This is a genomic window from Pedobacter sp. GR22-6 (assembly GCF_037402555.1).
Lineage (GTDB): Bacteria > Bacteroidota > Bacteroidia > Sphingobacteriales > Sphingobacteriaceae > Pedobacter.
The window spans coordinates 346028-403698 of sequence record NZ_JBBEUC010000003.1; the positions used below are offsets into that span (position 1 = coordinate 346028).

Genomic DNA, 57671 nt, shown 5'->3' on the forward strand with positions numbered 1-57671 from the left:
GAAACCCTTCAAACTAAAAAAATCGAATTTCTGTTAGGTTACTTATTTGAATATCCAGTATTAAGAGTAAATAACTAAATATTAATGCTATGAACAAATATTTAATCTATTGTGTATTCGCAATGGTGGCTTTCGGCTGCAACAGTGAAAAAAAATATGAATCTGCGGATCTTACTACGGAGAATCTGGAAAGTACAGATACTGTACTGACAGAGAAAATCATCAAGACTGCGGATATGCGCTTTAGGGTGAAGGATGTACAGCAAACCAAGGAAAAGCTGAGTTCATCGATTAAGGCAGACGGAGGGACCCTAGCGGAATTTTCCATTCAAAGCAACATTCAGCAAACAGAGAAAGTCAGGTACTCAGCAGATTCTTTACTTGAACTTACCTCCTATAGGACTGAAGGTTATATTACGGCGAAAGTGCCCTCAGACCGACTGGATGAATTTACGAATAAGGTAGCAAAGCTTGCTGTTTTTGTCGATCAACAATCTTTGAAACTAGATGATCAGGGGATCGCCTATCTGGCGAATCAGCTAAAGAATCGAAATAGGGTGGAAGCGGTGGAGCAATTGAACAAACATGCCAATAAGAAAAGTAATAACGTAGAGACGGCTTTGGTGCTGAAAGATGATTATGTCGATAAGAAAGTAGAGAACCTGCTGATCGACAGTAAAGTAAAATACAGCACGATCACCTTAAATTTTTACCAGGACAATACAGTGAAGCGTATGGTAGTAGAGAATGACCGGCTGTCGGACTTCCGGCCAGCATTTTTCACCCGGCTATGGCTGAGCATCCAAACGGGCTGGACTATTTTTGTGGAGCTGATCCTGATCCTCGTTAACCTCTGGGTACTTTTCGTACTTGCCGCCGCCGCTTACTTTATCTACAGACAATATAAGAACAAACCTAAAGCCCTGCCTTTAAAGAGTTAATGTGCGCGCTCATTTTTCCTCTGCCGCTTGTGAAAACATGCGGCAGTTTTTATTTCAGACGCTTTTTATTGTCTTTTGCAAAGGCTTCCCAACCTGAATATGCCTTGCCTTTCCCTGTGGTACTTACTCTCTGAAAAGAATGACATACTGCAACTGCCAAACCGTCCGTCGCATCCAGAAACTCAGGTGTTTCCTTGAAGTTCAGTAACCGCTGAAGCATGGCCGCGACCTGCTCTTTAGTCGTATTGCCATTACCAGTAATAGATTGTTTGATTTTTCTTGGTGCATATTCAGCAATTGGGATGTTTCGGGAAAGCGCTGCTGCCATAGCTGTGCCCTGCGCCCGGCCTAATTTTAGCATGACCTGAATATTTTTTCCATAAAATGGCGCCTCCAAGGCCATCGCATCCGGTTTGAATTCATCCAGTAGGTTAATGGTTTTTTCGAATATGCGCTGCAGTTTCAGGAAGTGGTCATCCAGGTGATCCATCCTGACAATGCCCATCGTGATCAATTCTATTTTACTTCCTTTTTCCAGGATGACACCATACCCCATTATTGAAGTTCCGGGATCTATACCGATGATGATCCGTTCCTTTTTTTCCACCAACATAGCACAATATTAAGCATATTTGCACACAGTAAATTAAAAAGATTGACATCAACTTATAAAAAGACGGTTTCCTATTTGTTGAAGACAACCATTGTCGTGGTTGCTTTTTGGTTTATCTACCATAAGCTGAGTGCTAATGAAAACCTACGGGATTTTACGGGGCTTTTGGAAGGTATTCCAGAAACAGAGATCCTGCTGGTGATCGGCTCAGTGTGTATGCTCATGTTGCTGAACTGGGGTCTGGAAGCTCTGAAGTGGAAGCGCTTGATTGCGCAGGTCGAGAAGATTACTGTTTGGAAGGCAATAGAATCCGTGTTTTGCGGGCTGACCTGGGCGGTATTTACACCGAACAGGATTGGGGAATATGGGGGACGGGTCTTTTTTCTATCACCAAAGCGACGGATTATCGGGGTAGTGGCCATGACAGTGGGCAACATCGGGCAAATGGTGCTGACAAATGTTTTTGGCGCAATAGCGATCTGTTTCTTTATCTACCGCTTTGTGGCTATAGATTATATGCTCTTCTATGTGCTGCTGTTTCTGTCATTCGTGTTTTGTGTATTCTTTCTGGTCTTCTATTTTAATATCAAGTGGCTAAATGGCATTTTGCTGTCGATACGCTTTACCCGTAAGTATAAGAAGTTCTATAGTATATTGGGTAGGTACAGGAAGCGAGAGCTAATGAAGATTTTGTTGTTCTGTCTCGCCAGATATCTGGTCTTCAGTTCGCAATATTTTATTCTGTTTTATTGGTTGATCCCTCAGTTGCATTACCTGGATATTTTAATGATGGTCAGTATTTTATTTTTTGTTCAGTCGACACTTCCTTCTTTGGATCTGTTTGATGTGGGAATCAGGAGTCTGACGGCATCTTATTTTTTTGGATTTATCACCAATCACAGTGTAGCTGTTATTGCTTGTACGGCCAGCATATGGCTCATCAATATCATAATTCCTGCTATATTGGGTTCTTATTTTGTTTTTAAACTTAATTTCTTTGGAAGCGTTCAGCGTAGTTAGTTATATCAGTTCTTTTTTGAGCATACTGTATCTGGTAGTAGTTATTGCATTTATCAGGGGATGGCACCGGCTCCGCAATTTCGAGCGGGATGGCCGACCAGGTGTAACCAAGGTTTCCGTGATCGTTGCAGCCCGAAATGAAGAAGCCATCATTGCCGATACCTTAAATGATCTCATTGCTCAAAACTACGATAGGACACTCACAGAGCTGATCTTTATCGACGATCATTCGACGGATGGTACGGCTGAGGTGGTGCGGCGTTATGCAGATCAAGGCGTGAAGCTAATTCAGTTGAACGAAGACCGTGCATTGAATTCCTACAAGAAAAAGGCCATTCAAACCGCAATTGGGCAATCGACCGGAACATTGATCATTACTACGGACGCAGATTGTCGAATGGGACCGGATTGGTTGTCTACTATAGTCAATTGTTACGAGAGGAATGGATACAAGATGATCTCTTCGCCTGTCGCTTATTTTAAGGAGCAAAGTTTTTTTGAGCGTGCACAGGCCCTCGAATTTTTGTACCTCATTGGCCTTGGTGCTTCGACCATAGGTAACAAAAGGCCCTCTACCTGTAATGGGGCTAATCTCGCTTACGAAAAGGCTGCTTTTTACGAAGTCGGGGGATTTAAAGGAATAGATGACCTGGCTTCTGGCGACGATGAGTTGCTACTGCACAAGATGGCTGCGAAGTATGACAATCACATTGGTTTTCTGAAAAATAGCGATGCGGTAGTTTATACTTATGCTAAGCCCAGTTTGACGGAATTCCTTCAGCAACGTAAGCGCTGGGCCTCAAAAAGTACACGCTACAAAAATAAATCCATCATTGTACTGGGGGTTTGCATCTGGTTGTTTAACCTGAGTATCCTGATGAATCTTGGTATTGGTCTTTTTATGGGTTTTTATCTGAAACTGGGACTTTTACAGTTGTTGATGAAAGTTGTAGTTGAATTCTTTTTCCTTTGGGATGTAACGGGATTTGCCAGGCGGAGATCTCTGTTGTTTTTATTGCCCGTGCTGAACCTGCTCCATATCCTGTATATTGTTTATATTGGCGTTGCAGGAAATTCAGGAAAATACAATTGGAAAGGAAGGATGGTCAGGTAGTGGAAAGCAGCAACAGCCCTTCAAAAAAGATATGGATGCGCTTCAAGAAAAACAGGCTTGCCTTTGCGGGTCTGGTATTCATTCTATTGCTGATGCTGATGGGAATTTTAGGATACCTGATCGTCCCTGATCAGACGCCTTATGCAAATACAATACATTTACAATTGACCAATAAAAAGCCTGCAAGATCTTTCAAGTTTTTGATCATCAGCCGAAATCCTGCAGTAGAGAAAGTTGGTGTTCTGGAGCTTATGTTGAAGGGACAGGAACCAGATTTTAAAAGTATCCCGATCAGCTCGTACCGGGAGGAAGGGGGCAAAGTATACGCACGCGAATATATTGGCGACGATGAGCAGGCCGAAGAGCAGGTTTATCCGTTATTGGCCGACAACCAGTATAGTCAGACTTTTTGGCTGGGAACAGATGTGCAGGGCAGAGACCTGTTCAGCCGCCTTGTACTCGGCATCCGGGTATCGTTGTCGGTGGGACTGATTGCTGTACTTATTTCCCTTTTTCTAGGGATTAGCCTGGGTGCCATTGCCGGGTATTTTGGAGGTCGGACAGATGCTGGTATCAGCTGGTTTATGAATGTGGTGTGGTCATTGCCCTCACTCTTATTGGTGATTGCAATTTCCTTCGCCTTGGGTAAAGGGTTTTGGCAGATTTTCATCGCGGTAGGCCTTTCTACCTGGGTAGATGTAGCACGACTGGTGCGTGGGCAGGTAATGTCATTAAAAGAAGTAGAATTTGTGGAGGCATCAAAGGCCCTGGGATTTCCAACCTCCAGGATCATTATAAAGCATATACTTCCCAATATAGCCGGCCCGGTACTGGTGGTGGCTTCGGCCAATTTCGCTTCTGCGATCCTATTGGAGACGGGGCTCAGCTTCCTGGGTTTTGGTGCGCAGCCGCCGATGCCAAGCTGGGGTGGAATGATCAAAGAACACTATGGCTATATCGTCATGGACGCAGCTTATCTTGCATTACTACCGGGATTGGCCATTATGTTTACAGTGTATGCATTCAATTTATTGGCCATTGGTCTCAGAGATGCTTTTGATGTCAAATCCCAAAATATTTCAGTTTAATCGGACGTTTGAATTTTATTAACTTTACGGAACTATGTTATTGAACTGTTATCAGAATGAATTTTTAGAAGCTGGATGTGATGAAGCCGGTAGGGGTTGCCTTGCGGGGCCGGTATTTGCCGCGGCAGTCATCCTGCCTCTGGATTTTGTAGCGGGCGAACTCAATGACTCCAAAAAACTGACGCATAAACAACGCTGCAGTCTGCGTGTGGTAATAGAACGCGAGGCTCTGGCCTGGGCAGTGGCTTCAGTTGATAACCACGAGATTGACCAGATCAATATTCTGAATGCTTCATTTCTGGCCATGCACCGGGCGGTAGAACAGTTGAAGATCCAGCCTGGATACCTCAGCATAGATGGTAACCGTTTCAAGGCTTATCCCAACATACCCCATGCCTGTGTGGTGAAGGGGGATGGAAAATACCTGAACATTGCTGCAGCCTCAATCCTGGCAAAAACGCATCGTGACGAGTATATGGAGCAGCTTGCCGGGGAATATCCGCACTACCAATGGCAACAAAACAAAGGTTATCCGACCATTGTACACCGTACGGCCGCACTCGAATATGGTTTATCGCCATTTCACCGTAAAACTTTCAGCATTACAGATCCTCAGTTGGTACTATTTTCCGAAAATCAGGTATAATTCGTATTTTCATAGGATTGAAAGCACTAATCCTTACCAACCGGGTTCCTTTTCCGCCGAACAGCGGATATCCTATAGTAGTTTATAATACTATTAAGGGATTGCTGCGTCTGGGGGTAGAAATTACACTTTTCAGTATCAATACGAATAAACACCGTGTAGATGTGGACGATATCTACGATCCGATATTTGAGCACATCAAATTTCACTCTTTTAGCCTGGATACGGAAGTCAATGTATGGGGAGCTTTCCTGAACATTTTTTCCAATCAATCGTATAACGTCTCAAGGTATTTTGATGAAGAAGCAGCCAGGTTGCTGGAAGAAGTCCTGAAGGAAAATGACTTTGACATCATTCAATTTGAAGGACTGTTTGTAGTCCCTTATCTGGATATCGTAAAGGCCAATAGTAAGGCCAAGCTGATTTACCGTGCGCATAATATCGAATGTGATGTTTGGGAACGGATTGCAATGACCGAAAGTTTCCGACCTAGACGCAGTTACCTCCAGTTCCTGGCGCGCAGGCTAAAAGTTTATGAGACAGAACAGATCAACAGGTTTCATCATGTTTTTGCGATCAGTGAGCAGGATAGACAGAGTATCCTTTGTTTTGGTTGCCAGGTGGGTATAGAGGTACTTCCGGTGGCGCTGGATTTTGAAAAATATATCACCCAGATTGCTGAGCATGGCTTCCCGACCCTGTTTCATTTGGGTGCAATGGATTGGCGGCCCAATAAAGAAGGATTGGAATGGTTTCTGGACGAGATTTGGCCCGATATTGAGAAACTGAACAGTGAACTACGTTTTTATATTGCCGGTAAAAATATGCCACGTGAGTTTTTCGAATACGATTCTGAAAACCTGGTTGTGGAAGGAGAGGTATTTGATGCCGTTGAGTTCATCAACTCGAAATCTATTATGATCGTGCCGTTGTTGTCGGGCAGTGGAATGCGGGTGAAAATTATTGAGGGAATGGCCATGAGTAAATGCATCATTGCGACCAGTATGGCGGCTGAGGGGATCAACTGTGCGCATGGAAAGGATATTCTTATTGCCAATACTGCGGATGAGTTTTACCGATCCATCCTTCAGTGCATTACCAACCCCAATAAATGGCGTGAAATTGGTGAAAATGCACGTAAAACTGTAGAACGTGATCACGACATCTCTGCTGTCTCCAAAAGAATGGTGAATATCTATCAAAAGCTGGTTAGTGCTTAAATTTTACGTACTTTTGGCCACGTTTTATAGATATATCAAATGAAAAATACCGCATTAACAGAAAAACACATCTCTTTAGGAGCCAAAATGGTTCCATTTGCAGGATATAACATGCCCGTTCAGTATGAAGGTATCAACGCCGAACATGCGGTGGTCAGGACCGGAGTCGGTGTTTTTGACGTTAGCCATATGGGCGAATTCATTCTAAAAGGCGAAAATGCATTGGATCTGATCCAGCGTGTGACCAGCAATGATGCCGCTAAACTTTACGATGGGAAAGTTCAATACTCTTGCCTGCCAAATGAAAATGGCGGTATCGTAGATGATTTATTGGTTTATCGCCTGGACGAAAAAAGTTACATGTTGGTAGTCAATGCCTCTAATATAGAAAAGGACTGGAACTGGATTCAGAAATTCAATGATAAAGATGTAGAAATGCACAACATTTCTGACCGTACCTCATTGCTGGCCATTCAGGGGCCAAAGGCAGCAGAAGCATTGCAGTCGTTGACTGAAGTAGACCTGGCTTCTATGGAGTACTATAGTTTTGTGAAAGGGGCTTTTGCAGGTATTGACAATGTGATCATTTCCGCTACCGGATATACCGGAGCTGGCGGTTTTGAGATTTATTTTGACAACGAGCATGCAGATGTGATCTGGAATGCCATTTTTGAAGCTGGAGCCCAGTTTGGAATTAAGCCAATCGGCCTAGGTGCACGTGACACGCTACGTCTGGAAATGGGTTTCTGCTTATACGGCAATGATATTGATGATACAACTTCTCCAATAGAGGCAGGTCTGGGCTGGATTACTAAGTTCACTAAGAAATTCACCAATTCAGAAGCTTTGCTGGCAGAGAAAGAAGCTGGTATGCAACGTAAGCTGGTGGGATTTGAAATGATTGACAGGGGTATTCCTCGTCATGATTACGAGATTGTGGATGCAGAAGGTACAGTAATTGGAAAGGTGACTTCGGGAACGCAGTCCCCCTCATTGCAAAAGGCGATAGGTATGGGGTATGTAAAAAAGGGACTGGACAAAGAAGGTACAGAGATCTTCATCCATATCCGCAATGCCAGGATCAAAGCAAAAATTGTAAAATTCCCATTCTATAAATAAGAGAATTTTGAGAAGTATAGACGTTTGCCTCACTCCGGCGCTGTTGAATCTTTATGAGATTACAAACAGCATTGTTGTCGTAATTGACATATTGAGAGCTACATCTTCTATTGTATACGGAATAGACAATGGTGCTGAAGCCATTATTCCGGTTGCTCATGTAGAAGACTGTCTGGCCTATGCTGATCAGGGTTATCTTTTGGCTGCTGAACGGAACGGAGAGGTAGTCGAAGGCTACGATTTTGGCAACTCTCCTTTCTCTTACACTAAAGAGAAAGTTGGGGGAAAGACTGTAGTCCTGACGACCACAAACGGAACTAAGGCTTTGCATATGGCAAGAGAAAACGCCCATCAGGTAGTGATGGGCGCTTTTCTTAACCTGCAGGCTTTATGTGACTGGCTCAGGGTACAGGACAAGAATGTGCTATTGCTCTGCGCAGGCTGGAAAGACAAATTCAATCTGGAAGACACCCTTTTTGCAGGTGCTGTTGTGGCCAATTTGCGCCAGGACTTTACGCATCTGGATGATTCCTCGGTAGCTGCTGAAGATTTGTACCTGTGTGCAAAATCGGACCTGAGAAAGTACCTGCATAAATCTTCCCATAGCCACAGGCTGGCCCAACTGAATATCGAAGAGGATGTACAATTTTGTTTGCAGCTGGATGTATGCCAGTCTATCCCCGTACTGGAGGGAAATGCCCTGGTTGCATTGCGTGCTTAATCCGTTTTCTTTTTGATACTGAGGATCAGCTCCTGGAGCAAGGGGTTATTTTTAATGGATTTGAGCGTCTCTTCATAAGCCAGCCAATATATGGTCTCGGCCTTTTTGGTATCGAAAGTATTGATCTCACCCATTCCTTTTGGCTCAATCATGACATTGCAAAAAGCAGCTTTCTGTTCCATATCCTTATTGATAGACATGACGCCGGCACGGGCCATTAAACCGGTAATGCCTGTGATTTTGTCGACCGCCCTCAGGTGATTGCAGGAGGAACCAATGATGAAATCGCAGTTGTTCAGCAGGGGCTCCACCGGGAAATTATTCAGCACACCGCCGTCCACATACATTTGTCCGTCGATCATGATTGGCTTAAAAATTCCCGGGATACAACTTGAGGCCTGTATAGTTCTGATGAGTGGACCTTTATCGAAATAGACCAATGTACCCTCACTGAAATTGGTGGTAGCGATTGTTAAGGGGATTTTGAGGCTTTCTATTTTATCCTCAGGGAAGTACTCCCTGAAGAGATTGACCGTGTTTTCCAGGTTCATGAGGCCTAAAGAACCTACGGCGGGCCTGATGAATTTGAGCAGGCGAATCTTCAGGAAAATATTCAAGGCTTCTTCCGGGTCTACACCAGCTGCAAAAAGAGCGCCGGCGATAGAGCCGGCACTGGTACCGGTGATGTGGCTGAATTTGATGCCGGCATTACTGAATGCTTTCAGCACCCCTAAATGGGCAATGCCCCTGATGCCGCCTCCTGACAATACAATTCCGATCCTGGTCATTCGCTTAATTTTTTGGTTTATATCTGGATGCAGTCAGGATTTTCTGGGCATCGTGTTCTTTCATCAGTTGCTGCAGACTAATCTCCTTGTTTTCCTTCATGTATTTACGGACGATCTGCCAGCCCACCCAAACCCCAAGTTTAGGAGCAGATTCATTGCGTTCCCCCAAGCCAGGTGTAAAAGGGCCCTCACTCAGAAACACCTGGATTTTTTGGTAATCGGTGTCATACAGCAGGTTGTTTTCCAGATAATAAGCCCAGATGTCTGACTCGAAGTTTTGGCACCATTCAATTTGTTTTTTGGTGTAGCCTATCTTTACAGAATCGGGGACGTCCTCTGACAATACCTGGTCCATGAAGTAGAGTATTTTCCCATTATGAACCATTTTGGAGAGGAAGCTACGGTCTTCATCACTTTCGGGAAAGAGTTCTTCCCTGGCATAGGTCTCTGCAAGACGGGGTACCATGTATTCCGGGGAAAACCGTCTGGACAAATAGCTGGGGACACTCTGTACAATCGCCTTGTAGAATTTACTGTCCTTTCCAAGGAACATGTCGAGGCCGATCCCCATGTAATCGTCGCCCACTGGTGTTTGGACGGCAAAACCTGAAATGAAGGATATGAACTGTGGGATTTTTGCATCTGGATAATAGTACCTGACGTATTTGAAAGCCTGGGTTAGCTCCTCCTCTTTGTCCGACAAATTCTTGAAAACGCCTTCTGTTTCGTCATTGAGATCTGTGTAAGCCTGGTCTTTATAGAGGGTCTGCAGTATTTCGCTGTTGGTATAGTCGTAATTGCCCACCATCCTGTGGATAAAGTCGTCGTAAAACTTTCCATATTTCCTATTTAAAAACGTGTCGGTCTGAAGCAAATTTTTAGATTTTCCGGCAAAAAGATCACGGTCAAAGCGGGTAATTTTTATAGTCAAATGTACATCACTAACGTCTGGCTTTGTATTTTGCCTGCAGGAGCCCAATGAAAAAAAAAGGGGCATAAAAAGAAAAAATAGATAGCTTTGACGAAGTTTTACGTTATGTCTCATTAGAAACAAATATATAACTAAGTTTATTCAAGCTTCAATCTCAGGTAAAGAAAATATACATATGAAACGAATCATCACCGCGCTGTTGCTGCTCTTTTTTACAGGAAATATTTACGCTCAGGAGAACGTCTTTTCCAAATATGGATTCAAACTGGGGCTTACGGCACACCCTACGGTGGGTTGGGTAAAACCACAGATCGGTAAGAGTAATGGTGTATCCCTTGGCTTTTCTTATGGCGTATTGGGCGATTTCAATTTCGCTGAAAACTATGCTTTTGCAACGGGACTGACCATCACGACGATCAATGGAAAGAGTACGGAAGTGCTGAGTACTCCGGGGCCGGGAGGTTCACAGCAAACGGCGGCGGGACTAAAATACAAACTCCAGTACATAGAGGTTCCCCTGACCCTGAAACTGAAGACCGATAAAATAGGTGACGTGCGCTGGTACGGTCAGTTCGGCCTCTCGAATGACTTCAAAATCGGTGCAAAACTCGGAGGGGATGGTGTGGGGATGGCCGATGGGCTGAATGAAGACATCTCAAACGCTACCAAATTCTATAGGGCAGGGCTAATTTTGGGCGTAGGCGGAGAATTTGAACTGAAGGGAAATACCAGCATCATGGGGGGACTGACCTTAAATAACGGCTTTACCAACATCAGAAAGAACGAAAGCAATACCTTGCGCAACCATTATATTGGCCTCAACTTTGGCGTATTCTTTTAGGTGGAGTTCAAACTTTAGTATCTTTAGCACATGAAAATAGCACTGGCGCAACTCAATTACCACATTGGGAATTTTGAATACAACACCCGGAAAATCATCGCGCAGATCCATGAGGCGAAAACACAAGGCGCAGATCTGGTTGTTTTTGCAGAACTTGCGGTATGTGGATATCCACCGCGTGATTTTTTGGAATTTGCAGAGTTTGTGGACTTGTGTGAGCAGGCTGCAGCCGAAATTGCAAACCATTGCCAGGATATTGCCTGCGTGATCGGCCTTCCCGTGAAAAATGAAGTTTTGGCGGGAAAAGACCTTTATAATGCTGCTTATTTTATAGAAGCTGGGAAAGTGAAAGCGGTAGTTAGAAAAGCTTTACTGCCCAACTATGATGTCTTTGATGAATACCGGTATTTTGAGCCTGGAAGCGAGTTTGAATGTATTGAATTTAAGGGCCTGAAAATTGCGCTGACCATCTGTGAAGACCTGTGGAACATCAATGATAATCCCCTTTACATCGCCAATCCAATGGATGTGCTGATCGCAGAAAAGCCAGACCTGATGATCAATATCGCTGCTTCGCCATTTTCCTATGCCCATGATGATGAGCGTATGGTGGTGCTGGGCGACAATGCAAAAAAATACCAGTTGCCGCTTCTGTATGTCAATCAGGTAGGGGCACAGACAGAATTGATCTTCGATGGAGGCTCCCTGGCTTTTGACAAACAGGGCAATCTATTGGACGAAATGCCTTATTTTGAAGAGGCTTTACGTATCTATGAATTTGAGGATTCAATCATCAAAGGGCACTCACCTAAAGTGCATCAGCCACTGTCTGACATTGAGCAGATCTATTCGGCTTTGATACTGGGTATTCAGGATTATTTTGAGAAATCTGGTTTCAAAAAAGCGGTGCTCGGACTTTCCGGGGGTATAGACTCAGCGGTGGTATGTGCGCTGGCCTGCAGGGCTCTGGGTGCTGAAAATGTGATGGCCGTTCTGATGCCCTCCAAATATTCTTCAGATCATTCGATTAAAGATGCGCTGGACCTGGTCGCTAATTTCGGTTGCCAGCATGAAATAATTGAAATCAAAGACGCGGCTGATGCTTTTGATCAGATGCTTTCGGGACCTTTTGAGGGTTTACCTTTTAATCTGGCTGAGGAAAATATACAGGCAAGGTGCAGGGGGATTGTCGTGATGGCGATGTCCAATAAGTTTGGTTACATTTTACTGAACACCTCTAATAAAAGTGAGTGTGCAGTAGGCTATGGTACGCTCTACGGAGACATGTGTGGTGCGATCGGTGTGATTGGTGATGTCTACAAAACGCAGGTTTATGAACTGGCAAATTACATCAATAAGGATGGAATTGTCATCCCCGAGAACTCGATTGTGAAACCGCCTTCTGCAGAGTTGCGTCCAGGTCAAAAGGATTCAGATTCATTGCCTGATTATGATATGCTGGATAAGATCCTCTATCAATACGTAGAATTGAAACAGAGCTCATCGGCCATCATCTCCCAGGGATATGAAGAAGCGACGGTGAGACGGATCATTAAAATGGTTAATAATGCGGAGTTCAAACGCTACCAGACACCACCAATCCTCAGGGTCTCTGCGAAAGCCTTTGGAATGGGTAGAAGGATGCCTATTGTCGGGAAGTATCTTTCCTAGCCTTTGCCCTGATTTTGGATAGCCGTATCATCACCAGGCAAAGAGAGGCAAAAAGAAGAGCCACGCCAACTGAATTGAGGAGCACCTGTTGGTAGCCCAGTTTTGCTACGTTAATGAAAGGGTAGGGGTAGTGACTGGAGAAATTTCCGGTAACCAGGATCACGCAGACATATAGAAATGGATAAATGAGCCATGACCAGATCAGCTTCCATTCCAGCTCGTCTTTTTTAACAAAAATGATCCAGTATGCCAGGCTGAGCAATGGCATCATGACATGCATCATTTCGTTCGTCAGTTTGCCGAGACCGGTTGGATGGGTAATGGGCCTAAGTAAAATGTTGTAAATTGCGGCTACTACTACCATGTAGACGGTGATTGCAGCGAACACACGGTTTTGGCCAAAAAATATTCCCCAGGTTGATTTCGCTGAGAAAAGCAAAAAGGAAAATGCCACCGTTGCCATGATATTTGTCAATATGGTAAAATAGCTAAAATAGATACCTAGTGTTTGCCATAATGGGAGCTGGCTTCCCTGGATGGTGATGCAGACTTGAAGGATCAAGGCCAGCCATCCAGTCAGTACACTGATACTGAGAAATAGGGATTTGGAAGTTATTTTCATGACGAAGCGGTTTTATCCGGGCGCAGCCACTTTTTGAAAAGTATAAACAGCGCCAAAGCAATTGCGAGGGCGGCACAGAATTTGGCGATCAGGTCTCCGGACCTGACATAAAAAGTAAGGCTGTCGTTTAGATTAATGTCTGCCTTGATCGCAGCCCTGGTCCACCATTTTGTTTGTTGCAGGATATCTCCTTTCTGATTGATGAAGGCCGAGATGCCCGTGTTTGCCGATCTTACTACATAGCGTCTCGTTTCTATAGCACGTAGCTTAGCGTAAAGCAGATGTTGGTCCTTACCACTGGTATTTCCCCACCAGGCATCATTGGTAATGATGGTGATGAACTGCGCACCATTTTTAACCGCCTCGCCAACCCATTCCCCCCAGAGCGATTCATAGCAGATCACCGGTGTAGTGCCAATGCCACTATAAGCATAAAAAACTTCAGGATGTTCCTGCCATCCCCAACCACCGATCGTTCCACCGAAACCCTCAAAAACCGGGGCCAGGATAGAAAGGAGCCCAGGAAAAGGCATTTTTTCTACGCCGGGAACGAGCTTTGATTTATGGTAAAACTGAACATTGGCCGAATTTTCTACCTGCATTGCAGCATTGTAGTGTTGTGTTTTCCCGGCCTCCAGTTTTGTACTTTCAATGCCGGTAATGAGTGTGCCGTTTTTGTATTTGTTGAGGAATTGCTGAGCGGCAAAATAATAACTATTGTCCCTTACCTGATCTTCGTCAGTTTCTGTTGGAATGGCGGTTTCCGGCCAAACAAAATATTCGGTGTTGGATTGAGCTATGGAGTCAGAAAGGCTGATCAGGGTGTTTAATTGTTGAAATCCGCTATAGCCATCAAATTTTGTATAGGGATTGATATTGGGCTGTACTGCAACAACATTGACTGGTACAGATTTTTCCTCATATTGTGCGTACTTGGTCAGCGATAAAGCAATTGGAATGACCAACATCAGTAACCATAATAAAGCAGGACGCCATCTGGCATATCCGGTGGCTGTGCTTTTTATTTTTTTATAGGCTTCAAAAGCTAAAATATTGCTCAGAAGAATCCATAGAGAACCTCCGTATACACCAGTATATTCATACCACTGTGCCAGTTGATGCATCCCGGCAAGTCCATTACCCAATGACATCCATGGAAAAGCCAGGTCCCAGGTTTGGTGCAGGTACTCCATGGCAATGTAGAAGGAGATCAGGCCGGCATAAGCAATCTTCGCATTCGCGACCAGGGCAAGCCTGCTGTAGAGCCAGAAAGCAAAGGTCATCAGCAATGCACCTAATCCAAAAGGGATTAAAGAAACAGGCAGTGCAATCAGTGGAGGGTTAACCGCACTTATGGCATTGTATACCCAATAAATACAGGCCGTATTCCAGATCAGGAAACAGAGACCGGCGGTGAGGAATACCTGTTTGCCATTCTTTTTATGTCCGTTTTTCCGGATTTGTTCAAGGGCCAGCAGCAAAGGTACCATACCTACAAGAAGCAGGGGAGCAGTGTATTCGATAGGCGGCCATGCCAGCCACATTAAAAAAGCACTTAAGACTGCAAGCGAAGCAGGGCGTTTCAGAAAATTCATATCAGGCTGCTATAAGCTGTCGAGTATATCCGCTTTTTTTGCTTCATACTCCTCCTGGGTGATCAGGTGTTTGTCGTAGAGGCTTTTCAGCTTCCTGAGTTTTAGTGTGGTTTCATCTTCCGGTTCTTCTACAGGGGCAGGAATGTTGACCGGGGCAGGGATGCTGACAGGAGCAGAGAAAGCAGGAACTTCTTCTTTCGGTTCAGGTGGATTTGCATTCACTGTAACCGGGGAAGGAGCAGTACGCTTGTCTTCAAGTTCAGCTTTTCTAAGCTGCTCTTTGAAGTTTTCCAGTTGCTCATAAGCAGCCTGGTAGAGTTTGCGGGCTTGTACTTTCGGGATGTACTCAGTTACGATGTTTTCGCCCTGCAGTGGTACGCAAATGAATTTGGAACCAAAGATCTCTTCCTTGAAAGATACCTCTTTAATGCTTTTCCAGGATATGTCCTTAAAGTTCATCGTAATGCCAAAATTACCAGGCTCACAATAGAAGATGCGCTTGTTGCTCACAGCGATGCAATCTGGCAGAAGGTTTACCGCAGGTTTTTTTTGCACCGCCAAATAAATCAATTCTTCGTTGGCCGTTAACATGTCATTGAGTTTCCCCAATACCTTTTCTACTGCCTTTGGATCCTGCTCGTCACTTAAAAATCTATCTATTAATATCATGTTTTCTTGTTAAACTGTTTTTCAAAAGTGCTATTCTTCTTCTGCCGGAGCGTATTTGTTCTTTTTTTTCAGGACTTCCTCTTTTCCGGCAATACAAATTACAAATTCTCCCTTTAATATATTGTTTTCAAAATGTGATTTAATTTCTGAAAGCGAGCCACGTACGGTCTCCTCATAAAGCTTGGTAAGTTCCCTGCTCACGGAAGCTTGCCGGGTGGTGCCCATGTACAGCATAAATTCCTCGAGGGTTTTGAGCAGGCGGTGTGGACTTTCATAGAGTATAATGGTCCGCTCTTCCTCCGCCAGTTTTTTCATACGTGTCTGCCGGCCCTTTTTTACCGGCAGGAAGCCTTCGAAGACAAAAGCGTCTGAAGGAAGACCCGAGTTGACCAACGCCGGTACAAAGGCCGTTGCTCCGGGAAGGCATTCCACCTCCAGCTCCTGCTTGATCGTTTCCCTGACCAGGAAAAATCCCGGATCAGATATGGCGGGTGTACCTGCATCAGAGATCAGGGCTACATTTTTTCCTTCTCTTAAAAACCGGATGATTTCAGCAGTAGCCTGATGTTCATTGTGCTGGTGGTGTGAGTATGCTTTTTTATCGATGCCGAAATGCTTCAACAGCGGAGCGCTGGTACGGGTATCCTCAGCAAGAATGATATCTGCCTCCTTTAGGATCCGGATGGCCCTGAAGGTCATATCTTCAAGATTGCCAATCGGGGTGGGTACAAGAAATAATTTGCCGGCAAAACTCATAACTCTTATTATCTTTGTTTAAAATATAAAATAATGCTGCAAGTTAACTATATCCGCGAAAATAGAGAGAAAGTTTTAGAACGACTGAGTGTCCGTAATTTTAAGCAACCTGAATTGGTTGATGAGATTATCCAGATTGATGAAGAGCGCAGGCAAGTTCAAACTTCGCTGGATAACCTTTCTGCAATTGCAAATGCTGCTGCCAAGCAAATTGGGGAGTTGATGCGCAATGGGAAGAAGGAAGAGGCCGAAGTCCTGAAAACGGAAACTACAGCCAATAAGGACCATCACAAAAAGTTATCAGAGCAGTTGGCAGATCTGGAGCTGCAATTACATAACCATATTGTTCAGTTACCTAACCTACCTCATCACCTGGTAAAAACAGGCAATACCCCGGAGGAGAATGAAACGGTATATGAGCATGGGACGATTGCTGAACTGCCTGAAAATGCTTTGCCACACTGGGAGCTTACCGCTAAATATGACATTATAGATTTTGAACTGGGAACCAAGATTACTGGTGCTGGTTTTCCGGTATATAAAGGAAAAGGAGCGCGTTTGCAAAGGGCCCTGATCAATTTCTTTTTGGATAATGCAACAGAACAAGGTTATAAAGAAATGCAGGTTCCTCATATGGTCAATGAAGCTTCTGCATTTGGAACAGGTCAGTTGCCGGATAAGGAAGGACAGATGTACCATTCTACTGTCGATAACCTTTTCCTGATCCCAACCGCAGAAGTGCCGGTTACCAATCTGTACCGTGACGTCATTTTGAAAGAAGAAGATTTTCCGATAAAAAACACAGCATACACGCCATGTTTCCGCAGAGAAGCGGGTTCATATGGCGCGCATGTACGCGGACTGAACCGTTTGCATCAATTTGATAAAGTAGAGATTGTACAGGTGGTACACCCGGATCAATCTTATGAAGCACTGGAGGGCATGAGTAATTACGTTCAGTCCCTGCTTCAAAAACTGGGTTTGCATTACCGCGTCCTGCGCCTTTGTGGCGGCGACATGGGTTTTGCTGCTGCCATGACCTACGATATGGAGGTCTGGAGCGCAGCCCAACAACGTTGGCTGGAAGTATCTTCAGTATCTAATTTTGAAACCTACCAGAGCAACAGGTTGAAATTGAGGTTTAAGGGGGCATCCGGTAAGACTCAATTGGCGCATACTTTGAACGGAAGTGCTTTGGCCTTGCCACGTATTGTAGCCGCGATCCTGGAAAATAACCAGACAGCGCAGGGAATTAAGGTTCCGGAGGCACTGGTTCCTTACACTGGCTTTGAATATATAGATTAGTCATCTGTCAATAAATAAAAAAAGCTTCCAACCGGAAGCTTTTTTTATTTAAGGGATTAATAAGTAATAGGGGCAATTTTATAAAATCAAGATCAATAGCAAAATGATGATGATGATAGCACCTACAGAAAGGTAAACACCTCCACCCATTGCATTTGCTTCGCGCTTCAGTTCTTTCAACTCTTTACGTAAAGCTTTCTTTTCATCTTTGGATAAATCAGACTTATCCATTGATTTGATTTCTTCTACACGGTCGGTAATCCTCTTCAGCTGAATTTTCTGCTCAGCAGTCATTTCAGTTTTAACTTTTTCTTTTCTGTCTGCGGCGTTAACTGTGTTTGCACTGATGGCTAATGTGAAAATTAGCACCAAAGAGTAAATTACTTTTTTCATATTCTTTTATCTTTAAGTTTAACATCCGATAAATAACAAAAAACCTACCAAAGATCATTTTGGTAGGTTTTCTATAGTTAAAAAGACTGTGTTTTTAAGAACTGTATAGAGTTCTGGTCATAATTTATGATCCCTTGATCTCAAATACTACATTCATAATGTAGTTCAGCTTTATCTTCTTGAAGTCGATCTCTGCTGCATTGCCTGCCATGTCCGCACTTTCCGCTTTCATCATCATCACATTTGCACGGTACATTGGTTGTGGATAAGATTCGTTGTTCACTTCCTGAATATCAATTGCACTACCCAATTTATCGCCTAAAGCCTGAACCAGGTAAGTCGCTTTTTCTCTTGCAGCAAGAAGTGCTTTAACCTTAAGTTCTTTCTTCAATCCCTCAATCTTGGAGTAGTCGTAACTTTCGATGTTGGTAGATGCAATTCCTTTCGCATCGATCTCAGCAAGGATTGCATTCCATTTATTCAGGTCAGCTACTTTCAAACGGTATTGTTTGCTGGCCAAAAAATCAGGGTTTTTCTTTTTTTCTGTAGCCCAGTTATAGCTTGAAAGATTATTGATCGTTAGATTTTCTTTATCCAGACCAGCTTTTTGAACTGCATTATACAACTGATTTTCAAGCGTAGTAATGTCTACTTTTTTCTTGCTGTTGTTGTCTTTAAAATATTCCTTTAAAGAGATACTGAGGTAGATGATATCAGGTGTAACTTCAGTTTCAGCAGAACCACTTACACTGATCTTTTTTCTCAGGTCCACTTGTTGAGCCATCGCACTAACACTCATTAGGGCTAGAAAGGCAAGAGTTAATAACTTTTTCATAATTCTATTTTTCATTGTGTATTTGATAGATAGATGTAATTATCGTACCAATTCCACAATGATAGTATAAATTAATCTTCAACGATCTCATTATTAGGGCCTATTTCTTCTTTGACTTCTTCTTTAAAGTAAGTTTTCTGGAAGAGTAAAATGATCACTACGCCAACAGAAATGGCTGCATCAGCAATATTGAATACCGGTCTGAAGAAAATAAAATCTTCTCCGCCCCATACAGGCAGCCATGCAGGGAAATTGCCCTGCAGGATAGGGAAATAAAACATGTCTACAACCCTGCCATGAAATAAGCCGGCATATCCGTAAATTACCCCATACAACACCGAGTCAATGATATTTCCCAGAGCCCCGGCGAAGATCAGCGCAACGTTCAGGATCAATCCACGGTGATATTTATGCTTGATCAGGTAATGCAGACCATAACCTATACCACCTACTGCAGCAATCCTGAATAATGAGAGTGCCAGTTTGCCGAATTCACCGCCAAATTCCAGTCCAAAGGCCATCCCATTATTTTCTGTAAAATGGATAATGAACCAATTGCCGATGATCTTGAACTCCTGTCCCAGGAACATATTTGTTTTGATCCAGGTCTTCAGTACCTGGTCAGCCAGCAATACCAGGAAGATGATCAATAAAGGTTTAGTATAGCCTTTCATTACGACTGCTTCAGTTTAGCCTCCATGCTCAATGTTGCATGCGGTACCGCACGTAAACGCTCTTTTTGAATCAGTTTGCCCGTTTCCCGGCAAATCCCATAAGTTTTGTTCTCAATCCTAACCAATGCTGCTTCCAGGTTATCTATAAATTTCTTTTGACGTGCAGCCAATTGGTTCAGTTGTTCTTTTTCCATTGTAGCTGAGCCGTCTTCCAAAGTTTTGTAGGCGCCGGAAGTATCTTCTGTGCCATTTGAATTTGGACTGCTTAACGAACTGGTCAAATCAAGAAACTCTTCTCTTGCCATTCTTAGTTTTTCCTGGATCAATTCTTTAAATTCCTGAAGCTCGCTGTCAGAGTACCTTGTTTTTTCTTTTTCCATAATAATTATTGTTGTGCAATCAAAATTTGTAGTTCAACATCATCGATTACTATTTTGTTTCCTGTGTCTAAAGTTTCGGTTAACTGAATATCATCTGCTAAAATTTCCGAGCAAATGTATGTTTTGTTTTGTGCCAGGGCACCGGCAATGAGGTTATGGTTTTGTAAAGTTACCGCAATCCTGTCTGTTACTTCGAAGTTCAGCTCTTTTCTTAAGTTCTGGATCCTGTTGATCAGCTCTCTGGATAAACCTTCCTGTTTGAGCTCATCGGTAATCGTTACATCGAGTGCTACGGTAAGGTTGCCCATATTGGTTACCTGCCAGCCTGGTATGTCTTCTGCCATGATCTCTACATCACTCAACTGGATTTCGTATTTCCCTTCCAATATTGCAATCTGTCCCTCGGCCTCGAGTTGAGCAATCTCATCCTGGCCGAATTCAGCAATTGCCTGTGCAACCGATTTCATATCTTTTCCTGCTTTTTGTCCCAGGGCTTTGAAATTCGGCTTTATTTTCTTGGTAATAAAACCTGCAGTATCGGTAATGTATTCGATGTCCTTAATGTTGGTTTCCGAAAGGATCAGTTCTTTTACCAATTCTACTTTTGCTGCAAATTTGCTGTCCAGTACGGGAATCAGGATTTTGGCCAGGGGCTGGCGCACATTGATGCTTGTTTTCTTACGCAGTGAAAGCACCATCGAAGAAATATCCTGTGCAAGTTTCATCCGCTCATTCAGCTCCGGATCCATCATGCTCTTATCTGCATCAGGAAGTATGGTAAGGTGTACCGATTGGTGTTCATTATTTGTATCGCCGGCAGTCAGGTTGCGGAACAACCAGTCTGCAAAGAAAGGTGCGATCGGCGACATCAATTGCGACAAGCTGGTCAGACAGGTATACAATGTCTCATAAGCTGCTTTTTTGTCAGCAGTCATTTCACCCTTCCAAAAGCGGCGGCGCGAAAGACGGATGTACCAATTGCTCAGGTGTTCATCTACAAAAGATTGGATAGACCTTGCAGCTTTCGTTGGTTCGTATGCCGCGTAGCTTTCGTCTACTTCAGCAATCAGGTTTTGTAAAAGTGAGAGGATCCACCTGTCCAGTTCACTGCGTTCAGAAAGCGGTGTCTGGTTATTGTGATCAATCTCAAATTTATCGATATTGGCATATAGGGCAAAGAAAGCATAGGTATTGTACAAAGTCCCAAAGAACTTGCGGCGCACTTCAGCGATTCCCTCAATGTCGAATTTCAGGTTGTCCCATGGATTGGCGTTGGAGATCATGTACCAGCGCGTAGCATCTGCTCCGTATTCCTCCAGCGTTTTGAAAGGATCAGTGGCATTGCCGAGGCGTTTAGACATTTTCTGTCCGTTTTTATCCAGTACCAGACCATTGGATACGACATTCTTGTAAGCGATCTTATCGAATACCAATGTGCCAATGGCGTGTAAGGTATAGAACCAGCCACGAGTCTGGTCTACGCCTTCTGCGATAAAGTCGGCCGGGAAATCCTGGTTCTCATCAATCTTATCCTTGTTTTCAAAAGGATAGTGCCATTGTGCATAGGGCATGGCACCGGAATCAAACCAAACGTCAATAAGGTCGCTTTCGCGTTTCATTGCTTTGCCTGTAGCTGAAACCAGTATGATCTCATCCACTACATTCTTATGAAGGTCAACGAGGTCATAATTCTCCTCACTCATGTTGCCTATTTCAAAACCTTTGAAAGGATTTTCGGTCATGAAACCTGCCGTGATGGCTTTTTCGATACCGTTATAAAGTTCTTCAACAGAGCCAATGATCAGTTCTTCTTTTTTATCTTCTGTCCTCCAGATTGGAAGGGGAATGCCCCAATAGCGTGAACGGGATAAATTCCAGTCGTTTGCATTTTTCAACCAGTTTCCGAAACGGCCTTCCCCTGTTGCCTTTGGCTTCCAGTTGATGGTTTCGTTCAACTCAAACATCCGGTCTTTTACGTCTGTAACTTTAATGAACCAGGAGTCCAGCGGATAGTACAATAGCGGCTCATCTGTTCTCCAGCTATGCGGGTAGCTGTGCACATATTTTTCCACTTTAAAGGCCTTATTTTCTTCTTTAAGGCGGATTGCAATTTCTACATCGACGGATTTCTCCGGTGCTTCAGTTGCTTCGTAATATTCATTTTTGACATACTTTCCTGCAAGATCACCCACATGGAAGGTAAATTTTCCTTGCATATCTACCAAAGGTACCGGCGTGCCGTTTTCATCCAGCACGAGCATAGGGGGAACTTCCGGCCTGGCTTCCCTGGCCACCCTGGCATCGTCTGCACCAAAAGTAGGGGCAGTATGTACGATACCTGTACCGTCCTCCGTAGTGACGAAATCTCCTGAGATCACCCTAAACGCATTTTCTGGGTTTTGATAGGGTAATACATAGTCCAGGAGCTGTTCGTACCTGATGCCAACCAGGTCTGCACCATTGCATTCCGTTAGGATCTGATAAGGAATTTTTTTATCACCTGCTTTGAAATTTTCAAAATCTTCAGCAGCTGTGCTTTCAAAGTAGATCTTGTTGAATTGTTTGCCTACCAGGTTTTTAGCTAAAACTACATTTACCGGCAGGAATGTGTACTGGTTGAAAGTACGAACCAATACATACTCGATCTTTGGTCCTACAGTCAGCGCCGTATTGGAAGGCAGCGTCCAGGGTGTGGTCGTCCATGCCAGTATGTGAATTTCTCCAAAGCCTTGTAAAAATGCAGGTAATGTTTCTGGCAGTGATTTAAACTGTGCTACAATCGTGGTATCCGTGACATCCCGATAAGCACCAGGCTGGTTCACTTCATGTGAACTCAATCCTGTTCCGGCTTTTGGGGAATAAGGTTGTATGGTATAGCCTTTGTACAGCAGGTCTTTATCATAGATTTGTTTGAGCAGCCACCATACCGATTCCATGTATTTGGATTTATAGGTAATGTATGGATCTTCCATATCTACCCAATAACCCATTTTTTCTGTCAGGTTATTCCAGACATCAGTATAGCGCATCACGGTCTTTTTACAAGCCTCGTTATACTCTTCAATAGAAATGGTTTTACCAATGTCTTCCTTTGTGATGCCCAGTTCTTTCTCTGTACCCAGTTCTACGGGAAGGCCGTGGGTATCCCAGCCAGCTTTTCTTTTAACCTGAAAGCCTTTAATTGTTTTGTAGCGGCAAAAAATATCTTTGATCGCCCTGGCCATCACGTGGTGGATGCCAGGCATTCCGTTTGCAGAAGGCGGTCCCTCGTAAAAAGTAAAAGGGTTTGACTTTGAGCGTGTAGAAATGCTTTTTTCAAAGATGTTCTCCGACTTCCAAAACTCAAGTATTTCTTTCCCTATTTTAGCTAGTTCTAACTGTTTAAATTCCCTATACATCAATCAAGTATCTCCAAAAATTAAGGATGCAAAGTTAAGAGATTAGAATGATAAATTGAAGTGTTGTGGTGGATAACATTAAACAGATTTTACCTTGGTACCCTCAAGCTGCCACATAGTAGTCCAGTTCAGGCCGTCGGATGTGCATTCCCATTTCTGAATGAACTGAGTCCCATTTTCATTAAATTCAATGAATGCACGTTCGGTATCTCCCAAAATTACCCAGTTATCGGGATTGGGCTCAATTTTGTAAGTCCGGGTATAGGCTACGTTTTCAATGTTTTGTGAAGAAAAGGCATGGTGTGAGAAGTCAATCCCTATCAATCCCATACCACTGCGGCGAGCCTCGCCGACGTATCTGCACCAATTATTAACCAATAAAGGCGAGCCTGGCAGCCATTCATAGACTTCCTCCCCGGAAATTTCTGATCCTTCCTGGCTTGTGGTATAATCCCGACCTGTAACTTGCCAACTCCCTACAAAAATGGCTAATTTTTCAGCTTTCTTCTCTGATGATGAATCCATCTCACAATTCAATTACGTTTTATTGTAACTGTCAATGAGATAAACGTAAAATAAATGGATTTGGTTTTATCTATTTATCGATAGGAGAGGTTAAGCCCTTTTCATTGGATATTAATAATTCTATCTGTAGAAAATAATCAAAAACCTTCGCATGCGAAAAGCAAACAGTCTGTTTTGCCGATGCGCAGGACTCACATATATCTTCTGATAAAATTCCATCAGATAAGAGTTCCAGATAAGCATTTCTAAAAGCAGAAAGATCAGTGATGAGCATTTCCTTCGGCGCACAAGGACCTTTTTTTCCGAAATTAGTCAGGTGAATGATTTTTCTTAAAAAGTGAATCTTTTCCGTGTAATAATTTGAACGGTAGATCTTGTTCCTTACATACTGGGCTGTGAGTTCCGCTGCGGTGATCTCCGGCGGCTCGCTCAGGTAAGACTTTTCCTCCAGGATTTGATGATAGAGGCTTATATTTAAAGGAAATCTAAATTCCTGACGTAATGCTTTGTTTAGGGGTTGCGCATCCTCAATCCCCAGGAAGATATTTTCGATTTCCTGATCATCGAGACAGGGTACGTTAGCATATGTATCGGGATTATAGTGAGTTCCGCAAAACCATTTTTGCGTCAGCAGTGTAGATTGACTGATTACTTTTGCATACCTCTTCCAGGTGTGGGAGCGCATGCTCATGACCATTCTAATACTTTTGCGATCTCCAAGATCGTGTACGAAGCCAAAGATGCTTTCAATTAATTGTTCGCGGAACCTGCTCTTGAGTTCCAGCTCACAAAAGCCGTCAATGAAAATTGTAAGGCTTTTTCCGGATTGTTCATAATTCAGGTCTGCGTACTGAATCAGGCTCTCGTTGGGATGAATGCCCAGCAGCGTTTTCACTCGTTCTTCGAACACTATGGTCTGTTCAGTCTTTTCAAACAGGTCCCTTGCAGTTATGAACAATAAAGTAGTGTTATGGTAGCCAGCTAGCTGCTGGTTGCGGATTTGCTCTGCAAGATGGCTCATCAAAATACTTCTGCCATATGCCGGTGGTGAAATGAAGGCGGTAAAGCTGCATTCACTCTGCTGGAATTGCTGCAGGTCTGATGCAGCGAAGTCCCTGCTGATGGTCATCTTGAAAGGGAGTTCAGACCGGCTTTTTATGCCGTTAATTGTATTTGTAGTAATAAAGGATGCTTTGGAATCAATGTCCTGCCAGCCATCATACACCGTATGCCCAGGATGCATGTCCACATATTCTGCGAGTGCGGCCAGAGTGAATTTTGAAAAATTGTGTTGAGAATGCGCAAAACCAAAAATACGTTTGATGGTGGTTTCACTTAGCGTTCTGTGCAATGTCTGGCTGATCTCGACTGCTATTTTTTTGCAATCAGCTGGCGTGACCGACTGAATACATGTCTTTGAGAGAACCAGACTTCTTAGCTCATTGAGTATAGATGCATCATCCATAAGGCATTATATTTAGCGTTACAGCTTACATATACGTAACATTAGGATAAGCGGATTTTAATTTATCCAAAAAATTACCAGTCCTCCCTATAAAATTTACTGGTTTGATTTTTGTTGATCATCTACCATAATTTAAAGATGATGATCAGGATTTTAAAACTTCAGAAAGCAGTTATAGCCTCTATACTAGGTATCCTGGCACTTATCGCCTACAAAATAATGCTGGAACATAAGGTCGAGGCTGCAAATTATGTGCTTTCTGCCGCCGGCATCCTTTTTATGAGCGGAGCCCTCATGTTCCTTTACCCTATATTGTTTTCAAAAAAAGACAAAGAAGGACAGGTGGAACTGGATCCTGAAAAACAGGAACAGATGTCTGTTGAAGAGCCTCCGGTACGATAAGTCTATAGTATCCCGCCCATGTAAGGATCTGTCACAGAATCCCGTCCATTTTCTACATGCCCGGCATACTGCCTGCTGTACATTTCGGTTCCATAAACGGTAACGCTGAAGTCATACCAGCCAAAACTCTTTTCAAGCGAAATCAATAGACTTGTACTGGCACCTGGTTTCAAGCTGATCTTTTGCGGACTGCTGTGATAAGCATTATCTATTACAGAAATCTGGAGTGCTTCCTTTCCGGAATTCCTCAATGCCAGCACGATATTCCCACTGGATTTTTTCTGGAGCAGTCCCCTTTGTTCGTACATGCAGCGGACCTCAAGCATTGGTTCTTCCCGATATCCATTGAACTCCCTGTAAAATCCATTTGGGCCAGTGATGCACAAATTGTAGCGGCCCTGTTCGAAGTCATCGAGTTTGAGCACATCGGTGATCCGGTCTTCCTTGGCAACCGCATAGGCCCATGTTTTACCAGGCTGACCTGAAAAAATGGATTTGGTGTACATATTGAAAGGTGCTCCTGTAGCTGTTAAAGATTTTGATAGTGCCGATTTACCTGAAGCCAGTTCCACCTGGATGGTGTTGCGGTCTGTCCCCAGGCCTGCTTCGGCAAATAGTTGATAGGGCAAGGCGCAGGCCCTGCTCGTACCCTTTTCCTGAAGGGCGGCAAAAGGGGATGCCTGGGCTGAAAATGGATGATGTTGATTGATCTTGGCAATGTCAGCGGCTTGAAGTGCTGCTGGTTTCAACTGTGCAGGCTTATTACGCGCATTTTGTATGCCGATGATCGTAGCTTCTTTTTCCAGCAGTGCAGGTTTGGTATTGGGGACTGCTGCTGCTGGTCGGAATGCCGAACTTAAATCGCCACAGATTGATCTGCGCCAGCTGCTGATCTGACTGCTCCGAATCTGCTTACCGGTTTTTTGACTCAGAAAGTTTTCCAGGAACAGGAGTGATGAAGTATGGTCAAAAACCTGGGAATTGACGAAACCACCCTTGCTCCATGGAGAGGCGATGATCATGGGAACCCGGTAGCCCAATCCGATAGGACTGTCTTTTTTGAGTTCATAATCTGCCGCGACATCGATGTTTTCCGAAACCTTGCCTGCTCCCGGATCTCCGGGACGGGGAACTACATAGGGTGGAATGTGGTCAAAGTAGCCATCATTCTCATCATAGGTCAGTATAAAGATCGTTTTCTTCCAGGTTTCCGGATTTTTTGTGAGGATTTCCAGTGCTTCTGATACATACCAGGTGCCATAAAGCGGCGAACTGGTATGGTCTGAAAACCGTTGAGGAGCTACAAGCCAGGAAACAGTAGGCAGTGTTCCATTGTCCACATCTTTACGAAACTGGTAGAAGATGTCATTTTTAGGGATTTTCACGCTTTGTGCTAATCCCTGGTCGTCTGTAAAATCAAAAGGGGCCAACTCCAGGTAATTGAAAGGCGCCGCTATATTAGTTGCGAAGGCCTTGTCTATCAGGTTCTTTTCGCGTTCGCTGAGTTGGTCATATTTTGCCCTTACTTCAGCGGCACTGAGTTTTGTTTTTCCATGCAGATCGCCGTTCTTTCTGAAATAGGCAGATAGCCGGACGTTGTAGCGTTTCACATATTCAATGGCATTGTCACCATAGTTGCCCAGCCAGTCGTCCACTTCATCACCCTGAATATCGGCAGTCCAGATCTCATTTTGGTAAATTTTCCAGTCGATCCCATTATCTTCCAATAGCTCAGGGAAGGTCTGCCAGTCTACATAAGTGTTTTCCCTGGATTCCGCCTGCGAATTGTTTACTGCTGCTACAGATGTCCCATTGAGTTCAGGGCGGATATTGCCTGTCCAGAAGAAGAGCCTGTTCGGTGTGGTTCCCGTGAGTGAGGAGCAGAAATGATGGTCACAGATGGTAAATGCATCGGCCAGTGCGTAGTAAAAGGGAACATCAGAACGGTCGTAGTAGCCCATGCACATCAGGGATTTTACAGGAACCCACTGGTCGTATTTGCCGTTGTTGCGCGCAGCCACCTGGTCCGACCAGGAGTGGGGCAGGCCGCCCTGCCAGGTGATCTTGGTCTTATTGATGTCTACATGAAAAGGTGCATAAGTGTTGCCTTTCGTATCTTTTTGGAGCCAAACTTTATTTTGATCAGGAAGTGTAAAGGCTCTTGGGTCATTGAAGCCCCGTACACCTTTAAGTTTGCCGAACATATGGTCAAATGAGCGGTTTTCCTGCATCAGGAACACAATATGTTCCGCATCCTTAAAGGTCGTCCCTGGTGCAGCTTCAATGGCCATAGCCTGTTGAATAGACATAGGGATAACATTAGGGAATGCTGCAGCTCCTGATAGTAGTGCTGCTTTTTTGATAAAATCTCTTCTGGAGTCCATATTGGTTCATTGTGTGTGAACCAAATGTAGAGAGATAAACTAACTATTCAAAGCGTTCCATATTAAGTTAAATACCTCATTGGCCTGTAGGTTTTTCGTATTCAGCCTGCCATCGGTAATCAGCACCGGATGAAATTCCGGTCCTGCATTTGTTGCGCCATGGGAACCTTTTATTAAGGTTGCATCCAGCGGGATCACATCCATTACATAGCGGAAACCGGCCTTTTTCCTAAGCAGTTTGTAAGCTGCCCTTGGTTTCGAGGACATGAACATTTCCACCGGATCGTAGCCTGGTTTTTTGTGAATGTCCACACATCTCGCATAGTCGGGTGCCTTGGCATCATCCAGCCAAAAATAATAAGTGAACCAGCTTCCTTCCGCTGCCGTGACTACAAAATCACCTGCCCTGGAATGGTCAATATGCTGTTCTTTTTTCCCTTCTTCATCCAGTACCAATTCAATGCCGGGTGTATCTTTTAATATTTTTCGTACCTGATCTCTTACGGAAGGGTCATTGATATATACATGTGCAATCTGATGATCGGCCACCACGAAAGCTTTCGAAGCTCCCGCATCCAGGAGTTCCAGGCCTCTCTCCACACGGATCTGCAGCAAACCATTTTCCCTGAAAATGCGGTTGAGGTGTACAGGTTTACTTACCGGTGCTATGCCATACTCAGAAAGGATAATGATGTTGGCGCCTTTTTCTTCATAGTAGGTAACCAGGTCTTTCAGCACCACATCGATTTCCTCCAGCTCTTTACCAATCTTTGAAAAGTCATGCCCGAATTTTTGCAGGCAATAATCCAGATGGGGCAGGTAGACCAGCGTAAGGGTCGGATCGTAAAGCCCGTCTGTAACCATTGTGGCGTCAGCGATCCACCGGCTGGATTTGATATTTGCGCCAGGTCCCCAAAACTGAAATAAGGGAAATGTGCCCAGTTTATCCTGTAATACATCCCGGAGCTCCGCAGGCTCTGAATAACAATCGGGCATTTTTCTGCCATCGGCCAGGTAGTTTGGTCTTGGTGTGGCTGAATAGTCGGCATTGGAATACATGTTGTACCACCAGAACATATTGGAGCAGCTGAAAGCTGGGTTTTCTTTTTTGGCTTTGTCCCAGATCTTATCTGCAAGTACCAGCTTGTTAGACTGTTTCCAGAATTTGATTTCCGCATCTGTATGGTCGTACCAGCCATTGCCCACAATGCCATGCTCCGAGGGCCATTTTCCGGTCAGGTAGGTAGATTGTACAGCTGTAGTGACCGCAGGTAGCATAGGAGCTATCGTCGACAGGTTCTTTTCTTTAATATATTTTTCAAGAAATGGGGTATGTTTCCCGATGAGGTTGGAAGATAATCCCACAACGTCTATGACTACTGTTTTTTTCATGCTGTTCACTAGGCTAGTGTTTGGATGACCCAGTTCAGTTCCTTGCTGATGGACTGGGCTATCGGTAATTTCAATTGTTCCGGTAAAACTTCCCAGGTGTAGGTTTCTACTTCCAGGTGATGGGTAAAAGGCTTTGCCTTCTGCAGCGCGAGTAGGGTTACGATATCACTTTGTGTAGAGGCAAGTAGACCAATTTCCTGTATGGAAATGGGTACGTGAAAATGCGCGCGCCATTCTGCTACGTCTTGGTTTTCAACATCCTGTAAGGCCTCAGGAAGATCGGTATACCGCAACAGCGCCTGGTCTTTTTTCCTGGCGACCACCTGGTGCAGGTAAGTTGGCTCATTGAACTGCTCAAAAGCAGTTTTGATATGGGCTTTTTCCTGAGTACCAGTGTCCATGTTTGCCTTCAATGCAGCGCTGATCTGAATTTTACCGACTTTGATGCCCTTTGCCTCCAGCTCTTCCAATACTGCCGCATGGTCTTCATAACCGATGGCAAAGTGGCATACGTCATAGCACAAACAAAGGTGCTGCTGCAGCAGATCTTTGGCTTCTGTTGCAGAAACCTGGAAGGCATCGGCAATCGCCGGGATCCCCAATGGGAGCAAGCTGTCTTCAAACCAAGCGATGAATTCAGTTCCGGTTTCGAGAATCCCATCTGGTTCCGGCTCTATATCAAGGTGCATGATCACTCCAGTTTCTTTAAAAACCTGTACCAGGAATTTGATGACATCGATCACATGCAGTGTTGCTTTATGGGTGGCGGCTTCCAGTTCTTCCGCAGTTTTAAACCAATGCCTGTAGCTCAGGGGAGAAGTCGAGATCCCTCCGTCCATCCCTTCAGGGAGTAGTTGCTGGAGGATCCTGAAAATTCTGAGTGTATAATTTTTCCGGTCTTCTGTCGTCCAATCCGGAGTATGTACATCTTCTTTTACTACCGTTCTGTGAAATTCGCCATAAGGGAAACCGTTCATCGTGAAGACATAAGCATCATTTTCCTTAAGCCATTGTTGGAACAGCACCAGGGAATTTTCGTCTTCCAGTTCGAGGCTTGAAGCGTTTGATAACCTTAGCCCAAGTCCCATCGCTTGTCCGGGGGATACATGTTGTTTGATGAGGGGGAAATTCAGTTTTAGTGCCTCAAAATCTTCTTTCCAGTTTTTGCCCGGGTGTATATTGGTGCAATAGGTCAGATGTCCGGTATTGACTTCCATTTCTGTTTTTTTCTTAATGTTGATGAATGTTTCCTGCTCCTGCCTGCGTGGCATCGTACACGTAAGTGCTGGCCTCAATGAGTAAGGACTGATCCATTTCATGGACTTCTTCGCCACTTCCAATTTCTTTGAGCAGGGTAATGCTCAATAAGCCACCGAGGTGTTCCTGAAACTCGCTTAGCCCCAATAATATTGGCGACTGCAGATCTTTGATCTGGATGTGTGGATTGGAGATGTCGTAGCCCAATTCGATCAGTACTTTCAGGATACGCTGGAGGTCAGTTTCCGCAAGCATGCCTTTCAGGAAAGAATAGGTGCTGTCCAATGCAATACCCATCGCCACAGCTTCTCCATGGAGCACTTCAAAATTGCTGAGCTGTTCCAGTTTATGCGCAGCCCAGTGGCCAAAATCCAGGGGACGGGCCGATCCGCTTTCAAAAGGGTCATCCCCACCGATGTGGTTCAGGTGCAGTTCCGCGCAGCGTTTGATCAGGTAGTTCATGGTTTCCGGATCTCTTTTTACAAGTGCCCCAGTCTGTGTTGCTATCCAGTAAAAGAATTCAGGATCCTTGATCAGCGCAACTTTAATGGCTTCGGAGATTCCTGCGCGATAATCGCGGTCGCTCAGGGTAGAAAGAAAAGTATCGTCATTAAAGACTCCGTTTGGTGGGGCAAAAGTGCCCAGGAAGTTTTTCTTGCCCTTATAATTGATGCCGTTCTTTACACCAATGCCAGAGTCATTCTGTGAAAGTACGGTCGTCGGGATCCTGATGTGCTTGATCCCCCGGTGCGAAACTGCCGCAGCATAGCCAACCAGGTCGAGCACAGCACCACCACCAATGGCAGCGATATAGGAATGCCTGTCGATGCCGTATTGGTTGACTGCCTCCACAATCTGATCGAACAGCTCAGGTTCATTTTTGGCACGCTCACCACCGGGTACGATCAGGATATCCTGGATCAGTTGCATTTCCCTGTGCTGCTCAAAATATCTTTTGATGTTTGTGGTCAGTTCAGGATGCGCATCGGCAACACCCTGGTCGATCACGAAGTATATTTTACGTAAGGAAACTGCAGCTTGCTTTTTAAAGAAATCAGCAAGCCTGGTATTTCTTGGGTCGAATAGCGATGAGGTAAAGAAAATCTTGTACTCAAATTTTACACTAAACGATTGTTCTAAATGACTCATAATATAAAATGTTCCGCTAAGTCACGGCAAAGGCCTTGCTCAGCAATATAGAAACAGGTAATAAAATAACAATAAAGATGGCAACGTGCCAGATGCCGAAGGCACTTGCCCAGGCAGCATTCATCAGGATCAAAGCGATGACACCGCCCTTGACTGCCTTGCCAATATTGGGCCCTACGGGGTTTTGGATCGCTTTCCAAAGTGGCCTGAAAATCATGAAGGCAAAAGCGAGCAGGAAAATCAGTGAGGTTATGATATTGCCCTTGTATATGGCTAAAGCGACGATAGAAGCGATGACAATCAGGTACAGCAGACCGCCAAAATAAAGCATCTTCTTACTTCCTCCGTGAACTTCTCCTCTGCTGATCATCGTGATCGAGGCTATATAAATGATTGGGACCAATGCCAAAAACCACCAGTTCAGCAATTCTGAATTGAGGATGCTCACCCCGAGCAGGAGGTTCAGTCCGCGGCACAGTCCCATATTTAATGGACCAAAGACCGCATGGTGTTTCAGCATCTTGTCGTAGACCAGGCAGCAGATCATAATGCTCGCCGCCAGGTACTGGGATTCTTTGCTGTATAATCCCGCAGCAAAAATGCCGATAAAGAAAAAGATCCCACCGAAAATAGTGGCAGCCTTTTTTGAAATCAACCCACTTGGAATTGGCCGCTCTGGCCTTTCTTTCGCATCCAGTTCCGCGTCAAAGACATCATTCAGGATGATGCCGCCACTATACAAACCTATGGTAGAGATCACCAATAGCATTACAGGGAGCAGAAAATTTCCCTGAACTTGCATATGCTCCGATGCTGAAAAATAATATTTTGGGTCGAAAAAATAGCCGGCAATTGCCATTCCGGCCAATACATCTGCCACGGCCGTCACTACATTGGCCGGCCTCATCAGCCTCAGGTATCCGATTAGTTTATTCACGCCTTTAGGAAATGATGATGGAATTTTTGTCTATTCTTGGTTGTTGCCCACCGCGCAGGATCGAATTGCTCGCAAATTTCTGACTCTGGTCAATGTTTTTTACAGTTACAAAATCGTTCTCGTTGATCTGTCCGCTCTGGCCAAAGGCGGTAATGGCATTGCGATAGGTGACGAGCTCAATGTCTTGTAAGCTGATTCCCGATTGTTTCATCAAAGCCGCAGTTTTTGGAATAGCCAAAGGATCGCTGATGCCCCAGTCGGCCGCTGAATTGATCATGATCCGCTCTGTACCATATTGTTTCACTACCTCCACCATGCGCTCATTGCCCATTTTGGTAAAGGGATAGATGGTAAATGCGGCATAAAAGCCCCTGTCGAGCACCTCTTTTACCGTTTCTTCATTATTATGGTCTATGATGACCATATGCGGTGCAAGTCCATGTTCAATGGCGATGTCCATGCTGCGCTGTGTACCTTTCTTTTTATCGCGGTGCGGTGTGTGTACTTGCACAGGCAGGCCTGCTTCTAAGGCCAGGTCCAACTGAAGGCGGTAATATTTGTCTTCCGCTGCGGTCTGGTCATCAAATCCGATTTCTCCGATTCCCACCACACCTTCTTTAAAGATGAACTGCGGCAGGATCTCCATCACCTGCTCGGCTAGCTTTTCGTTATTGGCTTCCCGGGAATTGAGCCCGATGGTGCAATAATGCTTGATCCCGAACTGCGATGAACGGAACCTTTCCCAGCCGATCAGGCTGCTGTAATAATCCCTGAAACTATCTGCACCGGTACGCGGTTGTCCAAGCCAGAATGCCGGCTCTATCAACGCTACAATACCGGCATCAGCCATGGCCTGGTAGTCATCGGTCGTGCGTGAGGTCATGTGTACATGCGGGTCAAAAAACTTCATCCCGCTGATGTCATTCAAATCAAGAATGGTCTGAATCTTTTCTCCTTCGTTCCGTTCCCGGAAATTCTCGTTACAGCACATAATTCAATGTTATATTTTTTCTTTTGTTTGTTCGATGAGTTGGTAGATTTCAGGAAGCACCGTGCGATGGGCAGCCAGGCGTTCCTGTACATAATCTTCAAGCGTGTCCGACAGGGATTTGTTCAGCCTTTCCTGTAATCCTACGATCAGTTTGACATCCTTTTCTGTAAAGAAAGCTTTTAGTACCAGCTGGTTGAAGGAAGGCTCTGGTAAGTAAGCTGCAGGGTAGGGGTTATGGTACATGATGGCTTCCAGCACAGTGCCAATATTGCTCCGGATTCCTTCTTCGCAGCGGCTGATCCACAATTCAGGATGCTGAAATAAGGGTAGTGCACTGTAGAGCGCAACCTGCTCATTCATCTCTGCTGCTGTAAACAATCCATTGATCTTGTTAAAGTAAGCAGACTGGTCCTGCGCAGGGACCTGCATCAGCAGCCATACACGGCAGAGCCTGTCATGGCTCCAATCGTTAATTTTGAAGCCTGGAAGCAGACGTCCAATTTCGTCGGCCTCTCCAGCTTCGAGGTCAACCAGTGCTTTGGATGCAAACCTCGGCAAATGCGCAAAACTCATGTTAAGCTGAACCGTTTTTTCTTCGGTTTGTATCAGCGCCACCTTGGCTTCCAACCAGGACAGCGCATCCTCAGTTAAGCTGCGCTTGATGATCTTTAGAAACAAGGTATTCAGGCTTTTTATGCCCTCTGTATCTATTAAAAGCATGGTATTATAAATTGATGGCCACAAAATAATTAATGGCAAGTGCGGCACTGATGATCAACAGTCCGAAAAACTCCCTGGTTTTTTCGATGTAAGGTTTAGTCGCTTGCATGCTTTCCACCAGGCTTGGTCTTCTGTATTTGGTGATCCAGTCCCGTACGCCATCTTTTGAAAAAAACAAAATGACTGCGTAAATCAGATAGAAAGATATGGCTCCCAGATAGATATTCGGATAAAATTGGTTAAAAATGGCAAAACCGCAACAAATGGCGGCTACCATGTAGATCGGAACCCATAACCAGGGATCGATGTCATTGAGGTTCAAATACGCGAATACGACGAACGAAATGCAAAACAATGCGTTTAGAATGCTGAGTAGCAGAATCATGAATTTTAATTTGTGTGTGTTGAAATATATGCAAATAAACAGATAAATAACTCGATTTAGCAACTGCTAATGTAAAAATTGAATTATAGAGACATTGTGATCAGGATTTTGTATTTCCATGATACAGATCATTATTGATGCGTAGAAAATTCAGGATTTGTAAACTCGTTCCGGTCCACTGAAAATAAAAAGGGCCGGCATTTTAACAATGCCAGCCCCTTTCGTTAACCTTATAGCAAATTTAGGATTGTAGTCCCGGAACTTCTACTTCTTCGTTTACATCAGCTGTGTAATCTACACCAGGTACTTCGAAACCAAATAAGTTAAAGAAGTCCGTTTTATAACCGGCCAAATCTCCGATTGCAGGCAACGTTTCCGTTGTCGCTTCTGCCCACAATGCAGTAACTTCATTTTGGACATCTTCTCTCATCTCCCAGTCGTCAACCCTTAATCTGCCTTTTTCGTCGGTTTTTACACCTTCAGCAGCATATAAGTTGTCTTTAAACAAGCGGCTGATCTGTTCGATGCAACCTTCATGGATGCCTTTGGCTTTCATGACCTTGTACAATAAAGAGATGTACAATGGGATTACCGGGATCGCTGAGCTCGCCTGCGTCACCAATGCTTTGTTTACAGAAACATAAGCCCTTCCATTGATGTCTTTCAACTGATCTGCAATGGTAAATGCAGTCGCTTCCAGGTGATCTTTAGCGCGGCCAATGGTACCTTTGCGGTATACGGGTTCCGTCAGTTCAGGGCCGATATAAGAATAAGCAACTGTTGTTGCGCCCTCGGCCAGGAGATTTTGCTCTTTTAATGCAGTGATCCACATTTCCCAGTCTTCGCCACCCATTACCTGTATGGTATTGGCAATTTCTTCTTCGTTGGCTGGTTCAATAGATACTGTTGAAACGATGCCTGTGTGGAAATCGACGGTTTTGTCGCTGAATGTTCCTTCAATTGGTTTCAGCACGGAATTGAAAACCTGTCCGGTAGTAGGGTGCACCCTTTTCGGAGAAGCCAGACTGTAAACCACCAGGTCTATCTGTCCAAGGTCAGCCTTGATCAGGTCAATGGTTTTCTGCTTGATCTCATTGGAGAAAGCATCGCCGTTAATACTCTTTGCATACAATCCTGCCTCGTTTGCAAAATTCTCGAAAGCGGCAGTATTGTACCATCCTGGTGAAGCCGGTTTGCCCGGAGCAGAAGGTTTTTCAAAATACACACCTATGGTTGAAGCATTTGATCCAAATGCTGCGGTTATTCTTGAAGCTAACCCAAATCCTGTAGATGCACCAATTACCAATACTTTTTTCGGGCCATCTGTCAATCCCTGGGATTTTACGTAGTTGATTTGTTTCAGCACATTTTGCGCACAGCCTTCAGGATGTGAGGTCAGGCAGATAAAACCACGTGTTCTAGGACTAATAATCATAAATCGTTTTGTTGTTTACTATTAAAAATATGAAATAGAAATTCTAACAAATTTAGAACTTTTATTTGGAACTCATGCAGATATGATGCAACGCTCTCCGGAAAGTTCCTGCCGGCAAAGTTCGTTGTTCAGCGGTACGCTGATCTCTTCTATTTGGCGTTTGTAATTGGCCTTGATTTCTTTGCGGGACTTGGCTTCTATAAAACGCCTGATCTGTTCATTGCCTTCAAGAATGAGTCCGGGTACCTGGGCCGGACGGTTATCCTCATCCTTCGCCACCATAGTAAAGTAACTGGTATTGGTATGCTTCACCTTGTTCGTCTTTACATTTTCTGAAATCACGCGGATACCCACCACCAGGGAGGTCTTGCCTACATAGTTGATGGAAGCCATCAGGGAGACCAATTCGCCTACTTCTACCGGTTCCATAAAATCTACTGCATCTATCGAAGCAGTCACACAATAGTTGCCGGCATGTTTCGCTGCACATACGTAGGCTACTTTATCCATCAGTGAAAGTAATATCCCGCCATGGATCTTGCCGCCAAAGTTGGAATAGGATGGGATCATCAGTTCTGTAAGCACGGTTTGCGAAAAGCTGACGGGTTTGTAGTTGTTCGTATCTGCTGAAATGGAGTTGCTCATTGTAAATGTCAGGAAAATAATAAAGCCTTATAAATTCAACTAAATATAGTCGTATTTTGCATAATTACGATGCTGAATTGATATGCGAAGATTGATAAAGAGTTTTGGTTATGCTTTTTCGGGCAGTGCTTATGCCTTCGGTACGCAACTGAATTTTAAGATCCATTGCCTGGCGCTGGTACTGGTGACCACACTGGGATGGTACCTGGACCTTACGCTGCAGGAATGGTTGTGGATCGCAGGCGTTTCGGGAATGGTTATCGTGGCCGAACTGTTCAATACAGCAATAGAGGTACTTGTAGATCTGGTCTCCCCATCCTACAATGAAAAGGCAAAGATCGTGAAGGATGTTTCTGCAGCCGCTGTGCTGGTCGCGGCCCTGACCGCCGTTGTCGTTGGTCTGATCATCTTCCTCCCAAAATTCTGCTGATCATGTTGCATAAAACCCGGGGCATTGTTTTAAAAACTACCTTATATAGCGAAAGTAGTGTGGTGGTGCAGATTTTTACAGAAAAATTCGGTATTCAGTCTTATATGATCAATGGGGTAAAGAAACCAAGGGCAAAGATCAGAATGAACATGCTGCAGCCGCTGCACCTGGTAGAAATGGTCGTTTACCATAAAACGAACACCACTATACAGCGCATCTCAGAGCTTCGTCCCACACCCATATTCAGTACGATCCCTTATGATATTGTAAAGAGTACCATGGTTATTTTCCTGAATGAAGTGCTGTACAAAAGCATCCGTCAGCAAACGACCGACGAACATCTGTTTGGATTTATTTTCAATGCAGTCTGCTGGCTGGACGAAAGCAGCGCGATGAATGTCAATTTTCACCTGTCTTTTTTATTGAAGCTTTCGCGGTTCCTGGGCTTTGCGCCCAGCACACAAACAAAGAGTGATCAGAGTTATTTCGATCTCCAGGAAGGGGAGTTCAAATCCCGGATCCCTGTACACCCTGATTTTTTAGAGAAGCAGGAAGCTGCGCTTTTTATTTCTTTATTCGAACAGCCGCTGGATCAATTGTCTTCCATCAAAATGGAGAATAAGGTGAGGCGACTCATTTTGGAAAAGATATTGAGGTATTATGAACTGCATACCGCTTCTTTTGGGGAGGTAAGGTCGCACCAGGTATTGGAAGAGGTACTGTCTTAAATTTATCGCAAAAAAAAATACCACCGGATAAGGATGGTATTTCGTGGGAATTACTGGGTTCGAACCAGTGACCCCTACCTTGTCGAGGTAGTGCTCTAAACCAGCTGAGCTAAACTCCCTCAATAAAACGAAGCCTCTCATTTCTGAAAGGCTTTGGTGGGAAATGAGGGGTTCGAACCCCCGACCCCCTCGGTGTAAACGAGGTGCTCTGAACCAGCTGAGCTAATTTCCCTAAGGATTGGCTTTTTTTATTTTAAAACAGCTAAGCCGCTGTTTGTGGTGGGAAATGAGGGGTTCGAACCCCCGACCCCCTCGGTGTAAACGAGGTGCTCTGAACCAGCTGAGCTAATTTCCCATTTTTCGCTTTCTCAAAAGATCCCTTGCTGTTAGGGAGTGCAAATATACGCGTGGTAATTAGAATTGCAAATTATTTTTTAAAAAAAGTACCTTTGCCCTAATTTTAATAGAATGGCCGGAGAAAAAACTGCATTGCACCCAAGGAATAAGCACAGAGAGCGTTACGATTTCCCTCAACTGATCCAGTCGGAACCGCAGTTAAAGGACTTCGTTCAGCTCAATCCTTATGGAGACCAAAGCATCGATTTTTCAAATCCGGCTGCGGTCAGGATGCTGAATAAAGCATTGTTGAAGCATCATTATGGCATCACCCATTGGGATATTCCTGCAAATTACCTTTGTCCGCCGATACCGGGAAGGGCAGACTACATCCATTACCTGGCAGACCTCCTTGCTGAAAGCAATAACGGCAACATTCCGAAAGGCAAGCACATCAAAGGATTGGATATCGGCATTGGCGCAAACGCGGTTTATCCGATCATCGGACATCAGGAGTATGGCTGGTCTTTCCTTGGCTCAGAGGTAGATCCTGGGGCAGTGAAAGCAGCAAAGGCCATCGTTGCAGCGAATCCTGATCTAAGCAATTCGGTTTTCGTTAGCCATCAGGCAAACGGTGCTCAGATTTTTAAGGGAATCCTGAAACCTGGCGAAATGTTCGATTTCAGCCTCTGTAATCCACCTTTCCATGCTTCTGCTGAAGAAGCGCTTTCGGGTAGTCGGCGTAAAGTGCAAAACCTGGGCAAGCAAAAAGGCGGCGATACCCTATTGAATTTCGGCGGACAGCCTAAGGAACTCTGGTGCGAAGGGGGCGAGGTTGGTTTTATCCGAAAAATGATCACAGAAAGCGTGCTTTTCAAATCGCAGTGCTTCTGGTTCAGTAGCCTGGTTTCCAAGAGCAGCAATCTGCCTTTTATTTTCAAAGCATTGGAAAGCGCGGGCCCATATGAAGTAAAACAGGTGGAAATGGCCCAGGGCCAAAAGATCAGCCGCTTTGTGGCCTGGACTTTCTTATCGCCCGAAGAACAGCTGCAATGGGCTGCAAAACGCTGGACTAAACGATAGGAAAGTCGATATATAGTGCAGCTTTTTTATTTTTAAAAGATCCGATCAGATCTCCGGTATCAAAATGCCTGAAATTTAAGGTATCACTTTCTTTAAAACGGTGCTTGACCATGAAATACAAATGAAGGCATTTGATCCAGTTCAATGCGCCCACTTTATCTTTCCAGATTTGCGGGTATACATGTACCTCATTGTCTTCGATCCTAAGTAGGTTCTTTGTCATGAGTTCGCCGACAATTGAGATGATCTGTGCCCGCTGTGCGGCCAGATTCGCATTATTCTGTATTTTCTTCTTGGCGTAAATCATATTTCCCTGGAACTAGTCAAGTCATTTTAATCCAGCAACAGTGGTTCATCATCATCGTCTGTCAGGCTCAGATGGATATTGTCCATGCCAGCGATTCCTTCTATAGAACCCCTGATGTGCGCTGCATTCAGTAACACTTTCTCCAATTGTTTTTCCCTGGCCTTCCACATCTTTTCCATGGCATCCCGCTCGCGTTGGATAGAGAGTTTCATGCTCATGAAACCTTCACGTATGGCTTTCCATTGTTCAGAAAACTCATTGCTCGTCAGGTAATCGTACAGCATGTGCATCTTATCCCCACGGTTTTCCTGTGATTTGCTGGCGCTGTAAAGTTTCATGATGCCATCCCGCAGGATGTAAGAAACGGCTTTTACTTCATCAAAAGAACAGATCCATACCCCATCTTTTTCCCCGAAGCAGTCCATGCCTTTTGGGTAAGCCTGTGTGACGATCACCGCGACATCCACACCCATACTGCGCATGTCTTTTTTCAGTTTCTCAATCCATTCCATGGAGAAGTCCTTGGTTCGCTTGCTTTCATAAATGATCTTGCCGCAGTCCTGTCCAAACTGGTTGCGGATGTGGTGCACGCAATCTGCGCCGCGCACGCCTTTACCCACTTCGGTGATCAGGTCAAATGGGAAAGCATTGCGCAGCAGTTCTTCCAGGATGAGTTCCTGTACTTCGCCCTGCAATTGCATGGAACCCTGTTCGGCTTTGCGTTTCATTTCCTCAGCAAGCTTCTTCTGATCGTCGAGTTGTTTCTCCAGTTCCTTTACCCGCAGCTGGTGTTCCGTTTCCTTGATGTTGTTTTTTTCTGCCTCCTGCTTTCTGATCTGTTCGGTCATCTCGGCACGTTGTTCCTGTAGTTTACGCTGTAGCTGCAGCTCCAGTTCGGCTTCTTTATCTTTCATGGCCTGTTCCTTTTTCAGGAATTCGAGTTCTTTGGCACGGGCAAGCCTTAATTTTTCTTCATTGTCCTTTGCTGCATTGTCCAGCATCTGGAGCTTATTTTCGAAATCTGTTGCAATGCTTTTGCGCAGGCTCTCCTCAAGTGTCTGTTGCAGCTGTCGTTTTTCTTCTGCCAGTTTTTGCTCATAAGCAAGCGCCTGCTGCTTTTGCTGTTGTTCAAAGAGGTTTTCCTGTTGCTTCTGCTGTGCCGCAAACTCCTGTTGCTTTTTCGCAAATTCCTCTTCCTTCTGACGGGTAAAAGAAAGCATTTTTTCTCTAAGGTCTTTTTTGTACTCCTCGGCCATTACCTCTTCGATGGGGAAGGTGTGGGCGCAATTGGGGCATTTGATTTCTGTCGACATACGCAATTAAATTCTTTGTACAAATAAACTCTCTGCAAACTTCATGGATACACTTCTGGGCTCTTCTGTTTCGATCTGTATGCTGAGCGAACCATCGAAGGGCACCACGTCGATGACCCTCAACTGGCTGCCGATGGTGATGCTGAGTTTTTCCAGGTACTGCAGAAAAAGTGTAGAGGTATCTTTTACCGCCGCCACCCTACAAAGTTCTCCCACCTGTAGTTCAGAAAGCAGGGATTTTGCCAGTTCCGGCATTTCCCCATTCGCTTTGGGGATAGGGTCACCATGCGGGTCAAATTCCGGAAAATTTAAAAATTCTTCGAGTTTATCTACGAGCTTGGCAGACTGGATGTGCTCAAGTTGTTCCGCTACTTCGTGGACCTCATCCCAGCTGAAATCCAGCTTTTCATAGAGGAAGGTCTCCCATAACCGATGCTTTCGGAGGATGGCAATGCCGCTTTTACGGCCACTTTCTGTTAGCAGGATCTTGCCGTACTTCTTATAAGTTACCAGTTCTTTTTCCTTCAGTTTCTTCAGCATATCTGTTGCGGTAGCGGGCTTTACACCCAGGTAGGCTGCCATTTCGTTGGTGCCTGCCTCTGGCTTATCCTCATTTTGAAAGCTGAGTTTGAGCAACGCTTTCAGATAGTTTTCTTCTGTGTAAGATAGCATCCTGCAAAAATAGCTTTTATCTAAATGAAATGAACAATAAATAAATATCTAATATTATTTGTTAGGTTAATCTAACTTATATAGTTTTGTGGTGTTGATTTTAAAATTAGATTAATAAAATATATGAGAACTTTTACTTTTATGCTGCTATGGTTATGTTGCACTGCTTCCTTTGCGCAACAGGCAGTGCTGTCCGGAAAGGCTCAGGCCGGGGGAGAAGCCCTTTCTTCCGTGAGCATCACCTTGCTGGACACCCCTCTGGGCCAAAAGACCGATAGCGCTGGTCGCTACCAGTTCCTGCAGCTCCCTGTCGGCACTTACCGTGTACAGGCTTCGGCGGTCGGCTTCCGAAAGCTGACAAAAACTATTATGCTGAAAGAAGAAGGAAACTTTACACTGGATTTCGACCTGAGCAATTTGCAAAACGACTTGAATGAGGTGGTGGTCACGGGTACCTTGAAAGCGGTTAAGCGCCTGGAGAGCCCGGTGCCCGTAGAGGTATATACCCCTGCATTTTTTCGCAAGAACCCAACTCCAAGTATCTTTGAAGCGCTACAGAATGTCAATGGGGTGAGGCCTCAACTGAACTGCAACATTTGTAATACGGGAGACATTCACATCAATGGCCTTGAGGGACCCTATACCATGATCCTGATAGATGGCATGCCGATCGTAAGCAGTCTGTCCAGTGTGTATGGACTTTCGGGAATCCCAAATTCCCTGGTCGAGCAGATTGAAATCGTGAAAGGCCCGGCTTCTTCCCTGTATGGAAGTGAGGCGGTGGGCGGACTCATCAATATCATCACCAAGAAGCCTCAAAATGCGCCTTTATTTTCTGCGGATGTATTTGCGACCAGTTATCAGGAACTGAATGCCGATCTGGGTTTTAAATTCAGGGCGGGGAAAAGCGCAGACGTACTGACAGGGCTCAATTATTTCAAATATGGCAATCCGGTAGACCATAACCACGATAACTTTACGGATGTGACCTTGCAGGACCGCATTTCTTTATTTCAAAAATGGAGCTTCAAAAGAGCAAAGAACAGAATTTTAACCCTGGGCGGGCGCTATGTTTATGAAGACCGCTGGGGCGGGGAAATGCAATGGAACAAATCGTACAGGGGAGGAGACCAGGTGTATGGGGAAAGCATTTTTACCAACAGATGGGAACTGATCGGAAATTACCAGTTGCCGGTCGAGGAGAAAATATTCTTTGCGTTCTCCTACAATGAACACGACCAGGACAGTCGCTATGGCAATACGTCCTATATTGCTGAGCAGAAGATCGGCTTTGGCCAGCTGACCTGGGATAAAAGTATTGGCCGGCACGACCTGCTCTTTGGCGCTGCGCTTCGCTACACCTTTTACGACGACAACACGCCAGCCACCACCGGGATGAACCAGGCGATCAGTAAAAACACCTGGCTCCCTGGCGTATTTGTGCAGGACGAAATCACACTTGCGGCCCAGCATAAATTCCTCGCCGGTTTCCGCTACGATTACAATTCAGTGCATGGCAATATTTTCACACCCCGAATGGCCTATAAGTGGAGCATCAACGAAAATAATGTGCTGCGCCTCAATGCGGGTACGGGTTTCCGGGTAGTCAATATTTTTACAGAAGACCATGCCGCACTCACCGGGGCAAGGGAAGTCAGGGTAAACGGGGAACTGAAACCTGAAAAAACCTATAATGTCAACCTCAATTTCCTGCGAAAAATGTACGCCGGTAATGGCAACTTCTTCGGTGTGGAAGCCTCAGCTTTTTATACCTATTTTAATAACCGGATCATCGGAGATTTTGACTCAAATCCCAATGAGATCATTTATGATAACCTCGATGGGCATGCGGTGAGTAAGGGCTTTAGTGCCAATATAGACCTGAGCTTTAACAATGGGCTTAAGTTTATCATTGGCGGTACTTATCAGGATGTTGCGACGTATGAACACGGAATCAAAAAGCAGCAGATCCTGACCGAGAAATTCTCCGGAACCTGGGCGGTAAGTTATAAAATCAACCCGCTGCACCTGAGCATCGACTATACCGGTAATCTCTACAGTCCGATGAGGTTGCCCTTGCTGAGTGATACCGATCCCCGCAGGGAATATTCAAAAACCTGGAGCATCCAAAATATACAATTGACCTTCGCCGGATTCAAGCAGCTTGAGCTTTACGGTGGTGTGAAGAATCTGCTGAACTGGACGCCCAACCGCGGCAATCCCTTCATCATTGCCAGGGCCAATGACCCTTTTGACAAAAACCTTGAGGTCGATAATCCATACAACCTGAGTTTCGACCCTACTTATGTGTATGGTCCCAACCAAAATATCCGGGGATTTTTTGGCATCCGGTATACCATAAAATAAAATCCAATAGCTTAACTTTATGGCATGATCTATCCATCTACCTACCAGGCAGCAAAGCTCATCGCACATAAAGTTGAGGCTATATTTGCTGATCACCTTGCCGCTGCCCGCGAAAAGGGGGAGGATGATCTGGCGCCATTGCCGAAAGCGAATGTCGTGGAAGCCATTCTGGATGCCACCTTTTGGGCCAGCCTCCGGAAAGAAGAAGGACATTCACCAAAAATATCACTTTCCTATTTACCGCCGCAGCAGGCTGGAAATCCGCTCCTTTTCAAACAGCGCTTGCCGCTAAACCCTGGAACCCTCACTAAACTGGCCCCGGGAATTGAAAGGGCAGGGATTCACCTGGGGATCTGGGAGGAAGAAGGGGAATTGTACATTTGGGGGACTACGGTTAGTATCCCTAATTTTTGCTTTGTAGTAGACGTATCGGAGCCGGCCTTATTGGTGATCAAACACCGCAGGATTTATGGCTTCGGTAAATTTACCAATGTAGCAGTACTCAAAGGAGACCAGGTGAAGATGGTAGACGGCAGCAGCACAAGTGTGCCTGACTGTCCGCCGATTCTCCTCTCCTTGCTCGACCTCACTGCGCCATCCTACTGGAATGATTCGGTCAACGTATTGATCCAGCTCGCGGTGTCTATGCGTGCGCATGGCAGGGGTGGAACCTTGCTGGTGGTACCTAATGAAAATCCAGCCTGGTTGCAGTCGATCATCAAACCGATCCAGTACGCTGTTCAGCCAGCTTTCAATGGTTTGTCTAAGCTATTGCAGCAGGACCGGAAGGAGGCAAGCCAGATTTTTTGGCAAACTGCCTTAAAAAGGGAAGTAGATCATCTTGCAGGTTTAACTGCTGTCGACGGCGCAACGGTAATCAGTAACCAATATGAATTGCTGGCCTTCGGCGCCAAGATTGGCCGGGCAAAAGGAAAAGATAATATTGATGAGCTGGCTTTTTCAGAGCCTATTGCCGGTGGTGGGGCTGTTGTACTGCACCCTGCGAAAGTCGGTGGTACCAGGCATTTGTCTGCTGCTCAGTTTGTGCATGACCAGCGTGATGCCACGGCCCTGGTCGCTTCTCAGGACGGACATTTTACGATCTACACCTGGTCAAGCCTTCAGCAAAAGGTTCAGGCCCACCGGATCGATACGCTCCTGCTCTAGTATTTAATAGCTTTAAGAGAAAAGTATAGCGCCTACGATTACACTTAGAAAAAGTGCAATCATCACAATGCGGTCCGCATTGATCCACTGCTTTCTGGTGATTGGCTTAGCCTGGGATTCTTCCTTTTGCCTTGCAAAAGCCTGAAGAACAGTGAATGATTTGATTAACATAGGTAGATGTTTAATAGGTGCGATAAGCTTAAATCAAAGTACAGGCCAAATGAAAAATAAAATGTTAAAATGTGGAAAACTTTGGTTTTCTGTTAGTTATCCACATTCTTTTGTCTGAATATTGCTCCATATTTGACCTTTTTTACGCCAATTCCTTTCCTGCTGTACAAAATAAGATACGGCTCCTAAAAATTATTTGACTGATAATCAATGCTTTTATACATATCATTTGTTTTTATATAGTACTATGTATTGCATATTACTATATAAAGCACATATCTTTGTGTTATGATAGCAGAAAATACACAAACCCAAATGCGAAAGGGCATACTTGAATATTGTGTGCTCCTGATCATATCCAGAGGCGAGATCTATGCCTCAGATATCATCGCAGAATTGAAATCGGCCAGGTTGCTGGTGGTAGAGGGTACGCTGTATCCCTTGTTGACCCGTCTAAAGAACAATGGCTTACTCGGCTACAACTGGGTAGAATCCAATTCCGGTCCGCCCCGAAAATATTATGTGCTCACTCCTGAAGGCAGGGCGATCCTGAGCCAGTTGGATGGGACCTGGCAGGAGCTTTCCTATGCCATCAATACTTCAAAAAAAGTAGCCGACGATAACCAAAATAAAAACCCTTAAGTCATGAAGAAGACACTCAACATAAATATTGGCAACACCATCGTTCATATCGAGGAGGATGCCTACGAAATGCTCACCATTTACCTCAACGAAGTGAAACAGCACTTCGCCAGAAGTGCCGATGATTTTGAAATTGTGAAGGATATTGAAAACCGCATTGCGGAGATGTTTGCAGAGAAACTCGCTGCCGCACAGAAGCAGGCCATCAGTATGGAAGATGTGCAGGGCGTCATGCAGCAAATGGGATCGGTAAAGGATTTTGAAAATTCCGAAGAAGAAAATGAAACACCGGAACAGCCATTTGTGCCCTTCAGTGGTGTGAAAAAATTGTACCGGGATACAGACCATGGCGTTATTGCAGGCGTGTGTCTGGGACTCAGCCATTACCTCAATATTGATGTCATCTGGATCAGACTCTTTGCCTTAATGAGTGTCTTTCTGGCCGGAGGTGGTATTGTAGCTTATATCGTATTGTGGATCATGGTGCCCCGCGCGCAGAGCCGCTCCGAGAAAATGCAGATGCGCGGACAGGAGACCAATCTCCGTGGCTTTGCCTATAGCCAGATGCAGCCCCTGGTCAATCAGTCTAAAGGTTTTATTGCTGAGGCTGTCCAGTTGCTAGGGAGTTTCCTGTCAGGTACTGGCCGGGTGATCTTTAAAATCTGTGCAGGCCTGATCATCGCTTTCTGTTCTTTCTTTTTGTTGATCCTGATCGGTGGACTTGCTGCCATGCTCGGCTTCTGGGACTCTGACCTCGCCCATTATTTTCCGGTCAATATCGTGAACGAAGAATACCTGACTGCACTTACTTTTGCCAGTTTCATTATTGGCAGTATCCCTTTACTCGCCCTTATCCTATTCTCTATCAGGGTTGCGTTCAATGGAGCGGCAATCAATAAGACACTCTCTTTTGGTTTGTTAATTGTATGGCTGGCCGGTGTGGTGACCGGTGTATTTTACGTGGCCAAAATTTCTACCGAATTCAAAGCAGGTGCAGAGTTTGCCCAGGTTACCGACCTGAAGCCTTATAAAGAGTATACCGTGCAACTGGACAGGGCACGCTTCTTCACCAAAGAAGACAGTCTGCGTTACCGCATAGATGCCAAAGGCAACCGTGGAAGAAAAATTCTGCAGGACCTGGACGATGATTTCAATATGCCAAGCAACCACTGGTTTTACATTGAAAAAAGTGAAGATGGAAGAACTACGCTGAACCAGAGCTTCAAAGCCAGGGGCAAGACTTTCGAAGTAGCACTTAAACATGCTCAGGACATTCAGTACGGATTTTTGCAGGAAGGCGCTGTGCTCAACTTTAGTTCTGCCATGTGGTTTCCGAGGGAAGCAAACTGGCGCGGACAGGAAGTAGAGTTGACCTTAAGGGTTCCCGTAGGTACAGAATTGAAGATAGAAAAGGGGATAGGCCGGTACTTTAATGGCTTCAGGCATTGGGGATGTGATGAAGACTCCAAAGATAACTTTACAGAATGGGTGATGACGGTGGATGGCCTGAAGTGCAAGCATGAGCCAAAACCAGAAGAAAATGAAGAATAACTAAGAAAGGGGCCTCAAGCCCCTTTCTTAGTTATTTAACCGTATACCGATATACGGACCGTGAAACATTTCCGTCTTTATCTATTCCCTCGATCACTGCGCGGTAGGTACCAGCCCCATCCGCATTGTAGAATTCAAGGGTCAGAGGACCGGCAGCTGTCGTATTCACCTTCGGATTCCAGTAAATCGTACTGCGCAGGTCATTGAAATTATAGGTGTTTGCTGCATTTACATATTTGGGTGCATAAAACTCACGTTCCTTGCTGAAGCCTTTAGGCCTTATTTTGAGGATGTTGGGCTCCGGCAGCATTTTCTTGAATTCGGCAAGACTGATTTTGGTGCCCTGAGGTGCTTTCTTGGTGTTTACAACCAGCACGCCATTGGTATTGTACATCCTGTTTACAGTACCTAAGTCGTCCCTTGTAAAAACCTCTACGGATTCTACTTCCGAAGACTGTACGCCAAAGAGACCCGAATAATCGATTGGCATGCCATTCAGGAAAATTTGCACCGGTACACGGCTTCCCTGCTGGTAATCCCTGCTGACATAAAATTTGTCTTCAAAGAAAGTCATTCCTATCGCCATGGTCTGCAGACATTGAACCAGTACATTGCAGCCCTGGAAGCGCTCGCCATCAATTACTGTACTGTTGATGCTGCTCAGTCCGGAGAGTGAAGGGTGGTCGGCATGACTCGGTCTTTTGGCCTTCGCTCCCTGGATCACCACCTCTTTAAGGGTCCTTAAATAGCTGTATTGTTTCTTGCTGTTGCTCAGGTAGGGTGCCAGGGCACTGTCGATGTTTACAATTTCCTCCGCCCAGAAAGTATTTCTGCTGATTGGGGGAGCAGGTTGTGCATCCATCATGATCATCAGATTGGAGCCATTGGCGCTGTATTTTGCATTGATCACCACTTCAGATGAGTCAGGAATGTTGAGGTTTTGAAAATTAAATATGCCGCTTGGACTGGTAATGGTCTCTGCTGCATAGCGGCTCCCTGTTACGGTCAGGCGCAGCGCACCTTTTTTCACCGGCATTCCGGTGCGGTCCCTCAATGTACCCGAAAGCCGCATATCCTGTTCCGGCAGCACCGCGATGGGAGGAAACTTATCCGCCATAATGTCTTTGAAATTGAACCTGCGGAAGCCTTGCGTCAGCATCAGCAGATCCAGGTCCGCGGTTTTCTTTTCGCTGGGTTTATTGAAATAATAATTCGGTTTTTCTACATAGCCTTTGAGCTCAGAGGTCAGCAAAAGGGAACTCAGGATGGTCACTTCATTGTCTTCGTCTACAGGTACTTTTTGTGTATCTATTACCGAGATGGAATAGTCGCCTATAACCGGGCTTGTCGCGGTTTTTGCAGAGACGGTCAGTTTGACCTTTTGTCTTGGCTTGTAAGTCGGCAAGTCTGTTTTCAGGCTTACGTTGACCTGGTTCAGTGAAGCGTTGAAGGCCAGACGTTCGCTCACCGGTTCCCCGCTTTCATCAAAAAGGGTAATCTGTGCGATGCCTGCTGGTAATTTGTCGCGGCTGATTTTGGTACTTGTCACCTGCGAGTTCAAAGTCGTTTTCGCTGCATAATAGATGATCCCTCCATTTGTGCCTACGAGGAACAACACCTTGCCCTTATGGGCTTCAAAGAAAGTGTCGTTGGCTACCAGTTTGAGGTTGATTGCTGCCGGATCTGCATTGTTCACCTGGAGTGTGATTCCCGAAGCTGATGCTTTGGGCAGGTCATAGCTTTTGCTACTGCCATCTTTAAAAGTGATGTTAGCCTTATAAGATTTGCTGCCATCCGGTGTCAGGTAAAAAGAACCCATTCCGATATGCGCCGATTCAAAGCTGCTCAATACAGTTCCCGCATTGTCGGTCAGCGTACCTTTCACGCTGATTCCTGTTCCGGCACTGTTGATTGCCTTAAAGCCAATCCTGGTGGCTACGCCAGTGAGCAGTTCCCCGCCCTCAGGAAAAAACTGTACATCGTAACCCGGTGGGATGGGTTTCAGTTTGAAGAAGGAAGTGACCAGGTCTTTCTCCGTCAGCGCAATTTCGGTGATGAGTTCACCATTGCTGATGGCTTCCGCTTTTTTGACATCTATTTTAACTTTCAGCAATCCATTTTGGTCGGTTGTCCCCTTGCCTTTCATGATGATATCAAAGTTGGAGAGCACCCGCCAATTGACCACCTTATTGGCCTGTACCACATTATCCCTGTTCTTAAATTGAATGAGGGCATCAATGACCTGACTCTTGTCAGTCTGTTGTGTTTTATAGCTAAAATGGGTGTTTACTGCTTTGTCAATGGCTTCACCAATGGTCAAATTCTTACTGAAGAAATAGGCATCGCCAAAATTGGCCATCCAAAGTGTATAGGCCTTTACATAATAATTGCCCTGTACGAAAGTTCCGGGATTCAGCGGGATATTGCCATAGGCAACTCCGTTTTTAACCGGGAGCTTCACCGTTTGTACCAGCGAATCGCGGCTGTTGATCACATCTACATAGACGATCTTGCTCAACAAAGAAGGGAGGTTTTGTTCCATTGTCAGGTAAGCCTTGAACCAGATGGTATCTGCTACGCTGTAATAGGGTTTGTCAAAATGCAGGTATACCTTTTCAACAGGACGCTGGTCAGCCAGTTTTTTACTTTTACCGACGATGTTGTTCAATACAGTACTGTCCTGTTGTGCAGAGGCAGAAACCGAAGCAAAACAGGACAGCAGTAAGAATGCTATGATAAAGTTTGAAAATCTCATTAAATGGATATATGCTTGATCTCGCTAATATATTCATTTATGTATGGACTAGGTGAAATGTAACACATCTTTAACATTTTTTGACAAACATCGTCATCCTGAATTTATTTCAGGATCCCGCACTCGCATGGCGGTATTTCTAGTCCGGGATCCTGAAATAAATTCAGGATGACGATAGTATCAAATGACGATAGTATCAAATGACGATAGTATCAAATGACGATAGTATCAAATGACGCATACAAATAAACACGTTACTTGAATTCGATCACGAAATCTTCCAGTGGCGTACGTACTTTTTTCAGGTTCACCAGCCAGTCGCCGGCAGCATCCCTGTAACCCAGTGGCAATAAAGTGGTGCTGCGCAGTCCTTTTGCCCTTAAGCCCAGCAATTCATCCAGATCGGCAGGATTAAAACCTTCCATTGGTGTTGCATCTACTTTCAGCAATGCCGCTTCTGTAAGGGCTACACCGAAAGCGATATAAGCTTGTTTTGCAGCGTGGTGGAAGTTTTCTTCTTCCGTTTTTGCCGTATACATCCCGATTAGGTTGTTCATGTAATCTGCAGTTGCAGAGTCAGGTACACCGCGTTCAGCGTTGGTACGGGCAAAAACAGCTTTAATCCGCTCTTCCGTATAATTGTCCCATGCGGCGAAGATCAGCAGATGCGAGCAATCGGTAATCTGCGACTGACCAAAAGCAACAGCTTTGATCTTTTCTTTCAGTTCCGGATTGGTCACCACAATCACCTTGAAGGGCTGCAGTCCAGAGGAAGTTGGCGCCAGCTGTGCTGCGGAAATGATTTGATCTACTTTGTCCTGAGCAACGGCTTCACCGTTCATTTTTTTAGTGGCATAGCGCCATTTTAGTCCTTCTATTACACTCATTATTAGTTGTATGTTTATTTCAATATTAAATCTTTATGACAACCGTTATAAAAATAACAGTGTTAGCAAATGTAGAGATGTTAGCGAATACCCAAAAATATATTTATTGCTTATGACTTTTAAATGATGAGATTATTTGTTATGCTTGCATAGCAAACTAATCGCTGTCTTTTTTGTTATGAATATAGCCCCTTAGCGCGCGAAACCATATTAATTCACTAACCAGTATGAAGAAGATTTTATTTAGCATCCTGTTGACAGTACCGGTCCTGGGTTTCTCCCAGTCATTCCAGGTGAACCTCCAGGGACAAAAACAAACTGCAATGGCAGGTGCAGGTACAGGCCTTGCATTAGATGAGGCCGCTATTTTTTTTAACCCCGGAGCGGTCTCCTTCCTGAAGCAGAACGGAATCCAGGGCGGTGCACACGCCATTTTCCTGAAAACAGCTTTTAAAGAAACAGGATCAAATATTACACAGCACAACAAGAACAAAATACCGACACCCTTCCAGGCCTATGCTGTTTTCGGCAATCCTGAAAACCGCCTGAGATTTGGTATCGGTGCGTATACGCCCTTTGGCGGTGCTATGCACTGGAACGAAGACTGGACAGGTAAATATAGTGTGACCTCTCTCGATTTACAGGCCATCTACATCCAGCCCACGCTGAGTTTAAAGTTGACCGACCAGATCGGGATCGGGGGCGGACTGGTGTATTCTATGGGTAAAGTAGACCTGAGAAGGGCCTTACCTTATACCTCAAATGGTCTGCAGACTACTGCGCAACTGAAGGGCGACAGTCATGATTTTGGCTGGAACGCGGGGATCTACATTGAGACACTTTCCGGTCTTACCTTCGGGATCTCACACCGCTCGCAAGTGACGGCGAAAGTAGAAGATGGAGATGCCAATTTCTTCAATGCACCCGCTACGGTGACGGCCTCGCTGCCAAGCAGATTCAATGCGAACCTGCCCCTGCCGGCTACTTCCACCATTGGCGTTGGCTACGCTCCATCAGATAAAACGAAACTGGCACTGGATGTAAACTGGGTCTGGTGGCATACTTACGAAGACCTTACTTTTTATTACGACAACAATACCTCTACACCTTCCGCGAGGAATTACCACGATGCAGCTACTTTCCGCTTAGGGATTCAGAATGAAACCACATCTTTCTTAACCCTCCGTGCCGGTGTTGGTTATGCCTTATCGCCGGTAAGTAAGGGATACGTAACCCCTGAAGTACCCGATGCCGACCGGTTATTGCTGAGTGCGGGTATTGGTCTGAAACCTACAGAAAGATTGGGCATTGATTTTTCTTTCTTGTATGAGAACGTAAAAGCCAGAACAGAAACCAATATTGAGTCCGGATTGAATGGCACTTTCAAAACTGTTGCTTATATTCCCGGAATGTCCTTGTCTTATAAATTTTAATTGACCAACATGAAAACCACTTATTTTTATACAGCAGTGCTGGCGCTGGGAATGCTGTCCCTGGCCTCCTGCAAACCCAATATTGACAGTCCGGAACCAAGTAAGGGCACTGCAGATTTTTCCAGGTATATTGCCGTAGGGAACTCATTGACGGCCGGGTTTGCCGATGGAGGACTTTACCTGGAAGGGCAGCAGAATTCTTATCCCGAGCTGATCGCAGCACAAATGAAAACGGTAGGCGGCGGCGCTTTCAGCACACCTTTGTTTCCGGCAGATAAACCCAATGGTTCAGGCTTTCTCAAGTTGACGGCTGTCACCAACGGTGTACCTACTATCGTTCAGGAAACTTCAAATCTGGCTGTGCGCGGACAAGCTGGTTCGGTTGTCCTCTACACGAAATATACTGGCGATATCAACAACTACGGTGTACCGGGTATCAAACTCGTACATGCAGGCATTGCCAACTATGCTGCTGCAAACCCATACTTTGAGCGGATGCTGACCGGGGAGTACGGAACCAATCCCACTACCTATCTGTCTTTTGTGACCGCCAAACCGTTCACCTTTTTCAGCAACTGGCTGGGCAACAATGATGTGCTGTCTTATGCAACTGCGGGTGCTACAGGAGATGCACCTACACCAAAAGCGACTTTTACTGCGGCTTATACCAATGTGGTCAATGAGCTGACCAAGAACGGTGCGAAAGGAGTACTGGCAACCATTCCTAATGTTACGGCCACTGCTTATTTCCATACCGTGACTTTAAAGACACTGCTTGCAGCAATCAATGCTACGCCAGCGGGTGCGGGTGTAAAAGACATCTACATACAGCCAGGTTCCGGACCGGCGAGAGTAGCTACTGCAGAAGACCTGTTTACCCTGACACTGAGTTCAGCGAATGTGATGGGTAAACCCAATTCCTCAAATATTCCCTATGGCCTGCATCCTTTAAACCCTGTAGAAAGCAAGTATGTGCTGGACAAGGCAGAGATTGCAACAGTAAATGATTTCACTTTATCTTATAATGCTTCTATCAAGAGTATTGCGGATGCCAAGGGCCTGGCACTAATGGACGCTTACGCGTTGCTCAATGAGTATGGGGCAGGAAAAGCAGTCAACGGAATCCCGGTTAGCGCGGCCTTTATCCAGGGCAACCTGTTTTCTCTGGATGGCATACACCTCACGCAATTGGGCTATGCAATTACCGCAAACGCATTTATTAAGGCCATCAATGCCAAATACAATTCCAGCATTCCTACGTTAGATGTGACCAAATATAAAGGGGTAAAACTTCCTTAGTCTTTAAAAAATTAACAACCAAAGCCCTGGAGCATGCGCTTCAGGGCTTTTTTTATGGTCAATCTTCGACCTGGGGCGTAGCTCCTTCGTACCTCGCTATTACCTGGCCCATAAACGGTTACTTTTTACGAACAAGCTACGACCGGGGTATTGAGGAGCTGATAAGGAGTTGTTCCTTTGCTAACTGATAGTTAAGTTTATTCACGATTTATCAATTTTGTGATAGTATGTATAATTCGCATGATATACAGAATGATTCGTGTGCAAGTACTTTTGAAGTTATCCATGCACATTAATCACCATAATAAGAAAATCATGAAAAATCAAACCACTCACCATTTTACTGACATCGACGGTGTCAACATTTTCTATCGCGAGGCCGGAATTAAAACAGCACCGACACTGGTCCTGTTACATGGTTACCCTACTTCATCCCACATGTTCCGGAACCTGATCGATAAATTATCTGACAGGTACCACCTGATCGCCCCGGATTACCCCGGATATGGCAGAAGCGAACAGCCTCCTATAGCGGACTTTGCTTATACTTTTGACAATTTTGCCCATATTATCGAAACGCTGCTCAGCAAGTTGGAAATTTCCAGCTACAGTTTGTACCTGATGGATTACGGAGCTCCGGTTGGATGGAGAATTGCGTCGAAGCATCCCGAAAGGATAGATACTTTGATTGTCCAGAACGGTTGCGCCTACGAAGAGGGGCTGGAGACTTTCTGGGATCCATTTAAGGCCTATTGGAAAGACAGAAATGACAAGGAAGCAGAGCGTACGCTGGCCACTTTCCATGCTCCTGACGGGCTGAAATGGCAATATACACACGGTGTTCCCGACACTTCGCTGATCAGTCCCGACAACTGGGAAATTGACCTGCGTCACCTGGAACGTCCTGAGAACGGACAGATTCAGCTGAACCTGTTTTACGACTATGGTACCAATCCGCCCAATTATCCGAAATGGCAGCAGTACTTTAGAGACCACAATCCGGAGATGCTCATTGTCTATGGCAAGAATGATTATATCTTCCCTGTAAGTGGTGCCGAGGCTTATAAAAAAGATGTTAAAAACCTGGAATACCACTTGTACGACGCCGGGCACTTCGCCCTGGAAAGCAGCGGCGATGAAATGGCTGCAGTGATTAAAGATTTTCTGGATCGTAAAGTAAACCGCTAATACAAAACAATCATAAACAATTCACATCATAGAAATACAATAATGAAAAAGCTCATTTTATCATCTATCATTGCCCTGATAGCATCCTACAGTTTTGCTCAAAAACCGAGTCCGGCATTGTTGAGCCCGACCAACCATACGCTGGTTTTAATTGACTACCAGAGTCAAATGGCATTTGCAGTCAAGAACCAACCCGTGGAACTGCTAAGAAACAATGCTGCGCTTACTGCCGGCGCTTCTAAAATTTTCAACATACCAACTGTAGTTACTACAGTTGCGGCAAAATCATTCAGTGGCCCTGTTTTTCCTGAAATCAACGAATTCTACCCTGCATCCGCTACTACCATTATCGACAGAACGACCATGAATTCCTGGGAAGACCTAAATGCGCATAAAGCGATTACCGGTAAAGGCAAAAAGATTTTAGTAATGGGAGGGCTCTGGACGAGTGTATGTATCGTCGGCCCGGCATTGTCTGCCATTAACGAAGGATATACCGTTTATGTAATTACCGATGCGAGCGGTGATGTATCCAAAGAAGCACACGAACAATCAATTACCAGGATGGTTCAGGCAGGTGCCCGTCCCATTACATCGCTTCAATACTTGCTGGAGCTGCAACGTGATTGGGCGAGATCAGAAACCTATAAAGGAACTACCGATCTGATTAAAAAATATGGCGGCGCGTACGGTATCGGGATCCAATATGCTCAGGAAGTCATCAAACATTAATTGACCAGCTGAAAGAGGCAGCATCCGGTTGCTGCCTCTTTCGATAACAATGTCTCTCATTTTCTACCGTCAATCTCTGTATCCGGCGATGAATATAGACCGCAAGACATTAAACCAATGATAAGAAATATGGAACGAAAACATCCTTTGCCCCCATTTAAGCTAAATGCATTATTGATCCCGCTCCTGCTCGGAACTGCTTGCTTCAATCAGGCCAGGGCGCAGACGTACAAAAAGACAATAGTTGAAGGCGTCGAGATATTCTACAGGGAAGCAGGCGATCCCCAAAAGCCAACAATCCTGTTGCTCCATGGATTCCCCTCATCTTCCCACATGTACCGTAATCTAATCGCATTACTGGCACCAAATTACCATTTAATCGCCCCTGATTATCCGGGTTTTGGTAGGAGTGCTAAGCCTTCACCTGATGCATTTGTCTATACTTTTGACCATTTAGCCTTGGTTATGGAAAAATTTATTGACCAGCTGGGCTTAAAATCCCTGAATTTTTATTTACAGGATTACGGCGGGCCGATTGGCTTCAGGATCATCAAAAACAGGCCTGAACTGGTCAGTTCGATCATCATTCAAAATGCCAATGCCTATCTGGAAGGACTGGGGCCGGATGTTCAGAAAATCGGAGCCTTGGCCGAAGCAAACGATAAGAAAGGTCTGGAAGCGGCAACTTCTTATATGATGTCTTTGGAAGGCATCCGGGAACAATACGTGTTCGGAACAGTACATTCCGAACGGATAAGCCCCGACAGCTATTATATGGATCATTTTATTTTTGAACAGCCCGGAGTCAAGGACATTCAAAAGGTGATTTTTAAAGATTACAGCAATAACTTTCCCAAATACACCGAATGGCAGGAATACCTGCGCAAGCATCAGCCGGAGGTATTGATCACATGGGGTAAAAACGATAAGATTTTCCCCGGCTCAGGTGCTTTGGCTTATAAAAAGGATTTGCCGAACGCAGAAATCCATTTATTTGAGGGAGGACATTTTCTGCTCGAGGAATATCCCCATGAAGTGGCAGACCTCATTCATCGCTTCCTGCAAAAAAAGCATGGCAAATAACCGGATATGTCATCAGTCGGTTTCCGAACTATCTTACTGCAGCTCTCATTGTCGCTATGCGGGCTGCAGGTATCGGCGCAAAGTTTCATGCTCCTGCGTTTTGACGAAGACTACAGTCAGCTGAGGGATTCCAGCAGCAAGCTTTACCACAAATTGAAATTTCTGCCGCTAGCAGGCGGAAAGCGCGCTTACCTGAGTTTTGGTGGCGAGATCAGGCAAGAGTTTGGGGGAAAGATTGATGAAGACTGGCTACAGGATCAAGGTTATAATTATTCTATTCTTCAGCGTTACTCGCTTCATACAGCCATCCATGTGAGTTCCCGGCTTAAGTTTTTTGTCCAGCTGAACAGTGCAGTGGAAGAGGGCAACAAATACGGTCCTGGTCCAACCGATGAAGACCGGCTCAATGTCCAAAACTTATTCGGGGAATATAAATTCTTAAAGGATACCCTGCATCAGCTTTCTTTCCGGCTAGGGCGTCAGGAGATGGATTACGGATC

The 57671-nt window shown here is 44.9% G+C and carries 55 protein-coding genes and 3 tRNA genes (1 of these 58 cut by a window edge); 25 read left to right on the top strand and 33 right to left on the bottom strand.

Going from position 1 to position 57671, the window contains the following annotated elements:
* Positions 1 to 89 precede the first annotated feature (89 nt).
* Positions 90 to 941, top strand: a complete 852-nt coding sequence (locus WAE59_RS15340; protein ID WP_337856862.1) for a DUF4349 domain-containing protein — start codon at positions 90 to 92, stop codon at positions 939 to 941.
* A 49-nt stretch (positions 942 to 990) separates the two neighbouring features.
* Here WAE59_RS15340 and ruvC read toward each other — a convergent pair whose 3' ends face one another.
* Complete coding sequence (gene ruvC / locus WAE59_RS15345; protein WP_337856863.1) at positions 991 to 1554, bottom strand: crossover junction endodeoxyribonuclease RuvC; 564 nt, start codon at positions 1552 to 1554, stop codon at positions 991 to 993.
* A 42-nt stretch (positions 1555 to 1596) separates the two neighbouring features.
* On the opposite strand from ruvC, the gene WAE59_RS15350 reads away from it, so the two are divergent.
* The 7 genes from WAE59_RS15350 to WAE59_RS15380 are packed head-to-tail and all read left to right on the top strand — an operon-like array spanning position 1597 to position 8482.
* The gene (locus WAE59_RS15350) at positions 1597 to 2574 is read left to right on the top strand and encodes a hypothetical protein (protein ID WP_337856864.1); all 978 of its coding nucleotides are present in this window, start codon (positions 1597 to 1599) and stop codon (positions 2572 to 2574) included.
* Positions 2552 to 3688, top strand: a complete 1137-nt coding sequence (locus WAE59_RS15355) for a glycosyltransferase family 2 protein (protein WP_337856865.1) — start codon at positions 2552 to 2554, stop codon at positions 3686 to 3688. The genes WAE59_RS15350 and WAE59_RS15355 overlap by 23 nt, the downstream gene beginning before the upstream one ends.
* A complete protein-coding gene (locus WAE59_RS15360) occupies positions 3664 to 4776 on the top strand; it encodes an ABC transporter permease (RefSeq protein ID WP_337856866.1) in 1113 nt (370 codons plus the stop codon). The genes WAE59_RS15355 and WAE59_RS15360 overlap by 25 nt, the downstream gene beginning before the upstream one ends.
* A gap of 34 nt (positions 4777 to 4810) precedes the next feature.
* A complete protein-coding gene (locus tag WAE59_RS15365; protein WP_337856867.1) occupies positions 4811 to 5422 on the top strand; it encodes a ribonuclease HII in 612 nt (203 codons plus the stop codon).
* Positions 5423 to 5439: 17 nt separating this feature from the next.
* Positions 5440 to 6642 (top strand): glycosyltransferase family 4 protein, encoded by a 1203-nt coding sequence (locus WAE59_RS15370; protein ID WP_337856868.1) that lies wholly within the window; start codon positions 5440 to 5442, stop codon positions 6640 to 6642.
* Between the two features lie 39 nt (positions 6643 to 6681).
* Entirely contained in the window at positions 6682 to 7761 is a 1080-nt protein-coding gene (gene gcvT / locus WAE59_RS15375) for a glycine cleavage system aminomethyltransferase GcvT (protein WP_337856869.1), read from the top strand.
* Positions 7762 to 7765: 4 nt separating this feature from the next.
* Positions 7766 to 8482 carry a 2-phosphosulfolactate phosphatase gene (locus tag WAE59_RS15380; protein ID WP_337857425.1) on the top strand — a complete coding sequence of 239 codons (717 nt, stop codon included), beginning with the start codon at positions 7766 to 7768 and terminating at the stop codon, positions 8480 to 8482.
* Here WAE59_RS15380 and WAE59_RS15385 read toward each other — a convergent pair.
* A complete protein-coding gene (locus WAE59_RS15385) occupies positions 8479 to 9270 on the bottom strand; it encodes a patatin-like phospholipase family protein (RefSeq protein ID WP_337856870.1) in 792 nt (263 codons plus the stop codon). The two genes, WAE59_RS15380 and WAE59_RS15385, sit on opposite strands and share 4 nt — an antisense overlap.
* A 4-nt stretch (positions 9271 to 9274) precedes the next feature.
* Positions 9275 to 10315: a gliding motility lipoprotein GldB gene (gene gldB, locus WAE59_RS15390; RefSeq protein WP_337856871.1), complete on the bottom strand. Its 1041-nt coding sequence runs from the start codon at positions 10313 to 10315 to the stop codon at positions 9275 to 9277.
* 61 nt (positions 10316 to 10376) lie between these two features.
* Here gldB and WAE59_RS15395 point away from each other — a divergent pair, with 61 nt between their 5' ends.
* Together WAE59_RS15395 and WAE59_RS15400 are read left to right on the top strand one after the other, a co-directional pair.
* On the top strand, positions 10377 to 11042 hold the full coding sequence (locus WAE59_RS15395) for a porin family protein (RefSeq protein WP_337856872.1): 666 nt from the start codon (positions 10377 to 10379) through the stop codon (positions 11040 to 11042).
* A 30-nt stretch (positions 11043 to 11072) separates the two neighbouring features.
* Positions 11073 to 12713: an NAD+ synthase gene (locus WAE59_RS15400; RefSeq protein ID WP_337856873.1), complete on the top strand. Its 1641-nt coding sequence runs from the start codon at positions 11073 to 11075 to the stop codon at positions 12711 to 12713.
* Here the strand turns inward: WAE59_RS15400 and WAE59_RS15405 are convergent.
* Genes WAE59_RS15405 through rsmI form a run of 4 tightly spaced genes read right to left on the bottom strand, consistent with a single transcriptional unit; the run spans position 12688 to position 16355 of the window.
* The gene (locus WAE59_RS15405) at positions 12688 to 13335 is read right to left on the bottom strand and encodes a Pr6Pr family membrane protein (RefSeq protein WP_337856874.1); all 648 of its coding nucleotides are present in this window, start codon (positions 13333 to 13335) and stop codon (positions 12688 to 12690) included. The two genes, WAE59_RS15400 and WAE59_RS15405, sit on opposite strands and share 26 nt — an antisense overlap.
* Positions 13332 to 14930, bottom strand: a complete 1599-nt coding sequence (gene lnt / locus WAE59_RS15410) for an apolipoprotein N-acyltransferase (protein ID WP_337856875.1) — start codon at positions 14928 to 14930, stop codon at positions 13332 to 13334. Before lnt ends, WAE59_RS15405 begins: the two co-directional genes overlap by 4 nt.
* Before the next feature lie 9 nt (positions 14931 to 14939).
* Complete coding sequence (locus tag WAE59_RS15415) at positions 14940 to 15599, bottom strand: PH domain-containing protein (protein ID WP_337856876.1); 660 nt, start codon at positions 15597 to 15599, stop codon at positions 14940 to 14942.
* A gap of 30 nt (positions 15600 to 15629) precedes the next feature.
* Positions 15630 to 16355, bottom strand: a complete 726-nt coding sequence (gene rsmI, locus WAE59_RS15420) for a 16S rRNA (cytidine(1402)-2'-O)-methyltransferase (protein WP_337856877.1) — start codon at positions 16353 to 16355, stop codon at positions 15630 to 15632.
* A 33-nt stretch (positions 16356 to 16388) separates the two neighbouring features.
* On the opposite strand from rsmI, the gene serS reads away from it, so the two are divergent.
* Entirely contained in the window at positions 16389 to 17660 is a 1272-nt protein-coding gene (gene serS, locus WAE59_RS15425; RefSeq protein ID WP_337856878.1) for a serine--tRNA ligase, read from the top strand.
* A 78-nt stretch (positions 17661 to 17738) separates the two neighbouring features.
* Here serS and WAE59_RS15430 read toward each other — a convergent pair whose 3' ends face one another.
* From WAE59_RS15430 to WAE59_RS15460, 7 genes are all read right to left on the bottom strand, one after another.
* Positions 17739 to 18053 carry a hypothetical protein gene (locus WAE59_RS15430; RefSeq protein ID WP_337856879.1) on the bottom strand — a complete coding sequence of 105 codons (315 nt, stop codon included), beginning with the start codon at positions 18051 to 18053 and terminating at the stop codon, positions 17739 to 17741.
* A gap of 124 nt (positions 18054 to 18177) precedes the next feature.
* Positions 18178 to 18888: an SIMPL domain-containing protein gene (locus WAE59_RS15435; protein ID WP_337856880.1), complete on the bottom strand. Its 711-nt coding sequence runs from the start codon at positions 18886 to 18888 to the stop codon at positions 18178 to 18180.
* Positions 18889 to 18959: 71 nt separating this feature from the next.
* Positions 18960 to 19562 (bottom strand): lipoprotein signal peptidase, encoded by a 603-nt coding sequence (locus WAE59_RS15440; RefSeq protein ID WP_337856881.1) that lies wholly within the window; start codon positions 19560 to 19562, stop codon positions 18960 to 18962.
* Complete coding sequence (locus WAE59_RS15445) at positions 19562 to 19942, bottom strand: TraR/DksA family transcriptional regulator (RefSeq protein WP_337856882.1); 381 nt, start codon at positions 19940 to 19942, stop codon at positions 19562 to 19564. Before WAE59_RS15445 ends, WAE59_RS15440 begins: the two co-directional genes overlap by 1 nt.
* Before the next feature lie 5 nt (positions 19943 to 19947).
* Positions 19948 to 23340 carry an isoleucine--tRNA ligase gene (ileS, locus tag WAE59_RS15450; RefSeq protein ID WP_337856883.1) on the bottom strand — a complete coding sequence of 1131 codons (3393 nt, stop codon included), beginning with the start codon at positions 23338 to 23340 and terminating at the stop codon, positions 19948 to 19950.
* 78 nt (positions 23341 to 23418) lie between these two features.
* Positions 23419 to 23865 carry a hypothetical protein gene (locus tag WAE59_RS15455; RefSeq protein ID WP_337856884.1) on the bottom strand — a complete coding sequence of 149 codons (447 nt, stop codon included), beginning with the start codon at positions 23863 to 23865 and terminating at the stop codon, positions 23419 to 23421.
* A gap of 70 nt (positions 23866 to 23935) precedes the next feature.
* Positions 23936 to 25330 (bottom strand): hypothetical protein, encoded by a 1395-nt coding sequence (locus tag WAE59_RS15460; RefSeq protein ID WP_337856885.1) that lies wholly within the window; start codon positions 25328 to 25330, stop codon positions 23936 to 23938.
* A gap of 138 nt (positions 25331 to 25468) precedes the next feature.
* Here WAE59_RS15460 and WAE59_RS15465 point away from each other — a divergent pair, with 138 nt between their 5' ends.
* Entirely contained in the window at positions 25469 to 25732 is a 264-nt protein-coding gene (locus WAE59_RS15465; protein ID WP_337856886.1) for an isoleucyl-tRNA synthetase, read from the top strand.
* A gap of 2 nt (positions 25733 to 25734) precedes the next feature.
* Here the strand turns inward: WAE59_RS15465 and WAE59_RS15470 are convergent, their stop codons facing one another.
* The 10 genes from WAE59_RS15470 to WAE59_RS15515 all read right to left on the bottom strand — a co-directional run bounded on the left by WAE59_RS15470 (position 25735) and on the right by WAE59_RS15515 (position 37027).
* The gene (locus WAE59_RS15470) at positions 25735 to 28116 is read right to left on the bottom strand and encodes a phosphocholine-specific phospholipase C (RefSeq protein WP_337856887.1); all 2382 of its coding nucleotides are present in this window, start codon (positions 28114 to 28116) and stop codon (positions 25735 to 25737) included.
* Positions 28117 to 28155: 39 nt separating this feature from the next.
* Positions 28156 to 29508 carry an alkaline phosphatase family protein gene (locus tag WAE59_RS15475; RefSeq protein ID WP_337856888.1) on the bottom strand — a complete coding sequence of 451 codons (1353 nt, stop codon included), beginning with the start codon at positions 29506 to 29508 and terminating at the stop codon, positions 28156 to 28158.
* An 8-nt stretch (positions 29509 to 29516) separates the two neighbouring features.
* On the bottom strand, positions 29517 to 30842 hold the full coding sequence (eboE, locus tag WAE59_RS15480; protein WP_337856889.1) for a metabolite traffic protein EboE: 1326 nt from the start codon (positions 30840 to 30842) through the stop codon (positions 29517 to 29519).
* On the bottom strand, positions 30739 to 31914 hold the full coding sequence (locus tag WAE59_RS15485) for a 3-dehydroquinate synthase (protein ID WP_337856890.1): 1176 nt from the start codon (positions 31912 to 31914) through the stop codon (positions 30739 to 30741). Before WAE59_RS15485 ends, eboE begins: the two co-directional genes overlap by 104 nt.
* A gap of 16 nt (positions 31915 to 31930) precedes the next feature.
* Entirely contained in the window at positions 31931 to 32851 is a 921-nt protein-coding gene (gene eboC, locus WAE59_RS15490) for a UbiA-like protein EboC (RefSeq protein ID WP_337856891.1), read from the bottom strand.
* A 4-nt stretch (positions 32852 to 32855) separates the two neighbouring features.
* The gene (locus tag WAE59_RS15495) at positions 32856 to 33842 is read right to left on the bottom strand and encodes a TatD family hydrolase (RefSeq protein ID WP_337856892.1); all 987 of its coding nucleotides are present in this window, start codon (positions 33840 to 33842) and stop codon (positions 32856 to 32858) included.
* Positions 33843 to 33851: 9 nt separating this feature from the next.
* On the bottom strand, positions 33852 to 34562 hold the full coding sequence (locus tag WAE59_RS15500) for an EboA domain-containing protein (protein ID WP_337856893.1): 711 nt from the start codon (positions 34560 to 34562) through the stop codon (positions 33852 to 33854).
* Between the two features lie 4 nt (positions 34563 to 34566).
* Entirely contained in the window at positions 34567 to 34947 is a 381-nt protein-coding gene (locus tag WAE59_RS15505; protein WP_337856894.1) for a transmembrane 220 family protein, read from the bottom strand.
* Positions 34948 to 35188: 241 nt separating this feature from the next.
* Positions 35189 to 36382: an enoyl-ACP reductase FabV gene (gene fabV / locus WAE59_RS15510; protein WP_337856895.1), complete on the bottom strand. Its 1194-nt coding sequence runs from the start codon at positions 36380 to 36382 to the stop codon at positions 35189 to 35191.
* A gap of 72 nt (positions 36383 to 36454) precedes the next feature.
* Complete coding sequence (locus tag WAE59_RS15515; RefSeq protein ID WP_337856896.1) at positions 36455 to 37027, bottom strand: acyl-CoA thioesterase; 573 nt, start codon at positions 37025 to 37027, stop codon at positions 36455 to 36457.
* 82 nt (positions 37028 to 37109) lie between these two features.
* On the opposite strand from WAE59_RS15515, the gene WAE59_RS15520 reads away from it, so the two are divergent.
* Positions 37110 to 37457 (top strand): diacylglycerol kinase family protein, encoded by a 348-nt coding sequence (locus WAE59_RS15520; protein ID WP_337856897.1) that lies wholly within the window; start codon positions 37110 to 37112, stop codon positions 37455 to 37457.
* 2 nt (positions 37458 to 37459) lie between these two features.
* Positions 37460 to 38185, top strand: a complete 726-nt coding sequence (gene recO, locus WAE59_RS15525; protein WP_337856898.1) for a DNA repair protein RecO — start codon at positions 37460 to 37462, stop codon at positions 38183 to 38185.
* 44 nt (positions 38186 to 38229) lie between these two features.
* On the opposite strand, the gene WAE59_RS15530 is transcribed toward recO, so the two are convergent.
* From WAE59_RS15530 to WAE59_RS15540, 3 genes are all read right to left on the bottom strand, one after another.
* Positions 38230 to 38304: transfer RNA gene (locus WAE59_RS15530), tRNA-Val, on the bottom strand.
* Positions 38305 to 38339: 35 nt separating this feature from the next.
* Positions 38340 to 38417 (bottom strand) — tRNA-Val (locus WAE59_RS15535).
* 45 nt (positions 38418 to 38462) lie between these two features.
* Positions 38463 to 38540: transfer RNA gene (locus WAE59_RS15540), tRNA-Val, on the bottom strand.
* Positions 38541 to 38653: 113 nt separating this feature from the next.
* Here WAE59_RS15540 and rlmF point away from each other — a divergent pair.
* Positions 38654 to 39604, top strand: a complete 951-nt coding sequence (gene rlmF, locus WAE59_RS15545; protein ID WP_337856899.1) for a 23S rRNA (adenine(1618)-N(6))-methyltransferase RlmF — start codon at positions 38654 to 38656, stop codon at positions 39602 to 39604.
* Here rlmF and WAE59_RS15550 read toward each other — a convergent pair.
* From WAE59_RS15550 to WAE59_RS15560, 3 genes are read right to left on the bottom strand one after another with little or no spacing between them, the layout of a single operon-like run.
* On the bottom strand, positions 39594 to 39911 hold the full coding sequence (locus WAE59_RS15550) for a hypothetical protein (RefSeq protein ID WP_337856900.1): 318 nt from the start codon (positions 39909 to 39911) through the stop codon (positions 39594 to 39596). The genes rlmF and WAE59_RS15550 overlap by 11 nt on opposite strands.
* A gap of 26 nt (positions 39912 to 39937) precedes the next feature.
* A complete protein-coding gene (locus tag WAE59_RS15555; protein WP_337856901.1) occupies positions 39938 to 41224 on the bottom strand; it encodes a DUF2130 domain-containing protein in 1287 nt (428 codons plus the stop codon).
* 6 nt (positions 41225 to 41230) lie between these two features.
* Positions 41231 to 41896 (bottom strand): metal-dependent transcriptional regulator, encoded by a 666-nt coding sequence (locus WAE59_RS15560; RefSeq protein WP_337856902.1) that lies wholly within the window; start codon positions 41894 to 41896, stop codon positions 41231 to 41233.
* Between the two features lie 123 nt (positions 41897 to 42019).
* Between WAE59_RS15560 and WAE59_RS15565 the strand changes: the two genes are divergently transcribed.
* Both WAE59_RS15565 and WAE59_RS15570 read left to right on the top strand, forming a co-directional pair.
* Complete coding sequence (locus WAE59_RS15565) at positions 42020 to 44263, top strand: TonB-dependent receptor (RefSeq protein ID WP_337856903.1); 2244 nt, start codon at positions 42020 to 42022, stop codon at positions 44261 to 44263.
* Positions 44264 to 44287: 24 nt separating this feature from the next.
* Complete coding sequence (locus WAE59_RS15570; RefSeq protein ID WP_337856904.1) at positions 44288 to 45430, top strand: putative sensor domain DACNV-containing protein; 1143 nt, start codon at positions 44288 to 44290, stop codon at positions 45428 to 45430.
* A gap of 12 nt (positions 45431 to 45442) precedes the next feature.
* On the opposite strand, the gene WAE59_RS15575 is transcribed toward WAE59_RS15570, so the two are convergent.
* Positions 45443 to 45601 (bottom strand): hypothetical protein, encoded by a 159-nt coding sequence (locus WAE59_RS15575; RefSeq protein WP_337856905.1) that lies wholly within the window; start codon positions 45599 to 45601, stop codon positions 45443 to 45445.
* A 288-nt stretch (positions 45602 to 45889) separates the two neighbouring features.
* Between WAE59_RS15575 and WAE59_RS15580 the strand changes: the two genes are divergently transcribed.
* Complete coding sequence (locus tag WAE59_RS15580) at positions 45890 to 46243, top strand: PadR family transcriptional regulator (RefSeq protein ID WP_337856906.1); 354 nt, start codon at positions 45890 to 45892, stop codon at positions 46241 to 46243.
* A gap of 3 nt (positions 46244 to 46246) precedes the next feature.
* Complete coding sequence (locus tag WAE59_RS15585; RefSeq protein WP_337856907.1) at positions 46247 to 47794, top strand: PspC domain-containing protein; 1548 nt, start codon at positions 46247 to 46249, stop codon at positions 47792 to 47794.
* A gap of 31 nt (positions 47795 to 47825) precedes the next feature.
* Here WAE59_RS15585 and WAE59_RS15590 read toward each other — a convergent pair whose 3' ends face one another.
* Positions 47826 to 50549: a carboxypeptidase regulatory-like domain-containing protein gene (locus WAE59_RS15590; protein ID WP_337856908.1), complete on the bottom strand. Its 2724-nt coding sequence runs from the start codon at positions 50547 to 50549 to the stop codon at positions 47826 to 47828.
* A 254-nt stretch (positions 50550 to 50803) separates the two neighbouring features.
* Positions 50804 to 51436, bottom strand: coding sequence for an NAD(P)H-dependent oxidoreductase (locus WAE59_RS15595; protein WP_337856909.1), 633 nt, complete (start codon positions 51434 to 51436; stop codon positions 50804 to 50806).
* Positions 51437 to 51663: 227 nt separating this feature from the next.
* On the opposite strand from WAE59_RS15595, the gene WAE59_RS15600 reads away from it, so the two are divergent.
* The 6 genes from WAE59_RS15600 to WAE59_RS15625 all read left to right on the top strand — a co-directional run.
* Positions 51664 to 52869 carry an OmpP1/FadL family transporter gene (locus WAE59_RS15600; protein ID WP_337856910.1) on the top strand — a complete coding sequence of 402 codons (1206 nt, stop codon included), beginning with the start codon at positions 51664 to 51666 and terminating at the stop codon, positions 52867 to 52869.
* Positions 52870 to 52878: 9 nt separating this feature from the next.
* Entirely contained in the window at positions 52879 to 54168 is a 1290-nt protein-coding gene (locus WAE59_RS15605; protein ID WP_337856911.1) for an SGNH/GDSL hydrolase family protein, read from the top strand.
* Positions 54169 to 54483: 315 nt separating this feature from the next.
* A complete protein-coding gene (locus WAE59_RS15610) occupies positions 54484 to 55356 on the top strand; it encodes an alpha/beta fold hydrolase (RefSeq protein WP_337856912.1) in 873 nt (290 codons plus the stop codon).
* Between the two features lie 42 nt (positions 55357 to 55398).
* Positions 55399 to 56088, top strand: a complete 690-nt coding sequence (locus WAE59_RS15615; protein WP_337856913.1) for a hydrolase — start codon at positions 55399 to 55401, stop codon at positions 56086 to 56088.
* 129 nt (positions 56089 to 56217) lie between these two features.
* The gene (locus WAE59_RS15620) at positions 56218 to 57171 is read left to right on the top strand and encodes an alpha/beta fold hydrolase (protein WP_337856914.1); all 954 of its coding nucleotides are present in this window, start codon (positions 56218 to 56220) and stop codon (positions 57169 to 57171) included.
* A gap of 6 nt (positions 57172 to 57177) precedes the next feature.
* Positions 57178 to 57671, top strand: partial view of an alginate export family protein gene (locus WAE59_RS15625; protein ID WP_337856915.1) — the 5' portion only. 880 nt of this gene lie beyond the right edge of the window; the window shows 494 of its 1374 coding nt (coding positions 1-494); the start codon lies at positions 57178 to 57180; its stop codon lies off the right edge, out of view.

Coding starts and splice junctions, on each gene's coding strand:
- WAE59_RS15340 (WP_337856862.1), top strand. CDS start 90: ATGAACAAATATTTAATCTATTGTGTATTCGCAATGGTGGCTTTCGGC.
- WAE59_RS15385 (WP_337856870.1), bottom strand. CDS start 9,270: ATGACCAGGATCGGAATTGTATTGTCAGGAGGCGGCATCAGGGGCATT.
- WAE59_RS15595 (WP_337856909.1), bottom strand. CDS start 51,436: ATGAGTGTAATAGAAGGACTAAAATGGCGCTATGCCACTAAAAAAATG.
- WAE59_RS15515 (WP_337856896.1), bottom strand. CDS start 37,027: ATGAGCAACTCCATTTCAGCAGATACGAACAACTACAAACCCGTCAGC.
- WAE59_RS15495 (WP_337856892.1), bottom strand. CDS start 33,842: ATGTGCTGTAACGAGAATTTCCGGGAACGGAACGAAGGAGAAAAGATT.
- WAE59_RS15580 (WP_337856906.1), top strand. CDS start 45,890: ATGATAGCAGAAAATACACAAACCCAAATGCGAAAGGGCATACTTGAA.
- WAE59_RS15605 (WP_337856911.1), top strand. CDS start 52,879: ATGAAAACCACTTATTTTTATACAGCAGTGCTGGCGCTGGGAATGCTG.
- WAE59_RS15570 (WP_337856904.1), top strand. CDS start 44,288: ATGATCTATCCATCTACCTACCAGGCAGCAAAGCTCATCGCACATAAA.
- ileS (WP_337856883.1), bottom strand. CDS start 23,340: ATGTATAGGGAATTTAAACAGTTAGAACTAGCTAAAATAGGGAAAGAA.
- WAE59_RS15610 (WP_337856912.1), top strand. CDS start 54,484: ATGAAAAATCAAACCACTCACCATTTTACTGACATCGACGGTGTCAAC.
- WAE59_RS15505 (WP_337856894.1), bottom strand. CDS start 34,947: ATGATTCTGCTACTCAGCATTCTAAACGCATTGTTTTGCATTTCGTTC.
- WAE59_RS15615 (WP_337856913.1), top strand. CDS start 55,399: ATGAAAAAGCTCATTTTATCATCTATCATTGCCCTGATAGCATCCTAC.
- lnt (WP_337856875.1), bottom strand. CDS start 14,930: ATGAATTTTCTGAAACGCCCTGCTTCGCTTGCAGTCTTAAGTGCTTTT.
- rsmI (WP_337856877.1), bottom strand. CDS start 16,355: ATGAGTTTTGCCGGCAAATTATTTCTTGTACCCACCCCGATTGGCAAT.
- WAE59_RS15430 (WP_337856879.1), bottom strand. CDS start 18,053: ATGAAAAAAGTAATTTACTCTTTGGTGCTAATTTTCACATTAGCCATC.
- WAE59_RS15575 (WP_337856905.1), bottom strand. CDS start 45,601: ATGTTAATCAAATCATTCACTGTTCTTCAGGCTTTTGCAAGGCAAAAG.
- WAE59_RS15620 (WP_337856914.1), top strand. CDS start 56,218: ATGGAACGAAAACATCCTTTGCCCCCATTTAAGCTAAATGCATTATTG.
- WAE59_RS15475 (WP_337856888.1), bottom strand. CDS start 29,508: ATGAAAAAAACAGTAGTCATAGACGTTGTGGGATTATCTTCCAACCTC.
- WAE59_RS15365 (WP_337856867.1), top strand. CDS start 4,811: ATGTTATTGAACTGTTATCAGAATGAATTTTTAGAAGCTGGATGTGAT.
- WAE59_RS15395 (WP_337856872.1), top strand. CDS start 10,377: ATGAAACGAATCATCACCGCGCTGTTGCTGCTCTTTTTTACAGGAAAT.
- ruvC (WP_337856863.1), bottom strand. CDS start 1,554: ATGTTGGTGGAAAAAAAGGAACGGATCATCATCGGTATAGATCCCGGA.
- WAE59_RS15470 (WP_337856887.1), bottom strand. CDS start 28,116: ATGGACTCCAGAAGAGATTTTATCAAAAAAGCAGCACTACTATCAGGA.
- WAE59_RS15555 (WP_337856901.1), bottom strand. CDS start 41,224: ATGTCGACAGAAATCAAATGCCCCAATTGCGCCCACACCTTCCCCATC.
- WAE59_RS15560 (WP_337856902.1), bottom strand. CDS start 41,896: ATGCTATCTTACACAGAAGAAAACTATCTGAAAGCGTTGCTCAAACTC.
- WAE59_RS15440 (WP_337856881.1), bottom strand. CDS start 19,562: ATGAAAGGCTATACTAAACCTTTATTGATCATCTTCCTGGTATTGCTG.
- WAE59_RS15500 (WP_337856893.1), bottom strand. CDS start 34,562: ATGCTTTTAATAGATACAGAGGGCATAAAAAGCCTGAATACCTTGTTT.
- WAE59_RS15590 (WP_337856908.1), bottom strand. CDS start 50,549: ATGAGATTTTCAAACTTTATCATAGCATTCTTACTGCTGTCCTGTTTT.
- rlmF (WP_337856899.1), top strand. CDS start 38,654: ATGGCCGGAGAAAAAACTGCATTGCACCCAAGGAATAAGCACAGAGAG.
- gldB (WP_337856871.1), bottom strand. CDS start 10,315: ATGAGACATAACGTAAAACTTCGTCAAAGCTATCTATTTTTTCTTTTT.
- WAE59_RS15520 (WP_337856897.1), top strand. CDS start 37,110: ATGCGAAGATTGATAAAGAGTTTTGGTTATGCTTTTTCGGGCAGTGCT.
- WAE59_RS15445 (WP_337856882.1), bottom strand. CDS start 19,942: ATGGAAAAAGAAAAAACAAGGTACTCTGACAGCGAGCTTCAGGAATTT.
- gcvT (WP_337856869.1), top strand. CDS start 6,682: ATGAAAAATACCGCATTAACAGAAAAACACATCTCTTTAGGAGCCAAA.
- WAE59_RS15465 (WP_337856886.1), top strand. CDS start 25,469: ATGATGATCAGGATTTTAAAACTTCAGAAAGCAGTTATAGCCTCTATA.
- WAE59_RS15485 (WP_337856890.1), bottom strand. CDS start 31,914: ATGAGTCATTTAGAACAATCGTTTAGTGTAAAATTTGAGTACAAGATT.
- WAE59_RS15455 (WP_337856884.1), bottom strand. CDS start 23,865: ATGGATTCATCATCAGAGAAGAAAGCTGAAAAATTAGCCATTTTTGTA.
- WAE59_RS15400 (WP_337856873.1), top strand. CDS start 11,073: ATGAAAATAGCACTGGCGCAACTCAATTACCACATTGGGAATTTTGAA.
- WAE59_RS15460 (WP_337856885.1), bottom strand. CDS start 25,330: ATGGATGATGCATCTATACTCAATGAGCTAAGAAGTCTGGTTCTCTCA.
- serS (WP_337856878.1), top strand. CDS start 16,389: ATGCTGCAAGTTAACTATATCCGCGAAAATAGAGAGAAAGTTTTAGAA.
- recO (WP_337856898.1), top strand. CDS start 37,460: ATGTTGCATAAAACCCGGGGCATTGTTTTAAAAACTACCTTATATAGC.
- WAE59_RS15600 (WP_337856910.1), top strand. CDS start 51,664: ATGAAGAAGATTTTATTTAGCATCCTGTTGACAGTACCGGTCCTGGGT.
- WAE59_RS15565 (WP_337856903.1), top strand. CDS start 42,020: ATGAGAACTTTTACTTTTATGCTGCTATGGTTATGTTGCACTGCTTCC.
- WAE59_RS15405 (WP_337856874.1), bottom strand. CDS start 13,335: ATGAAAATAACTTCCAAATCCCTATTTCTCAGTATCAGTGTACTGACT.
- WAE59_RS15550 (WP_337856900.1), bottom strand. CDS start 39,911: ATGATTTACGCCAAGAAGAAAATACAGAATAATGCGAATCTGGCCGCA.
- WAE59_RS15435 (WP_337856880.1), bottom strand. CDS start 18,888: ATGAAAAAGTTATTAACTCTTGCCTTTCTAGCCCTAATGAGTGTTAGT.
- fabV (WP_337856895.1), bottom strand. CDS start 36,382: ATGATTATTAGTCCTAGAACACGTGGTTTTATCTGCCTGACCTCACAT.
- WAE59_RS15585 (WP_337856907.1), top strand. CDS start 46,247: ATGAAGAAGACACTCAACATAAATATTGGCAACACCATCGTTCATATC.
- WAE59_RS15415 (WP_337856876.1), bottom strand. CDS start 15,599: ATGATATTAATAGATAGATTTTTAAGTGACGAGCAGGATCCAAAGGCA.